The sequence below is a fragment of the Cupriavidus sp. SW-Y-13 genome (genome assembly GCF_009793345.1).
Classification (GTDB): Bacteria; Pseudomonadota; Gammaproteobacteria; order Burkholderiales; family Burkholderiaceae; genus Cupriavidus.
Genome location: NZ_WHLX01000002.1, coordinates 1 through 56,649 on the forward strand (window position 1 = coordinate 1; position 56,649 = coordinate 56,649).

General features: G+C 61.2%; 58 protein-coding genes and 2 pseudogenes (1 of these 60 only partly in view). 29 read left to right on the plus strand and 31 right to left on the minus strand.

Going from position 1 to position 56,649, the window contains the following annotated elements:
• Positions 1-160 precede the first annotated feature (160 nt).
• The 3 genes from GA566_RS15940 to GA566_RS15950 form a co-directional block, all read right to left on the minus strand.
• Positions 161-520, minus strand: a complete 360-nt coding sequence (locus GA566_RS15940; protein WP_137927424.1) for a hypothetical protein — start codon at positions 518-520, stop codon at positions 161-163.
• A 5-nt stretch (positions 521-525) separates the two neighbouring features.
• On the minus strand, positions 526-1,170 hold the full coding sequence (locus GA566_RS15945; protein ID WP_137927425.1) for a BON domain-containing protein: 645 nt from the start codon (positions 1,168-1,170) through the stop codon (positions 526-528).
• A gap of 162 nt (positions 1,171-1,332) precedes the next feature.
• Positions 1,333-1,917, minus strand: coding sequence for a hypothetical protein (locus GA566_RS15950; RefSeq protein WP_237380410.1), 585 nt, complete (start codon positions 1,915-1,917; stop codon positions 1,333-1,335).
• 103 nt (positions 1,918-2,020) lie between these two features.
• Here GA566_RS15950 and GA566_RS15955 point away from each other — a divergent pair, with 103 nt between their 5' ends.
• Positions 2,021-2,347, plus strand: coding sequence for a hypothetical protein (locus GA566_RS15955; protein WP_137927426.1), 327 nt, complete (start codon positions 2,021-2,023; stop codon positions 2,345-2,347).
• 145 nt (positions 2,348-2,492) lie between these two features.
• Entirely contained in the window at positions 2,493-4,778 is a 2,286-nt protein-coding gene (locus GA566_RS15960) for a heavy metal translocating P-type ATPase (RefSeq protein ID WP_237380412.1), read from the plus strand.
• Between the two features lie 244 nt (positions 4,779-5,022).
• Here the strand turns inward: GA566_RS15960 and GA566_RS15965 are convergent, their stop codons facing one another.
• The 3 genes and pseudogenes from GA566_RS15965 to GA566_RS15975 form a co-directional block, all read right to left on the minus strand.
• Positions 5,023-5,685 (minus strand): polysaccharide deacetylase family protein, encoded by a 663-nt coding sequence (locus tag GA566_RS15965; RefSeq protein WP_160474615.1) that lies wholly within the window; start codon positions 5,683-5,685, stop codon positions 5,023-5,025.
• Positions 5,619-6,618, minus strand: a pseudogene (locus GA566_RS33675) (IS256 family transposase). Before GA566_RS33675 ends, GA566_RS15965 begins: the two are co-directional and overlap by 67 nt.
• A gap of 176 nt (positions 6,619-6,794) precedes the next feature.
• Entirely contained in the window at positions 6,795-7,232 is a 438-nt protein-coding gene (locus GA566_RS15975; RefSeq protein WP_160473328.1) for a hypothetical protein, read from the minus strand.
• Between the two features lie 411 nt (positions 7,233-7,643).
• Between GA566_RS15975 and phbB the strand changes: the two genes are divergently transcribed.
• From phbB to actP, 5 genes and pseudogenes are all read left to right on the plus strand, one after another.
• Entirely contained in the window at positions 7,644-8,390 is a 747-nt protein-coding gene (gene phbB / locus GA566_RS15980; RefSeq protein WP_160474616.1) for an acetoacetyl-CoA reductase, read from the plus strand.
• Positions 8,391-8,919: 529 nt separating this feature from the next.
• A complete protein-coding gene (locus tag GA566_RS15985; protein ID WP_137927428.1) occupies positions 8,920-9,120 on the plus strand; it encodes a DUF2892 domain-containing protein in 201 nt (66 codons plus the stop codon).
• A gap of 11 nt (positions 9,121-9,131) precedes the next feature.
• On the plus strand, positions 9,132-9,644 hold the full coding sequence (locus tag GA566_RS15990; RefSeq protein WP_160473329.1) for a hypothetical protein: 513 nt from the start codon (positions 9,132-9,134) through the stop codon (positions 9,642-9,644).
• Positions 9,645-9,681: 37 nt separating this feature from the next.
• Complete coding sequence (locus GA566_RS15995; protein WP_137927430.1) at positions 9,682-10,521, plus strand: universal stress protein; 840 nt, start codon at positions 9,682-9,684, stop codon at positions 10,519-10,521.
• Positions 10,522-10,692: 171 nt separating this feature from the next.
• Positions 10,693-11,547 (plus strand): annotated as a pseudogene (gene actP / locus GA566_RS16000) (cation acetate symporter); the annotation flags it as partial.
• 67 nt (positions 11,548-11,614) lie between these two features.
• On the opposite strand, the gene GA566_RS16005 reads toward actP, so the two are convergent.
• Both GA566_RS16005 and GA566_RS16010 read right to left on the minus strand, forming a co-directional pair.
• Entirely contained in the window at positions 11,615-11,815 is a 201-nt protein-coding gene (locus GA566_RS16005) for a hypothetical protein (protein ID WP_346814233.1), read from the minus strand.
• Positions 11,816-11,987: 172 nt separating this feature from the next.
• Positions 11,988-12,857, minus strand: coding sequence for a hypothetical protein (locus GA566_RS16010; RefSeq protein ID WP_160473330.1), 870 nt, complete (start codon positions 12,855-12,857; stop codon positions 11,988-11,990).
• Positions 12,858-13,199: 342 nt separating this feature from the next.
• Here GA566_RS16010 and GA566_RS16015 point away from each other — a divergent pair, with 342 nt between their 5' ends.
• Positions 13,200-14,141, plus strand: a complete 942-nt coding sequence (locus tag GA566_RS16015; protein WP_370459312.1) for a cyclase family protein — start codon at positions 13,200-13,202, stop codon at positions 14,139-14,141.
• Positions 14,142-14,237: 96 nt separating this feature from the next.
• Here the strand turns inward: GA566_RS16015 and GA566_RS16020 are convergent, their stop codons facing one another.
• Positions 14,238-14,708 (minus strand): MarR family winged helix-turn-helix transcriptional regulator, encoded by a 471-nt coding sequence (locus GA566_RS16020; RefSeq protein ID WP_160474618.1) that lies wholly within the window; start codon positions 14,706-14,708, stop codon positions 14,238-14,240.
• Between the two features lie 226 nt (positions 14,709-14,934).
• Here GA566_RS16020 and GA566_RS16025 point away from each other — a divergent pair, with 226 nt between their 5' ends.
• The gene (locus GA566_RS16025; RefSeq protein ID WP_160474619.1) at positions 14,935-16,266 is read left to right on the plus strand and encodes an MATE family efflux transporter; all 1,332 of its coding nucleotides are present in this window, start codon (positions 14,935-14,937) and stop codon (positions 16,264-16,266) included.
• Between the two features lie 47 nt (positions 16,267-16,313).
• Here GA566_RS16025 and GA566_RS16030 read toward each other — a convergent pair whose 3' ends face one another.
• The 9 genes from GA566_RS16030 to GA566_RS16070 form a co-directional block, all read right to left on the minus strand.
• Positions 16,314-17,453, minus strand: coding sequence for an L-dopachrome tautomerase-related protein (locus GA566_RS16030; protein ID WP_370459313.1), 1,140 nt, complete (start codon positions 17,451-17,453; stop codon positions 16,314-16,316).
• Between the two features lie 85 nt (positions 17,454-17,538).
• A complete protein-coding gene (gene fdhE, locus GA566_RS16035) occupies positions 17,539-18,414 on the minus strand; it encodes a formate dehydrogenase accessory protein FdhE (RefSeq protein WP_160473331.1) in 876 nt (291 codons plus the stop codon).
• Positions 18,411-19,067 carry a formate dehydrogenase subunit gamma gene (locus GA566_RS16040; RefSeq protein ID WP_160473332.1) on the minus strand — a complete coding sequence of 219 codons (657 nt, stop codon included), beginning with the start codon at positions 19,065-19,067 and terminating at the stop codon, positions 18,411-18,413. Before GA566_RS16040 ends, fdhE begins: the two co-directional genes overlap by 4 nt.
• Before the next feature lie 15 nt (positions 19,068-19,082).
• Positions 19,083-19,958 carry a formate dehydrogenase subunit beta gene (gene fdxH / locus GA566_RS16045; RefSeq protein ID WP_160473333.1) on the minus strand — a complete coding sequence of 292 codons (876 nt, stop codon included), beginning with the start codon at positions 19,956-19,958 and terminating at the stop codon, positions 19,083-19,085.
• Positions 19,959-19,969: 11 nt separating this feature from the next.
• Positions 19,970-23,023 carry a formate dehydrogenase-N subunit alpha gene (gene fdnG, locus GA566_RS16050; RefSeq protein WP_160473334.1) on the minus strand — a complete coding sequence of 1,018 codons (3,054 nt, stop codon included), beginning with the start codon at positions 23,021-23,023 and terminating at the stop codon, positions 19,970-19,972.
• Between the two features lie 75 nt (positions 23,024-23,098).
• Positions 23,099-23,677, minus strand: coding sequence for a reactive chlorine resistance membrane protein RclC (gene rclC / locus GA566_RS16055; protein WP_160473335.1), 579 nt, complete (start codon positions 23,675-23,677; stop codon positions 23,099-23,101).
• 61 nt (positions 23,678-23,738) lie between these two features.
• Positions 23,739-24,026 (minus strand): putative quinol monooxygenase, encoded by a 288-nt coding sequence (locus tag GA566_RS16060; protein ID WP_160473336.1) that lies wholly within the window; start codon positions 24,024-24,026, stop codon positions 23,739-23,741.
• Between the two features lie 132 nt (positions 24,027-24,158).
• Positions 24,159-24,698, minus strand: a complete 540-nt coding sequence (locus GA566_RS16065; protein ID WP_137927783.1) for a carboxymuconolactone decarboxylase family protein — start codon at positions 24,696-24,698, stop codon at positions 24,159-24,161.
• A gap of 393 nt (positions 24,699-25,091) precedes the next feature.
• The gene (locus GA566_RS16070; protein WP_137927782.1) at positions 25,092-25,355 is read right to left on the minus strand and encodes a DUF4148 domain-containing protein; all 264 of its coding nucleotides are present in this window, start codon (positions 25,353-25,355) and stop codon (positions 25,092-25,094) included.
• Positions 25,356-25,514: 159 nt separating this feature from the next.
• On the opposite strand from GA566_RS16070, the gene GA566_RS33560 reads away from it, so the two are divergent.
• A complete protein-coding gene (locus tag GA566_RS33560) occupies positions 25,515-25,643 on the plus strand; it encodes a hypothetical protein (RefSeq protein WP_255459375.1) in 129 nt (42 codons plus the stop codon).
• Between the two features lie 85 nt (positions 25,644-25,728).
• Here GA566_RS33560 and GA566_RS16075 read toward each other — a convergent pair whose 3' ends face one another.
• From GA566_RS16075 to GA566_RS16085, 3 genes are all read right to left on the minus strand, one after another.
• Entirely contained in the window at positions 25,729-26,682 is a 954-nt protein-coding gene (locus GA566_RS16075; protein ID WP_160474621.1) for a GlxA family transcriptional regulator, read from the minus strand.
• 121 nt (positions 26,683-26,803) lie between these two features.
• The gene (locus GA566_RS16080; protein WP_160473337.1) at positions 26,804-27,769 is read right to left on the minus strand and encodes a LysR family transcriptional regulator; all 966 of its coding nucleotides are present in this window, start codon (positions 27,767-27,769) and stop codon (positions 26,804-26,806) included.
• A gap of 133 nt (positions 27,770-27,902) precedes the next feature.
• Positions 27,903-28,340, minus strand: a complete 438-nt coding sequence (locus GA566_RS16085; RefSeq protein WP_137927780.1) for a response regulator transcription factor — start codon at positions 28,338-28,340, stop codon at positions 27,903-27,905.
• 196 nt (positions 28,341-28,536) lie between these two features.
• On the opposite strand from GA566_RS16085, the gene GA566_RS16090 reads away from it, so the two are divergent.
• Positions 28,537-29,838 carry a sensor histidine kinase gene (locus tag GA566_RS16090; protein WP_237380416.1) on the plus strand — a complete coding sequence of 434 codons (1,302 nt, stop codon included), beginning with the start codon at positions 28,537-28,539 and terminating at the stop codon, positions 29,836-29,838.
• Here the strand turns inward: GA566_RS16090 and GA566_RS16095 are convergent.
• Together GA566_RS16095 and GA566_RS16100 are read right to left on the minus strand one after the other, a co-directional pair.
• Positions 29,804-31,087 carry an MFS transporter gene (locus GA566_RS16095; protein WP_160473338.1) on the minus strand — a complete coding sequence of 428 codons (1,284 nt, stop codon included), beginning with the start codon at positions 31,085-31,087 and terminating at the stop codon, positions 29,804-29,806. The two genes, GA566_RS16090 and GA566_RS16095, sit on opposite strands and share 35 nt — an antisense overlap.
• A 16-nt stretch (positions 31,088-31,103) precedes the next feature.
• A complete protein-coding gene (locus GA566_RS16100; protein ID WP_137927778.1) occupies positions 31,104-31,745 on the minus strand; it encodes a response regulator transcription factor in 642 nt (213 codons plus the stop codon).
• Positions 31,746-32,173: 428 nt separating this feature from the next.
• On the opposite strand from GA566_RS16100, the gene GA566_RS16105 reads away from it, so the two are divergent.
• From GA566_RS16105 to GA566_RS16150, 10 genes are all read left to right on the plus strand, one after another.
• The gene (locus tag GA566_RS16105) at positions 32,174-33,025 is read left to right on the plus strand and encodes an alpha/beta fold hydrolase (RefSeq protein WP_137927777.1); all 852 of its coding nucleotides are present in this window, start codon (positions 32,174-32,176) and stop codon (positions 33,023-33,025) included.
• A 124-nt stretch (positions 33,026-33,149) separates the two neighbouring features.
• Positions 33,150-33,869 carry a hypothetical protein gene (locus tag GA566_RS16110; protein WP_137927776.1) on the plus strand — a complete coding sequence of 240 codons (720 nt, stop codon included), beginning with the start codon at positions 33,150-33,152 and terminating at the stop codon, positions 33,867-33,869.
• Positions 33,870-33,879: 10 nt separating this feature from the next.
• A complete protein-coding gene (locus GA566_RS16115; RefSeq protein WP_160473339.1) occupies positions 33,880-34,926 on the plus strand; it encodes an alcohol dehydrogenase catalytic domain-containing protein in 1,047 nt (348 codons plus the stop codon).
• A gap of 20 nt (positions 34,927-34,946) precedes the next feature.
• Positions 34,947-35,792: an alpha/beta fold hydrolase gene (locus GA566_RS16120; RefSeq protein ID WP_237380420.1), complete on the plus strand. Its 846-nt coding sequence runs from the start codon at positions 34,947-34,949 to the stop codon at positions 35,790-35,792.
• 35 nt (positions 35,793-35,827) lie between these two features.
• A complete protein-coding gene (locus GA566_RS16125; protein WP_137927773.1) occupies positions 35,828-36,835 on the plus strand; it encodes a zinc-binding alcohol dehydrogenase family protein in 1,008 nt (335 codons plus the stop codon).
• A gap of 184 nt (positions 36,836-37,019) precedes the next feature.
• Entirely contained in the window at positions 37,020-37,490 is a 471-nt protein-coding gene (locus GA566_RS33565) for a DUF302 domain-containing protein (protein WP_160473340.1), read from the plus strand.
• Positions 37,487-38,452: a dicarboxylate transporter/tellurite-resistance protein TehA gene (gene tehA, locus GA566_RS16135; protein ID WP_160473341.1), complete on the plus strand. Its 966-nt coding sequence runs from the start codon at positions 37,487-37,489 to the stop codon at positions 38,450-38,452. Before GA566_RS33565 ends, tehA begins: the two co-directional genes overlap by 4 nt.
• Positions 38,453-38,551: 99 nt before the next feature.
• Entirely contained in the window at positions 38,552-39,997 is a 1,446-nt protein-coding gene (locus GA566_RS16140) for a catalase (protein ID WP_160473342.1), read from the plus strand.
• Positions 39,998-40,032: 35 nt separating this feature from the next.
• On the plus strand, positions 40,033-41,022 hold the full coding sequence (locus GA566_RS16145; protein ID WP_237380421.1) for an alpha/beta fold hydrolase: 990 nt from the start codon (positions 40,033-40,035) through the stop codon (positions 41,020-41,022).
• A gap of 32 nt (positions 41,023-41,054) precedes the next feature.
• Positions 41,055-41,192, plus strand: a complete 138-nt coding sequence (locus GA566_RS16150) for an SDR family oxidoreductase (protein WP_137928278.1) — start codon at positions 41,055-41,057, stop codon at positions 41,190-41,192.
• A gap of 125 nt (positions 41,193-41,317) precedes the next feature.
• On the opposite strand, the gene GA566_RS16155 is transcribed toward GA566_RS16150, so the two are convergent.
• From GA566_RS16155 to GA566_RS16165, 3 genes are all read right to left on the minus strand, one after another.
• The gene (locus tag GA566_RS16155) at positions 41,318-42,400 is read right to left on the minus strand and encodes a porin (RefSeq protein ID WP_137928279.1); all 1,083 of its coding nucleotides are present in this window, start codon (positions 42,398-42,400) and stop codon (positions 41,318-41,320) included.
• A 165-nt stretch (positions 42,401-42,565) separates the two neighbouring features.
• The gene (locus GA566_RS16160; RefSeq protein WP_160473343.1) at positions 42,566-43,708 is read right to left on the minus strand and encodes a 3-deoxy-7-phosphoheptulonate synthase; all 1,143 of its coding nucleotides are present in this window, start codon (positions 43,706-43,708) and stop codon (positions 42,566-42,568) included.
• 109 nt (positions 43,709-43,817) lie between these two features.
• Positions 43,818-44,270 (minus strand): hypothetical protein, encoded by a 453-nt coding sequence (locus GA566_RS16165; protein WP_137928281.1) that lies wholly within the window; start codon positions 44,268-44,270, stop codon positions 43,818-43,820.
• Between the two features lie 234 nt (positions 44,271-44,504).
• Between GA566_RS16165 and GA566_RS16170 the strand changes: the two genes are divergently transcribed.
• Positions 44,505-45,179: an alpha/beta hydrolase gene (locus tag GA566_RS16170; protein WP_160473344.1), complete on the plus strand. Its 675-nt coding sequence runs from the start codon at positions 44,505-44,507 to the stop codon at positions 45,177-45,179.
• Between the two features lie 45 nt (positions 45,180-45,224).
• Positions 45,225-46,856 (plus strand): ATP-binding protein, encoded by a 1,632-nt coding sequence (locus GA566_RS16175; RefSeq protein WP_160473345.1) that lies wholly within the window; start codon positions 45,225-45,227, stop codon positions 46,854-46,856.
• A 20-nt stretch (positions 46,857-46,876) separates the two neighbouring features.
• Here GA566_RS16175 and GA566_RS16180 read toward each other — a convergent pair whose 3' ends face one another.
• On the minus strand, positions 46,877-47,257 hold the full coding sequence (locus tag GA566_RS16180; RefSeq protein ID WP_160473346.1) for a VOC family protein: 381 nt from the start codon (positions 47,255-47,257) through the stop codon (positions 46,877-46,879).
• Positions 47,258-47,432: 175 nt separating this feature from the next.
• On the opposite strand from GA566_RS16180, the gene GA566_RS16185 reads away from it, so the two are divergent.
• Positions 47,433-48,863, plus strand: a complete 1,431-nt coding sequence (locus GA566_RS16185; RefSeq protein WP_160473347.1) for a PepSY domain-containing protein — start codon at positions 47,433-47,435, stop codon at positions 48,861-48,863.
• A 107-nt stretch (positions 48,864-48,970) separates the two neighbouring features.
• On the opposite strand, the gene GA566_RS16190 is transcribed toward GA566_RS16185, so the two are convergent.
• The 3 genes from GA566_RS16190 to GA566_RS16200 form a co-directional block, all read right to left on the minus strand.
• Positions 48,971-49,801, minus strand: coding sequence for an alpha/beta fold hydrolase (locus GA566_RS16190; RefSeq protein ID WP_160473348.1), 831 nt, complete (start codon positions 49,799-49,801; stop codon positions 48,971-48,973).
• A 134-nt stretch (positions 49,802-49,935) separates the two neighbouring features.
• Positions 49,936-50,925: a tripartite tricarboxylate transporter substrate binding protein gene (locus tag GA566_RS16195; protein WP_160473349.1), complete on the minus strand. Its 990-nt coding sequence runs from the start codon at positions 50,923-50,925 to the stop codon at positions 49,936-49,938.
• Positions 50,926-50,949: 24 nt separating this feature from the next.
• Positions 50,950-52,398, minus strand: coding sequence for an amidase (locus tag GA566_RS16200; protein ID WP_160473350.1), 1,449 nt, complete (start codon positions 52,396-52,398; stop codon positions 50,950-50,952).
• A 162-nt stretch (positions 52,399-52,560) separates the two neighbouring features.
• Here GA566_RS16200 and GA566_RS16205 point away from each other — a divergent pair, with 162 nt between their 5' ends.
• The 5 genes from GA566_RS16205 (at position 52,561) to GA566_RS16225 (ending at position 56,412) form a co-directional block, all read left to right on the plus strand.
• Positions 52,561-53,475, plus strand: coding sequence for a LysR substrate-binding domain-containing protein (locus GA566_RS16205; protein ID WP_137928291.1), 915 nt, complete (start codon positions 52,561-52,563; stop codon positions 53,473-53,475).
• Between the two features lie 232 nt (positions 53,476-53,707).
• On the plus strand, positions 53,708-53,923 hold the full coding sequence (locus GA566_RS16210; RefSeq protein ID WP_160473351.1) for a hypothetical protein: 216 nt from the start codon (positions 53,708-53,710) through the stop codon (positions 53,921-53,923).
• Positions 53,924-54,226: 303 nt separating this feature from the next.
• The gene (locus GA566_RS16215; protein WP_160473352.1) at positions 54,227-55,051 is read left to right on the plus strand and encodes a DUF2092 domain-containing protein; all 825 of its coding nucleotides are present in this window, start codon (positions 54,227-54,229) and stop codon (positions 55,049-55,051) included.
• Positions 55,052-55,061: 10 nt separating this feature from the next.
• Positions 55,062-55,595 (plus strand): hypothetical protein, encoded by a 534-nt coding sequence (locus tag GA566_RS16220; RefSeq protein WP_202126818.1) that lies wholly within the window; start codon positions 55,062-55,064, stop codon positions 55,593-55,595.
• Positions 55,596-55,932: 337 nt separating this feature from the next.
• Positions 55,933-56,412: a lecithin retinol acyltransferase family protein gene (locus tag GA566_RS16225; RefSeq protein ID WP_160473353.1), complete on the plus strand. Its 480-nt coding sequence runs from the start codon at positions 55,933-55,935 to the stop codon at positions 56,410-56,412.
• A gap of 23 nt (positions 56,413-56,435) precedes the next feature.
• Here the strand turns inward: GA566_RS16225 and flgB are convergent, their stop codons facing one another.
• On the minus strand, positions 56,436-56,649 hold the 3' portion of the coding sequence (gene flgB, locus GA566_RS16230) for a flagellar basal body rod protein FlgB (RefSeq protein WP_137928607.1). Its footprint extends 212 nt past the window's final position; 214 of the gene's 426 nt are visible here — the last part of the coding sequence; its start codon lies beyond the right edge, outside the window; the stop codon is at positions 56,436-56,438.

Sequence of the window (56,649 nt, forward strand, 5' to 3'; positions counted from 1 at the left end):
GCGCACGCATGGGATTGCTCCCGACGAGGCGCTGGCGGAAGCGTCGCGATGACCGTCGGTTTGCTGCTGCATGAGACCCATTGATCTGAGCCGCGCCAGACTAGTTTTTTGCTGGCGCAGCGGCCCGTGTGATATCCGTTTGATATCGATGTTAATCGAATTATGACCGGGCTGTAGCACGTGGCGGCCCAGCCGGGTGTTCGGTCTGCAGTGGCTCAGAGATGGCGCTTGCCCATCCGCGAACCCGCATCAGTATGTCGCACTTGCCGAACCAGCCCGCGCGCACCGCGATGCAGGCGGCCTCGAATGCCTTGACGTTCCCCTCAAGGCTGAGCGCGTGCTGCAGCCACCGGCGATAACAGCGGTCCTGATAGGCGATGTATCGCTGACGCAGCATCGGATCCAATGGAATCAGCCCTTCGGACGCAGGAAACTCGGGCGCACCAAGATAGGACTCGAACCAGAACATGTAGGCACACGCGCGCATTCGCTCTTCGAGGGAGGCGTTGACGTATGCCATTTCGGTTATCGGATGCGGAGGTTGTTGACCACTTCGGAAACGCCCGGCGCAGACCATGCGGCGCCGGCAGCGGCTCGGCGCTCGGCCAGCGAGTCGACGGTTCCTTCCAGCGTGACGACGCCGGCGTTTGCCTTGATGGAGATGTGATGGGCTTCGCGTTCCGCATGACGCCGAAGCGCGGATTCGATCTTTCCTTCAATTGCCTCCGGCACGACCTTCGGCACAACACGGATCAGGTTCGATACACCAACAACGCCGCGGATATGGCTGACCGCGTTTTCCGCCGCTCGGCGCTGAAAGCCCCATTGGACGGTGCCACGGAGCGTAATCCAACCCTTTTCGATCTCCACGTGCAGATTGTCGGCCGGCACATGCACATACCACTGCAACGCGTTGCGGGCCGCCAGCGCGACAGCCTCGTCACCCAGCGTAGACTTCGGCGACACTTCAAGTTTGACCACGATACCTTTGACCCCGCTTATGCGCTCGGCGGCGCTCTCCGCGGCAATTTTCTCCGAGTATGTGCCAACGTGGCCGGCGAGGGTCACGACCCCTTGGTGTACTTCGACACCGATTCCGGCGGCAGCTACGCGAGGATCCCAGTCGAGCTCTTCATCGATAAGCTGCTTGATTTCCATGTCTGTTTTCATTCCATTCTCCTGCCTAGGTCATGCAGGGTCATCGAAAGATGGCCCTGCATGTTGCAATCTAGAAGACCCGGGGATCTGGCCCTTGACGTGGCACAAATCAACCCAACGGCGGCGGGAAGGCAGCGGCCTGCTCAGTACTGCGCGCCCGTAGCGGCATGCAAGCTAGGCTTCGTTTGGCGAGAGCCACGCGGGGCGCCGGGAGACGCCGGGATCGGTTGTCGGCTGGGAAATCAGCGCCGTTGCAAACGCATCGATGTCGGCTCGTGCGTCTCCGCTGACGACGTCACGCTGCAACAGCACTATCACGGGATGCGGTGGACGACCCAGCGCCTCGGCAATCTCCTCGGCTGCGCGGAACCCGCCTCGCGCAGCCATCACCGCGGCGGCGGCCACACCCGGCGTGAACGGGCGCTGATCCCTCAGGAAGCTGCGCATCGGTGCGGCGAGATGACCGACCCAGACGGGCGCCATGAAGACCAGGTTGGCGTACTCGGACAAGGGTGGGCCAGCGTAGCGATAGGGCACATGCCGACGCAGAAGGTTGTCGAAGACGCATCGAAGGTCACCCCGGAAGCCAGCGCGACTGACTGCATCCTCGACTTCAAAGAGGGGGCAGTCCAGACGATCGGCCAGCATTTGGGCAGCCAGCCGCGTGGTGCCGCTACGAGAGTAGAAAATCACAGCAATGTCGTTCATGGCGCGTGACGGGTAGTTAAGATCGTTGGGATGCAAGTCTTCCCAACTCAAGGCTAGGCTGCTCGGATTCTCCTCGCTTGATATGCGTCAAGGTCCCGACGGTCAGAATTCCTACGCTGAATGCAGGAACGGACTGTCTTGTGAAGGAGCTGCAATGAAACGAAAACTTGCACCGAGTGCGATGGCTGCGGTGGTCATGAGTGCGTTGGCCGTATCCGCTGCGCATGCGCAGAAGAACTACACCGATGGCGGTGATCTTTATGGCGGCGCACATGCGGCAACGGGCAAGGCAGCACCGGCAAAGGACGCCAGGAAGTCATCGACACAACGCTCCGGGAAGTTCGATCCCTACACTGACGGCATACATGAGCAGCCGGCGTCTTCCGGCGCGAAAAAATTCCCGGACGAGCGCCCGCAACCCGATGACGTGGCGAGATCCGGGAAGTTCGATCCGTATTCAGAAGGACAGAGTAAGAAGTAGGCGGGCATCGACAGGGGGAGGGCGCATTGCTGCGGTCACGCCTGGTTTTCAGACCGTCGGCACGGAGGTCAGTCCAGTCGATCCGCGCTGAGGAGGGCGCGAGCTGTCATGTAAAGGGGGCACGATCAGGATGTCGGGTGCCAGAATGCTCAATAGCGCCGGAACAGTGATTTCGGCCGTCACGCTTGCGGGCGGATTTGCCGCGCGGGCGTGGTTCGGGGACGCCGTCGCTGATGGCATCTGGCTGCTCGGGGTGTTGCCCAACGTCATCGCGCATACCGTCACAAGCGTCAAGTCCGTGTTTCGCAAGCAAGCCGGCGTGGATCTGCTGGCCCTGGCATCGGTGGTCGTTGCGCTGAGTCTTGGAGAGTTTCTCGTGGCGGCCGTTATCTCGCTGATGCTGGCGAGTGGCCGTGCGCTGGAGGACTACGCGCAGTTCCGCGCGCAACGGGAGATGACCGCACTGCTCAGGCATGCGCCTCGCCAGGCGATTCGACAGGAGCAGGGTAACTGGGTGTCCGTGGGCGTGAGTGAGGTTCGTCCAGGCGACCGGCTCATGGTGCGGCATGGAGATGTGCTTCCCGTCGACGGCGTGTTGGCCTGCGCTGGCGATCTTGATGAGTCTGCTCTCACGGGAGAAGCCACAATCCAGCGGCGGGCTGCGGGGGAAGCCGTTTGCAGCGGTGTACTGAATGCCGGGTCCGTGCTGGAGATGGTTGCGCATGCGACGGAGTCGGACAGTACGTTTTCCGGCATTCTGCGCATGGTGGCGGCAGCACAGGCCGAACGCAGCCCGCTGACGCGCCTCGCCGATCGTTATGCCTTGTTCTTTATCGTTGTGGCGCTGGCCGTCGCGGGTGCCAGTTGGCTATGGAGCGGCGACGCCTTGCGCGTGCTGGCCGTACTGGTCGTGGCCACACCATGTCCGCTGATTCTGGGCGTACCGGTTGCCGTGGTATCTGGACTGTCGCGTTGCGCGAGCCACGGCGTGCTCGTGAAGGGCGGAGGTGCCATGGAGCGGCTGGCGCGTGCCAGCATCCTGTTTTTTGACAAGACCGGCACGCTTACGCGCGGTACGGCGCGGCTTGTCGAAATGGCCAGCGCGCCGGGCGAGCCGGTAGAGACGCCACTCCGGCTTGCTGCATCGCTCGGTCAGGGGTCGTCACATGTCATCTCCGATGCCTTGACGATGGCCGCCCGTCAGCGGGGCGTGCCACTGGCCTCGCCAAAGGGTGTGAAAGAGCAGGCGGGCGCAGGTGTCGAGGGGATTGTCGACGGTTGCGTGGTCAGGATGGGCTCCAGTGACTACGTCGTCGGTGATGCCACTCTGCCAACGTGGGCCGGCGCAATAGAACAGCGCATTCGTATAGGCGGCATGTCGGCAGTGTTCGTGGGGGGTGACGGTCGATTGGTTGGCATCCTGGCACTCGCAGATGCCGTGAGAGAGGACACCCCTCGGGCCTTGCGCCTGTTGAGGCGCGAAGGCTTGGTGCGGCAAGCGATGCTTACCGGGGACCGGCGGGATCTGGCGGAAGCTCTGGGGACAATGTTGGGTATCGAGGAAGTCTATGCGGCGCAATCGCCCGCTCAGAAACTTGCGCGTATACGGGCCGCCCGCCATGATGGGGTGGTCATCATGGCGGGAGACGGTGTCAACGATGCGCCCGCCCTGGCTGCTGCTGACGTTGGCATCGCCATGGGGGCGCGCGGTGCTGCCTCGGCTTCGGAGGTTGCGGATGTAGTGTTGATGGTGGACCGCCTCGATCGTCTGGCCGATGGCGTGCGCATCGCGCGTCGCACGCTGCGGATCGCCAGGCAGAGCGCGGTCTTGGGCATGACGCTGTCTCTTGGCGCGATGCTCGCCGCGGGTGCGGGTGCGTTGCCGCCACTGGCAGGCGCAATCCTGCAGGAGGCGATTGATGTCGTAGCCATCTTGACGGCGCTACGCGCCGCATTACCCGCGCGCCAGGAGCGAAAGGCGACATTGGCCCCCGATGTTGTGGGGCGGCTGAAGGCGGAGCATGCATTGCTCGAGCCAATCATGGAAAGGATTCGCGTGGTGGCCGATACCTTGCCAACTTTGAACTGCGAGGCGGCGCACAGCGAGTTGCTCGCGCTGAACCGGTCTCTGAGCGAGGTGCTCGTGCCGCACGAACGCAGGGACGATCTTCACCTGTATCCAGAGGTCGCGCAGTTGCTTGGCGGGGAGGACCCGATGGCGCCGCTGAGTGGCATGCACCGCGAGATATTTCGATTGACATCGGGGCTGGAAAAGGCCATCGCCGCAATGCCGCAAGATGGTCCGAGCAACGAGGCTGTACGGCAAATACAGCGCTCCTTGTACGCCCTTGAAGCAGTTGTCCGTCTGCATTGCGCGCAGGAAGACGAGCTGTATCACGTACTCGAGAAAATGGAACCGAAGCGGGCATGATCCCCGCCCGGGCTAACCACGCCGGATGCCGGGCATGTGGATGCCAACATCCTGCAATGTGGTGACCGCGCCGTGGCCAGCAAGCTCGCTCATCCTGATTGTTGTTCGGGGCGAGACGGCAGAGGGGTTCCCTATGCTATGGCTGCAAAGGGTCGCGTGGCGACGCTTCCCGCAATTTACGAACTTTTTTTCGACAAATGCAACTGCCGAATCCGCGGTCGAGCGTACTCCGCTTGTGGTGCGCTTAGTTATGATAGGGGTCCGTTTCGCGCAAAATACCCCATATACACTCTTCGCCGCATACATCGTTAATCGGATAGCGAGGAAGTGCCATGGCGGTCTCTGCACGCGTGACAGGGCGGGGCTCGCTTGTGAATCCTGCGACGTAGCCAGCGTCGACAGCCAACGCCTCCAGTTCAGTGTCGTGAATGCCAAATGGCCACGCAATGCACGTCGCCGTGGCACCCGTCTCAGCGGAGACGCGGCTTCGGGCATGCACGAGTTGCTCAAGCACGAACGCACGAAAACTGGCGGCATCACGTAGAGCGCGCTCCGAGCGAAAGTTGGGATGCCAGTACGCGTGAGACTCAATGGTGAAAAATCCGTCCTGCTTCATCGTGCGCAACTCCTCCCAGGTTAACGCGTCGGACGCATTGGAGATGGCTGAAGGATAAATAAATAGGGTGATAGGTATAGCCCAATGCCGATCGCGTAGTAAGGGGCGAAGGACATCATAGACTGAGCGATGTCCGTCATCGATCGTGATGGGCCTGTCAGTTTTTTTGTGTGCAGGACAGCTAGAGGCTTGCCGGTCGAATGGATTGGCAAGCCTGCATTCTCTCAGAGGTGCGGGTGGGTAAATCGGTCTTCGTACAACACTGCGAACTGATTCATGGCCGCCTTCCAGTCATGCGTTGCCATCCCCCATTTTCCAGTGATGTTGCGCAGGGCCAGCCACAACAGCTTGGTGGCAGCTTCGTCGCTGGGGAAGTGGCCTCGGGTCTTGATGATCTTGCGTAGCTGCGCGTTGATGCTTTCGATGGCATTCGTCGTGTAGATGATCTTGCGGATCGCCGGCGGGAATGCAAAGAATGGAATGACCTGATCCCAAGCCCGGCGCCAGGCAGCCGGGATCGGTGTGTACCGCTGTCCCCATTGCCCTTGCTCAAAGGCTGCCAACTCGGCCATGGCCGCTTCCGCGCTGGGCGCCGTGTAGATCGGTTTGAGCGCTGCGGCCACCGCCCGACGGTCCTTCCACCCTGCGTAGTCCAGGCTGCCCCGGATCAGATGCACGATGCAGGTCTGCAGCGTGGTGTTCGGGAATACGGCGTTTAACGCGGGCTCCATGCCTTGAGGCCGTCGGTCACCGCAATCAGGATGTCCTGCGTGCCGCGCGTTTTAAGATCGTTGAAGACCTTCATCCAGAACTTGGCGCCCTCGTGGTTTCGATCCATAGGCCAAGGATGTCGCGCGTCATCGGGCAAGACGCCGAGCGCCAGATAGACGGCCTTGTTGCGCACACGCCGTCCTCGCGCATCTTGACCGCAGGGCATCGAAGAACACCACCGGGTACATGATCTCGAGCGGACGGCCTGCCATGCCGTGATCTCCTCCATCACGAGTCGGTCACCGAGCTGATGAACTCGGGCGAAACCTCGTGCCGTACTGCTCGACCAAAACGCCTGAATCTCGCGAACCGTCATGCCGCGGGCGTACATGGCGATGATCTTGTCATCGAACCCGTGAAGCGCCGCTCGTGTTTGGGGATCAAGATCGGAGCGAAGCTGCCATCCCGATCGCGCGGGATGTCCAGGCGCAGCGGCCCGTCCTCGGTCAGCACGTCTTAGCACTCTTGCCGTTGCGCTGATTGGTTGTCTCTGCCAGGCGCTCGGTACCGGCTGGATAGCCAGGTGATGGCCCAGTTCGGCACCCAGCGCACGCTCGATCAGCGCCTTCTTGAACGCCATGGCCGCATCCTGCACCGCCTCGGCGGTCATCGGGCCTTTGACGAATTGATCAATTAATTCCTTCGGGATGGCGGGCAATTCCCGCAATGGGGCTTTCGGTTTGCGTGGCATACATGCTCCTTAACGACATGTTATGCCCTACACACAAAATTCCTGACAGGCCCATCGTGATAACTACCGCGCGTTCCGGCAACGTGTTCACGTCCCCTCGATACCATGCCAGCACCTGTTCCAAAGGTACGACCTGAAAGCCGGCATGACGAATAGCCCGCAGATGCGATACAAAGCTGTCAACGCGTACCGTCACCGAGTCTCCGGGCGCATGCCCAAAGCGATGGTAAGTCAGGATTGGGATTGGGCGATGTTTCGGGAGTTCGACGCCAGTCACCCCCGCATGCGCGGTCAAGGCATGAAGCGCCGTCGTCAAAAGGATTGTAGTAATCGCCACCGCGCGCCATGGCGCCAAGGGAAAGAACGGACGATGCATGTGCCCTCCTGATGTCCTCTTTCTTGTGTATTTTGGCAACGCGATGGCATGACGACTTGCGCTAGGTCAATCTCCGCATGCGGGACGATGCTTGATTCGTCGCAAGATCGGACGTTGAACAATGCCTATCTTGAAGACTGTGCAATGTGCCGGGAGGCAGCATGAGACGAAAAGCAATGCTGACCGTGCGGCCCTTTGCTTGCGTGTCGGGGGTGTGAGGACCAGTGGATATCGATGGTCGGTCAGCAGCTCAAATCGACAATCGCGATGTGTTTGTGGGCATGTTGAGCACCTTGATTGACTTGTACTTCTATAGCCGAGTGGGACATATGAGCCTTCTGGCAGAAGGCCAGCTTGTGGCACTCCGCGAGGTTTGAAAGCGCGCGCATACTTGATTGAAGAGGGGTGATGATGAATATGGAACGAGTAGCCGTCGTCACTGGCGGCATGGGTGGGCTCGGTGAGGCGATTGCCCTGCGGCTGGATAAGGAAGGGTTTCGTGTCGTAGTGACATATTCGCCGCACAATGAACATGTCGCAGCATGGTTGGAGACTCAATGGGGAGAGAAGCGAAACATCGCAGCCTTCCCCGTGGACGTCGATGACTATGATGCATGCCAGCGTTGCGTAGCCCGAGTGCAGTCTGAAATCGGCAATATCGAAGTGCTGGTCAATAATGCTGGCATTGTGCGAGACGGCGCCTTCGCCGCAATGACGGCGGCCGACTGGCGGGCGGTATTGACCACAGACCTCGATTCCATGTTCAACATGACCCGTCAAGTCTGTAATGGCATGGTAGAACGGGGGTGGGGGCGTATTGTCAATATTTCGTCGGTAGTTGGCTCATGCGGAGCTATAGGCCAAGCGAACTACGCCGCTGCCAAGGCCGGCGTTCACGGGCTTACAAAGTCATTGGCTCTCGAGTTTGCCGGCCGAGGCATCACGGTCAACACGATTTCGCCTGGTTTCCTCGACACCCAAATGATGCGTGCCATTCCTGAAAATGTTCTCGCGCAGCGAATTCTGCCGCAGATTCCCGTCGGCCGTCTTGGGCGGCCAAGCGAAGTGGCCGGACTCATTGCCTATCTTTGCTCCGACGATGGAGCTTACGTCACGGGGGCAAACCTTGCCATCAATGGTGGCTACCACATGTCGTAGACGTGCTGATTTGCCGCCGACAGGGCAGGGCTTCTGCTTCTCGTGCCTGACTGCCCTGATGCCGCGCGCCACTGTAGATGTAAGTCAATGACAAAGTCGTGCATGGTTGCCTCCAGAGGTAGGTCCTCGGATCGGTCGGTTTCGCGAACGTGTGAGACTTTGCGCCGATCGGCTGCCTTAGCTTGACATGCGTCAAGCCTGATTCGGGAAGTAGTCCTAGTCTTAAAACGTACCGATGCGGGAGCAAATGAAGCGCAGGCAAGCACTGGGACCAATGATATTCGCTGCCGTTGCGGTGTAGACGGCATCGTCCGTCACTGCACAGAAGAACAACACCGAGAGCGGCGACCTCTATGGTGGCGCCCACGCAGCCTCCCGCGGCGGGCCGACGCCGGGAAGTTTCCCGACGAACGTCCGCAGCCCGACGATGTGGCGCGCGCCAGCAAGTTCGAGCCCTATACCGAGAGTCAGTCCAAGTAACGTGCGCCATGGCGCAGCGGGAAGACAAGGTCATTCACGGAGGAGTGTCATGAAACGGAACGAAGGCAATGTGGATCGCGCACTGCGCATGCTGGTCGGCATCGTGCTCTTGCTGTTGGCTGCGAGTGGCACCATCCCGCCATGGGGATGGATTGGTGTCGTGCCGCTCCTGACCGGCCTGGCCGGTTACTGCCCGCTGTACCGGCTCTTTGGCTGGAGCACGTGCACACAACAACCGCCTACCGCCTGAAGGAGCACGTCATGACGGATACCGCATCAAAAGCCGACCCCATGCTCGGCCCCATGCAAACGCTGCTCGGAAATACCTTCCGCCTGTCCGCTGCGCTGGGCGAGGCGCGCCGTGACGTACTGAAGTCCCATGTCAAGGCGATGGAGGAGCAGTTGAAGACATGCCGCGCCATGTTGGTCAAGGTCTCTGCTGCGAAGGACTGGCAGACCTTGCAGGAGTCAATGGTCTGCGTGGCGTCCGAGAGCGCAGCGCACCAAGGCGCGCTGATCGGCGAGTATGCGCGGCTGATGACCGAGGGCATGGGAGGATGGCTCGAACAGTGTCGCGCGTGCGGCGACCAATGGCTCGCCATCGACCAGAAACAGCCGCTGCCAGCAAACGCAGTCATCAATAACGGCCTGAACGGCATATCGACCGCGTTCAACGAGTTCTACGACCAGTTGGGCCGCATGGCCTTCATGCTGAACGGGCAGGGTGCCGAAGCGGGCAGTGCGGCCACGTCCGCACGCGTCCGCCAGACGTAAGGGTTTCCTGCCGAACTGTATTCGGGGAGGCTTCGCCATGAATTACGCCACCATCCTTGTTCATCTGGATGGCAGCAGGCAACTGCATCAACGCCTGCATCTGGCCACTCAGATTGCATTGGCTCACAGCGCAAAGCTGATCGGCCTGTTTGCCGCTGGCCGGCCCGATCCGAATGCGATTCAGGGCGTGTTGAATGGCGACCGCTATGTCGCTTCGTTCAATCGGTGGCAAGACCAGGCGCGCAGGGGGGCGAAACTGGCATTCGAGGGCGCAACGGCGGGCGTCGATATTCGCACGCAATGGCGCGAAGTGGACTGGGGCACGCCATCTGCGGTGGTTGTCGAGACGCGTATGGCAGACCTGACGATACTGGGGCAGGCTGATCCCGCCGATCCACTGACGATGACCGATGGCCATTTTGTCGATCAGATGATCATGCGCAGTGGACGCCCGGCGATGATCGTGCCTCATACGGGTGCGTTCCCCAGCGTGGGGCGCCGCGTGCTGATAGCGTGGAACGGTGGGGCGGAGAGTGCCCGCGCCATCCACGATGCATTGCCGATCTTGCGCAGCGCGGCGTCTGTGGAGATCACCGAATACGTGAACCCGGACCAGATGACTGACCCCTGGGCTTCGCCGGGACGTTACGCGCAAACGTGGCTGCAGGACCATGGCGTGCAGGCGCGCCTCAGAGAAGCCACCATTGACCACGGCGACGAAACTGGAGAGCTGCTGCTGTCGCACGCGGCCGATCTCGATGCTGACCTGCTGGTGATGGGGGCGTATGGCCACAGCCGGATGCGTGAACTGATGCTTGGTGGCGTCACGGCGGCGCTGCTGCGCTCGATGACCGTGCCCGTGCTGATGTCGCACTAGGTCGCTGGCACTTCTGTTCTCGACATCGTCACGCATTTTCCTGAAGGTTCATCCGCGACAAGTGCTGACGGATCACGCCATCTGTGGTGACTTGTCAGTCAGACCGCAATGACAAAGGTGTCGCTGGGCGTATCCGTCCACTATGCCGTTAGGCGTTTACCCCGAATCACCACCACATGGGTACAGATCATCAAGGCATGCCTGCTGCTGGGCGGCGCGTCGTTCATGGCGTTCATGGTGCTGGCCCAGTTTCATTTCAGCCCTGAGGCGCTGTTTGCCAAGGCGGTAGAAGTGCATGCGAAGAAGGACTCCATCATGAGTCCGGGCAACTTCATCAAGGATCCGATATCGGCCATCTCGTTCGGGATTGCGCTGATGTTCGGCACTGCCGGCCTGCCGCACATCCTGATGCGCTTTTTCACGGTGCCCAATGCCAAGGAAGCCCGCAAGTCGGTGTTCTGGGCGACCACCTGGATTGGCTATTTCTACATCCTCACGTTCATCATCGGCTTTGGCGCGATCGTGCTGGTGAGTACCAATGCCAGTTTTCAGGATGGCAGCGGCAAGCTGTTGGGCGGCGTCAACATGGCGGCCGTTCACCTGGCCAATGCGGTGGGTGGCAACGTCTTCCTGGGCTTTATCTCGGCCGTGGCATTCGCGACCATCCTGGCCGTTGTGGCAGGGCTGACGCTGGCGGGCGCCTCGGCGGTGTCCCACGACCTCTACCAGACCGTCTTCAAGCACGGCAAGGCAACCAGTGCCATGGAGTTGCGCGTGTCCAAGATCACCACGGTTGTGCTCGGCGTCATTGCCGTGGTGCTGGGCATCGTGTTCGAGAAGCAGAACATCGCGTTCATGGTGTCACTGGCGTTTGCGGTAGCGGCATCGGCCAACTTCCCGGTGCTCTTTCTCTCGGTGTTGTGGAAGGGCTGCACCACACGCGGTGCGATGATCGGTGGCTTCCTGGGCCTGTTGTCGGCGGTGGTACTCACCGTACTGTCGCAGGCAGTGTGGGTCGACGTGTTCGCCGCGACGCCACTGGTCGACGGCAGGAAACACAGGTGATTCCCGTCACTCCACCCGCCGCCGAGCTTTAAGCTCGTTCAATCATCCGCAGCACTGCGATGGCCAGAGCACCGTTCGCCTCGCCCATCAGATCGACGGCGTCGAAATGATGACCACCGTTCTGCAAGACGATCTCCACGTCAACACCGGCATCGGATAGCAGTTCTTGATATTCGTGCTGAAGGCGGTGGCATTCCGGGGATTCGTCCCCGCCGACGGTCAGGATCATCGGCAGTTTGACTAGCTCCCGAAGCCCACTGCGCCGACCGCTTTCGACCCCCACAACTGCTGATGGAGCAGTTCGTGCGAAGGGGTTGCCGCCTTGAAGCTCTACTACCATCACCTGTCTGGGGCGACGCGTCCAGCCTGCTCACCTCCGGGCGGAGGCGAGCAGGCGACGGTCAGGGCAACGTGATCTTGCGGATCGTGTTGCGGTTCAGTTCCGTCACGTACAGGTTGCGGGCGCTGTCCATGGCGAGCGAGATCGGGGCGGAAAACCGCGCCACCGAGCCGCTACCGTTTGCGGAGCCCGAGGTCGTGGACCCCGCAATGGTCGTGACGACACCCGCTGGCGTGATCTTGCGGATCGTGTTGCCGTTGCGGTCCGCTACGTAGAGGTTGTCTTCCGGGTCGATGACCAGCCCGTTCGGACCATCGAACTGCGCGGCCGTGCCCACGCCATCCACCACACCGGCCGCGCCCGAGCCGGCGAAAGTCGTCACGACGCCAGCCGTCGTGATTTTCCGGATCGTGTTGGTCGAGATGTCCACGACGAAGAGGTTGCCGAACGCATCCATCTGGATGTCGGACGGGGAGATGAAGCGCGCGGCGGCACCGGTGCCATCGACGTTGCCAAACGCTACGTTGCTGCCCGCCAGCGTCGTGACCACGCCTGCCAGCGTGATCTTGCGGATCACGTGGTTGTTGAATTCCGTGACATAGAGATTGCCGTCGGCATGGAGCACCGCACTCGTCGGACTCGTGAACAGTGCCGCAGTGCCCGTGCCGTCCGCATACCCCGGCGTTCCTGCCGCGGAGCCCGCCAACGTGGAGACGGTGGTGCCGTCGAACTTGCGGATGGAGTGGTTCCCGCTATCGACGATGTACATGTCGCCACCTGGGCCGAGCGTGACGGCGCTCGGATAGCGGAAGCGCGCGGTTGCGGCCGGACCATCCACCGTGCCCACCGTGTTGGTGCCAACCACGGTACTGACCACGCCTGCGGGCGTAATCATGCGGATCGAGCTGTTCTGCGAATCGACCACGAGCATGTTGCCTCAAGGTATGGGAGGAGTCGATTGCTCCATTCCCTAACGGCATGGGACGCGCACACTTGAGTTGTCGAAGGGAAGGGTGGTCCGTGCAGCGTGTGACTGGCAGGGCGTCGCCTTGCCGATCTTGACGTTCTCGCCCTGGGCGCCGGCAGGCTGGTGACTTGCTGCGCGCCCGCATTGTTGACTGCAATGCAAGTCATATTCGCAGCCTGGCGGCTTTTTCGTCGTGAGGGTCGAAGTCAGACTTAGGGCTCTGACCTGCGTGGTGCCCATTCGCGCAAGACCGTGCCTGAAAGCTGGTGCATGGAACGGCGCCACGCTCCAACGAGGACGATTTTCGTGAACAAAACACTCGCCAAAACTTTCCTGATCGGCACGCTGCCGCTATTCATGCATGCCGCGTCCGCAGCAGACTGGTATCCATCGCCTTATGGCGCGAGCGACGAGATTGGTGCGGCCAACCTGCTAACGCCGGACGTCGTCAGGCAGGCGGTCACGCTGGTGAAGACTGGCAAGACCTATCCGCTGGCCGTGCCGGTGGACAAGTCGCTCCCGGCCTACCGGCATCGCAGCTTCCAGCTCTACAACGTGCAAGTTGGACAGCAGGCTGGCCTGTCGCTTGGTCCGAACAAATTCACGTTCAACGACGAACTGGTCAATGCCTGGACCGGCGTCGGGACACAGCTCAACGGTATCGGTCATATCGGTATCGACAACGTGTACTACAACGGGAACCGGGCCGCCGATTTCGTCAGCGTGAATGGTGTCAGGAAGCTCGGTGTGGAGAAAGTGCCCCCACTGGTGACACGCGGTGTGGTACTCGACATGACCGCGCACTTTGGCCAAGCCATCGTTCCTGGCGGCACCGAGTTCTCGGTGAAGGATGTACAGGCCGTACTGAAAAAACAGGGCATTACGCTGCGCAAGGGCGACGTGGTGCTCTTCAATACCGGCTGGCTGGAACTGGTCGGGAAGGACAACAACCAGTTCTTGGAAGTGGAGCCCGGCATTGGCATGGACGCCGCCAAATGGCTGGCTGACCAGGGCATCGTAGCGTTCGGGGGAGATACATGGGCTTCGGAGGTCTACCCGAGTCCGCACGGAAAGGAAGAGTTCCCGGTGAATCAGTACATGCTCGCCAAGCGTGGCATCTACAACCTGGAGTTGATCGACAGCCGGGCCCTGGTACGCGATCAGGCGTGGGAATTCCTGTTCGTCCTGGGGCAGCCACTCTATGTGGGATCCACGCAGGTCAACGTGAATCCGGTTGCCATTCGATAGACCATCCTTGGGTCAACGTCGCACGGCTGGAATCGACCTGTCGCGCCAAAGTGAGTAGGTGGAAAAATGCCTTGTCCGCTGGCGCCTCGGAGGCGTTCATCTAGATACTGATGCCGCAGTGAAAGCGTCGAAAAATTCGTCTGAGTAGATCTCGGCCAGTGCAAGCCGTAGTGCCGCGGCTCGCTCGGCTCCGTACACTGCTTCGAAGCGATCCTGTGCCTGGCGCCAGAGTCGATTCGACTCGGCTAACTTAGCCTTTCCCTCTTGAGTGAGGTCGACTCTCCTGCTTCTGCCGTCCTTGGTGTCTCGCACTTGAACCAGGTAGCCATCCCGCTCGAGCGGTTGGATATTCCGCGCCAACGCCGAGCGATCAAGCACCATGGCCTGTGCCAACTCGGTCATTGTTGGCATCTGTCCTCGTGCGATGTGAACCAGTATGGACCGCTGTGAGACGGTCAACCCACATGGTGCCAGGGCGGCGTCATAGAGCTGCGTGATACGGCGCGTCGCCTTGCGCAAGGCAGATCCATTGCAGATCAATGGGTCTTTTGCTATCGAAGTGGGCATTCTGGATTCGGCCAAGTCTCAAATTTCCTCAATCAAGGCAGGGGAGCGATCGTTTCGGATCGTAGTGTAGTGCATCTTGACCAATGCGTGCATATGCAAGTAAAGTTGGTTGCTTGCATATGCACGTAATTTGTTGCTGGATGACCCGCCTTATGGCGAAAGGCCAAACGAGATGACTACCTCTGGATCGGCGACGATGGGCGCCTCCAATCCACGCCTGCGATTGATGCTGGAGGCGCCCATCGTTCCAACGGTTCTTCGCATGAGCGTGCCAAACATGCTCATGATGCTGGCCCAGGCATCGACGGGGTTGATCGAGACATGGTTCCTGGCGAAACTCGGTACGGACGTACTGGCCGGTGTCGCCGTTGTCATACCTGTACTCATGCTCATGGGAAACATGTCACAAGGAGCAATGGGTGGCGGGATATCTGCAGCGGTAGCGCGCGCACTTGGAGCCGGTAATCAGTCGTTGGCAAATCAGATTCCTCGGCACGCCCTCGCCATCAACATCCTTATTGGCGTTGCTTTCTCCGCGTTGCTCCTGACGTTTCAGCGGCCACTTTTTTCGCTTCTTGGCGCAAAGGGTGCGGCACTGGATGCGGCTTGCACTTACGGTCATGTGCTATTCGCAGGCCTTCCGCTAATGTGGGCGATGAACGCACTTGCCAGTGTGGTTCGGGGCACGGGCAACATGTCATTTCCCGGGATGGTGATCTGTGGAGGTGCCGTCGCCCTGGTGCCACTTTCTCCTTGCCTGATTTTTGGTTGGGGCCCGATTCCCCCTTTGGGAATTGCCGGTGGCGCATGGGCTTTGGTGATGTATTACGCAGCAGGCACTGCGATACTAGGCTGGTTCTGTTTGTCGGGACGTTCCGCCGCGCGGCTTGCGCCAGGCGCATTGCATTGGGCACCCATGCGCAGCATTTTGACCGTTGGCGCACTCGCATGTATCAATCCGGTACTTACCAATGCGCTGATAGCGGTGACCACCGCTCAAGTTGGTGGGCATGGCGGCACCGCGGCGCTGGCAGGCTACGCAACGGGAGCCAGGCTCGAGTACCTGCTGATTCCAATCGCGTTCGGCTTCGGCGCCCCAATGGTCGCGCTCGTGGGCGCCAACATCGGCGCAGGTCAGGTCGACCGCGCGCGGCGCATCGCACTTAGCGGTGGATTCATGGCTTTCGCATTGGCCGAACTGGTTGGCTTGGCTGCGGCACTATGGCCCACCGCGTGGCTGGGACTTTTTGGAGCAGACGAGCATTTGCTGGTAGCGGGCGTCGCCTACTTGCATATGGTGGGTCCGTTCTATGGCTTCTTCGCCCTTGGCTTCTCGCTCTACTTTGCATCTCAAGGTGCAGGTCGACTCAAGTGGCCGTTGGTGGCCGGAGCGCTGCGCCTCAGTTTGTTCGCCGGTGTCGGCGGCCTTGCATTGTCTCTGGGTGCAACCTTGCAACAGTACTTTGCCTTTGGCGCCCTTGCGATGCTCGTCTACGGTAGTTTCATTCTGTGGGCGGTGGCCCGCGGAAATTGGGGCCACGGGCGTGCTGGGAACTAAAAAAAGCCCCCCGTTTTCTAGGGGGGCGTTCCTCCGGTACTGCCGTTTCACTTCAGGCCGGAAGGAAGATTGATTTTGAAAAGCTCTACCGGATAACGGATCGTTGACTGACCATGATTAAAGGGCGCTGCGCCATCGATTTGTGGTACGGGCAAGTAAATGTGTCCCTTGCCATCGAGAAACGGGGCATCAACCCAGCGCAGGCGATGGTCACGCAATAGCATGGATACGGTGCCATCCGGTGCGCGCCGCATCAGGGAGTTGTCGGCCAAGGGGGTGTAATACAGGCTTCCATCTGCGCCCATGGCAGTGCCACCTACCGGCGGGTTGTCGAACCATGTGCTGACGTGCTTCGCCAGCGTATTGTCGTCGAGCGTTTCATCGTCCAGGTAGCGTGTTTCTATCTGGGACAGTGGACCTGACAGTGGGCCGAAGTAGAAGGTACGGCCATCCGGGCTAACTTCGAGCGGGTCGGCATTGACTCTCAGCGGACGATCATCGGTGCCAGTCAATACCTTGCCATTCACGACGATGGTGTCGCGTGCACGGGCGCGAGCGAAGGGCATGCCGTCGAAGCGACGCTGCACCTTGCCATCGTCCAGGTTCAGCACGAGAACCGCACCTTCTCCTGCATCGGTGATGTACGCGTGACGCCCGTTGATGCGAATATCATCGATGTAGGTGTGGGCGCGAATCACATCCTTGGGAAAGGTGTAGACGCGTACCACAGTATCGGTGCGGGGATCGATGTGTACGATTTTCGGGCCACCAGCGACCGGTGTACCGCCAAAATCTGGCGAGCCCGTATCCACGATCCACAAGTCGCCGCGCGCGTCAGCGTGAATGGCGTTCACGCTGACGAATGCGCGTGTCGCATCATTGCCGGCCTTCCATCTGTTCCATCCTGCGTCTGGATACGGTGTCAGTGAACCGTTCTCCTCCGCGATTGCCACCGCAGGGCCAGTGTTTCCGGTCCACAGCGGTGAGCTGACGATGAACCGGCCGCGTGCGTCGACCACCACGGCGTTCCAGGGCATTTGAGTATTCTTCCGCATGGCTACGACCTCATCGGCTTGCACTGCCGACGCGGCGGTAGAGGCGAACGCTGTATTGGCGGTGGATGACATAGCACTGAGTATCGCAATGGCCATCAAGGTCAAAGGTTGTTTCTTGAAGAGGTGCGGCACGTTGTTCTCCAACAGGGAATGAATAGATGGCATGCGGGCGCATGCCCCGACGCAGCGTTACGGCGTCGTAGACTGGCTTCAACGATCAGGGACCGTCGGCTGGGAATGCGAATGGATTGATTCCTGTCCGCAGGAAGCCCATCCTTTCTGCCTCGTAATCGAGGGGAAGCGACGCCAGGTCATCTGCAACCGGATCAGCGCGCGCATCGAAGTCCGCGAAGCAAACCTTGAGGTATCCGTGACAATCCCCGCAGGTCTCCAGCTTGACCACCGCACGAGCCTCGTCCACTGACCAGTACTCCACTTCATCGTCGCCACCGCAGCAACTGCACACTGCACGCACCAGATGCCATCGTGTCTCACAGAGTGGGCAGTGCAGATAGCGCAAGCCGCCGCGCTTGCCACCAGGGATGATGCTGGCCGAAGGCGCACTTCCGCACGTTGGGCAGTCGAAACGCGCCTGCGCTGGTCCCCGAGGCTCGTGCCCGGACGTCATGTGTGCTGCAACATGCGACCACTGCAGAGATAACGCAGCCCAAAGGAAGACAGAATCACGTTGCCCCACGCTTCCGAATCGACCCTGCAGTAACGACTGCGCTTGATGCACCAGCCTCGCTGGCTCATTCATTCCGGCAGGCGCCGCGGCAGGCATCGCCTGCACCAGCCTCGTCAATGCTTCCTGCCAGCAAGGTTGTGCGAGCAGCTCGTGGGTCGATAGTGCATCGGCGCGTGTCATGCCTGGCGCCGCGTTCGCGTGCGGCAAAGTCGCGAAAATTTCCTGCTGCGCCGTACAGACTTTCGCTGCGAACTCCAGGTAGGCCGCCTCGGGATGGTCAACGGCAAGTTCACGCAGTCTTTTGGCCCGTTTGCCATAGAGAGACAGGGGGTCGGGCCATATCACATGCTCGATCAGCAAAGCTGCCGAGCGCTCATCTGCCGGAACGATATCGATGGTGGTCATTGATGCTTCTTCCGGGAGTCCTGCGCGGCCTGCTCCTGTCTCACTTCCTCGTACCAACGATCATGGTGTTGTCTCGCCCATGCGCGACTCACATAACCGGTGAGCATCGAGGCGATGGAGCCGCGTACCCAGATAGCCAGGTGAATATGTCCCACGATGAGCAAGATGAGTCCAACACCTGCCAGTGCATGCCCAAGCAACGCGAGACGGACGACGGGAATGGGGAAGAGCGTAGCGAAGTAGGCTCGCCAGATCACGATCCCCGTCAGGAGAAGCATGCAGATCAGGGCCATGATCAGCCAGAACAGCACCTTCTGACCCGCGTTGTACTTGCCGATTCGCAGCGGCTTGTCATGCCGGTTTCTGAGTACATCTCCTGCATGGTGAAACCAGATCCGATCTGTTGCGACGAACAGATTGTGCTTCGCAAAGCGGATGAACATGAACGCCAGCAACAGGAATACTGCGACGCCAAAGAATGGGTGCAAGACGCGCGCAAGCTGCGGTGTTCCCAGCACAGAACTCAGCCATGACAGGCTGGGAAAGAACCAGGAAAGGCCCGAGCAAGCTGCCTCGAAAAAGCAGAACGCGAGTACCCAATGGCAGGCGCGCTCGATGAACCCCGTGCGAAGAATCTTGTTTGCAGTTTTCATGAAGGAACCCCTCGTTCAATCTTCGTCGCCTTCGGTCGTGGTGTTCGGTCCTACACCTACGTAGTGCAGAAACGAGCCCGCGAGTGTCGCGACAAAGGCCGCCGCAGCGAGCGGCTTCATCAGCCCCTTCCAGCCACGCACGACAGCACTGATGCGGGGATCCTTTGGCAGGCCACGATAGAGCTGAGGTCGGTCCGCATGGTGCAGGACGTACATGACGTGGGTGCCGCCCACGCCGGCCGGATCGTAGATCCCCGCGTGTTCATAGCCGCGCGTATTGAGCTCCGCCACGCGCTTGCTGGCCTGTTCGGTCATTTCTTCCTTGGTGCCGAACGAGATGGCACCGGTGGGGCAGGATTTCACGCACGCCGGCTCTTGCCCCACTGCCACGCGATCCGAGCACAGCGTGCATTTGTACGCACGGTTGTCCTCCTTGCTGATGCGGGGGACGTCGAAAGGGCAACCGGCCACGCAGTAGCCGCACCCAATGCAATGTTCGGACTGAAAATCCACGATGCCGTTGGCGTACTGGATGATCGCGCCTGGGCTCGGACATGCTTTCAGACACCCCGGGTCCTCGCAATGCATGCAGCCGTCCTTGCGGATCAGCCACTCGAGCTTGCCGGATTCGTTCTCATACTCGTCAAAACGCATGAGCGTCCAGGTCTTGGGCGACAGATCGCGGGGATTGTCATAGACGCCGACATTCGTACCCACCTCGTCACGCAGATCGTTCCACTCGGCGCAGGCAACCTGGCATGCCTTGCAGCCAATACAAATGGAGACGTCAATGAGTTTTGCCACTTCCAGTTGGTGGTCCCGCACGCGCGGTGCAGGCGTGGCGGAGTGGGTCGCAGAACGACGGATGATGTCTTGTGGTTGAATCGACATGAACGCCGCTCCTAGATCTTCTCGATGTTGACGAGAAATGCCTTGTACTCGGGGGTCTGTGTATTGGCGTCGCCAACAGCGGGGCTCAGGGCATTCGCGAGGTATCCCTTTTTCGTGGCACCCTCGAACCCCCAGACGCATGGCACACCGATGGTGTCCAGCGGTTCGCCCATGACCTCCAGTGTGCGGATTCGCTTGGTGACCACAGCGCGAGCCTTGATGTATCCGCGATGGGAGGACACCTTGACCATGTCTCCGGCAACAATGCCCTTGCGCTGTGCAAGCTGTTCGCCGACTTCAACGAACTGCTCGGGCTGCAGGATCGCGTTCAACCGCGAGTGCTTGGTCCAGTGCCGGAATAGCTCGGTGATACCGTAGGTAGTGGCCACGTAGGGAAACTGGCGGCGATCGCCCATACGTGCCGAGTCGTTAGGCAAGACACGTGTGGACGGATTCTGCTTGACCGTCGGATGCAATGGATTTGCAGCGATCGGGCTCTCGACGGGTTCGTAGTGTTCCGGGAACGGGCCTTCCACCAGGCTGCCTCCGGAGAACAGTCGCCCTACACCTTCTGCCAGCATGATGAACGGACCGGCAGCGCTTCCCGGTGGCACGGTCACCGGGAAATCGGGCTCGTCAAAGCCTGTCCAGCGCTGACCATTCCATTCGATCAGCTTGCGCCTGGGATCCCAGGGCTTTCCATCGAGATCCAGTGACGCACGGTTGTACAGCACGCGCCGATTCTGCGGCCAGGCCCAGGCCCATCCCGGCGTGCAACCGAGTCCGGACGGGTCGGAGTTGTCGCGGCGAGCCATTTGATTCCCGCTCTGTGTCCAGGACCCCGCGAAGATCCAGTTAAGGCTGGCGGTTGTGCCGTCATCGCGCAGAAGAGAGTAGTCGGATAGCAGTTCGCCCTTGCGCGCCAGGCGTCTTCCACTTGCATCGTGGAGATCTGCCAGCGCATAACCATTTGTCTCTCGCGCGATCTCTTCTGGCGTCGGATCCTCGGGGACTATGTAGTTCCACGACATGTTCAGTACGGGATCGGGATTTGCGCCGCCTTCCTTTTCGTACAGTTCGCGCAGCTTCGTGAACAAGCCTCCTATGATCGCGGCGTCCTGTTTGGCTTCATGCGGTGGATTGGCGCCTGCCCAGTGCCACTGAAGCCAACGGGCGGAATTGACGATGGAGCCGTTCTCCTCTGCAAAACAGGATGACGGGAGACGGAAAACCTCGGTCTGAATCCGCGATGAATCTACGTCATGTTGCTCGCCATGATTCTTCCAGAAGGTCGACGTTTCGGTGCCAAGCGGGTCGATGACGACCAGAAACTTGAGACGCGAAAGTGCCTGCTGGATCTTGTTCTTGTCTGGCAATGCGGCCAGGGGATTGAAGCCCTGGACGATGTAGCCATTAACCTTCCCTTCGTACATCATGTCTGTGTACGCGAGGACGTCGTAGCTCTTGTCCCATTTGGGCAGCCAGTCAAAACCCCAGTTATTGGCGCGCGTGGCCTTGTCTCCCCAAAAGGTCTTCATCAGGCTGACGAAATACGCCGGTGTATTTCGGAACCCATTGACCTGATCGGGAATCAGCTCGCGCGGTGTGCTTTGCGCGAGATACTGGTCGAGCGTGGTTTGCTTTTCGGATGGCAAATCCATGTAGCCAGGCAGCCTCAGCGATAGCAGCCCGAGGTCCGTGTAACCCTGGATATTCGAGTGGCCCCGGAGCGCATTGACGCCGCCGCCCGGCATGCCGATATTGCCGAGTAGCAACTGGATGATTGCCGCACCACGGATGATCTGGGAGCCGGATGAGTGTTGGGTCCAGCCCAGCGCATACAGGAAGGTCGCGGTCTTGTCCCGCGCGCTGGTTTCGGCCAACACCTCGCAGATGTGGCGGAAGTCGTCCAGCGTCACGCCGCAAAGGCGCGACACCAGGTCTGGCGTGTAGCGCGAGACGTGCTGACGTAGCAGGTTGATGACGCAGCGTGGATGCTGCAGCGTGGGATCCTTGCGCGCATGTCCCTGCGCATCGAGTTCATAATTCCAGCTCGAGCGATCGTAGGTACGCTGGCCGGGATCGTATCCGCTGAACAGGCCATCGTCGAACGCGTAGTCGTCGCGCACGATCAAGCTGGCATTGGTGTACGTCTTGACGTACTCATGCTGGATTTTGTCGTGCTGCAACAGGTAATTGACCACACCCATCAGGAACGCGATGTCCGAGCCGGCGCGAATCGGGGTGTAGAAATCGGCGACAGATGCGCTGCGATTGAAGCGGGGATCGATGACGATGACCTTGGCCCCATTCCTGATCTTGGCCTCGATCACCCATTTGAAACCAACTGGATGGGCCTCGGCGGGATTTCCGCCCATGATGATGACAACGTTGGCGTTCCGGATATCCACCCAGTTGTTCGTCATCGAACCTCGGCCAAACGATGGTCCGAGCGCCGCCGGGGTTGGGGAGTGACAGACCCGAGCCTGGCTGTCCATGCCGAGGATTCCCAGGGCACGCGTAAACTTCTGATCCAGTACACCTGTCTCGTTGCTCGCTGCCGAAGAGCAAAGCATCCCAGTGGTCAGCCAGCGATTGACGAGGACGCCTGCGTCGTTGCGTTCGACGAAGTGCGTGTCCCGATCATCCTTCATGAGCCGGGCAATGCGCGCGAAGGCGTCGTCCCAACTGATGCGTTGCCACGCGTTCGACCCGGGCGCCCGATACTCGGGATACTTCAGCCGGCTATCGCTATGGATGAAGTCCAGGAGGCCAGCGCCCTTGGGGCAGAGGGAACCTCGGCTGACCGGATGATCGGGATCGCCCTCGATATGAAAGATGCTCGCCTTCGCATTCTTTGCACCGTCGCCGAGGCTATACATCAACAGGCCGCAGCCCACGGAACAGTAGGTGCAGTTGTTGCGAGTCTCCCTGGCGCGAAGCAGCTTGTATTGTCTGGACTGCACCGCGTAAGCCGTGGAGGGAGTGAAACCCAGCGCCAGTGCAGTTGCCCCTGCCGCCCCCGCACCACACAGCTTCATGAACTGCCTTCTTCCGGGATTCAAAACCAACTCCTTGAGCAATGGATGTTGCCTGGCTCGAAACGAAATAGGTGTGTCGATCGGATTTGGATGTAATCGCTATCGCGATTGTTGGTGATGTCGCTGCAATACTTGTCGTGCGGAATCCGCAATCATGACGACCGCACCCGCCAGCATCAGCACATCTTTCAGAACCAGTCGCCCACCTCCGGACAGGTATGGGAAACCATAGTTCGCATCCCCCAGGTTGGCGACCCAGGCTTCGGGCGTGGTGATGAGGAAGGAAAGTGTGACGATCGGTGTCAGGAACGCGAGAATCGATCCAATCAGGCCGAGCGTGGGTGAGAACAAGTAGGAGAGGACCAGCAGGCCAATGATGATTTCCACCGTACCAAGCCCATTGGAAAACGCATACGTGTGGTTGGCAACCTGCCATGCGCGCTGCACAAGATCGAGTTGGCCTTCATGCGTCAGATGGGCGTGGTAGGCCTCGGGATGCGCATAGAAGAAGGACAGGAATGGGCTGTTCGCGACGAACGGCGTAATGCTGTCCGCTTCGTACGGCACGAACTTCAGTGCGCCAATCCACAGGAAGATGATGGCTACACCGATGCGAATCATCGGAATCCCGATGTGGTCGAGCCGACTGGCAACGACAAGCAAATCGCGGAATTTCATTTCAGGGGTTCCTTATTGAAGATGTGCGAATCAGTTCGGTTGACGATGCTCGTCGCCGAGCTCACGCCATGGGCGTGAGTCTGCTGATACTCAGCTTTGCGATACCGGCAAGAGCACTTGCCAGTTGTGTAAACGCTGGCGACTTCGTGTGCGCCTCAAGGTCAGACTCACTGTGCCAACGTTCCACCATGACGTAGCTGCGTTCATTGACGATATCGGCTAGCAGCTCGTAACGCTCGCATCCGGGCTCTTGCCGCACGAGTGGCACCGCTGTCATGAGAGCGTCGCGCACTGCGGCTTCGGCGCCTGGATCGGCGGTGATGGTGGCGATGATTGCGATGGGTTTCATTTGAGGTATCGCTTTCGCGTCGAATGCAGGTCTTCCGTGTGTCGCCACAACATTAGATCTGTCAGCTCACAAGTTAAAGCGCCTGCATCCGAACTGAGTGTTTGGTGGAGATTGACAATGCAATTTGCAGAGTCACGTCACCGAAGGAAAATCCAGAATCGTGTCGTTGACGCGATTGAAGATGTTGGTGGTCAGGATGGCGGTGACAGCGAAGATGGCTTCCGTCACTTGCGTATCGCTATATCCTGCTTGGCGGACCTTATCCAGGGTGGCCTGCGGGACCGTTCCCGATGTGCGTACCAGCGTCAGCACGAATTTGACGAGAGCATCGATCTTTGCATCGGCGCTCAGGCCGCCGGCGCGCAACTCGCGCATCTGATCTGCCGTGTAGCCCGCCATCTTGCCCGACAACGTATGGGCAGCGAGGCAATAGTCGCAGCCGCTGTTTTCGCTAATGGCCAGGTTGATCGCCTCCAGTTCCTTTGCCGACAGTGCGCCGCTCGATTTCAGGGCCGCGTTGGCAGCCAGCAATGACTGGAGCGCGACCGGCGATTGCGATCCGATGCTCGCGTACGCATTCGGCACCTTCCCAAGGCCGCGCTTGATGCTGGTAAAGAGCTCTGCTGTCAGGCCAGTAGCGGTCGCGACATCGATCGTGGACATGCGAGTCATTTTTTATTCCTTTTATAGATGATTTTCACTATTCGTCGAAGTTGCTGTTGAAGAATCCAGTCGGATTGATCGGATCACCGTCGATCATTTGCAACTGCTACAACCATAACGGCAACAAGGTTGCGTCAGAAGCGTGTTCGGCAAACATAGCTTTCGGCCAAGCGTGACAATTCCTCACGGCGTACCAACTTTTCGTTGATAGACTTTTTTTAATTCAAGGCCGTGATGAAGGGCGAAGACGTGCGAGGACTGGGGACGAACGGCAACCGCCATTGCCCACCATTTCGACGGCAACGACGGTCGAAACGCGTTTCGAAGCGATGCAACTGCAACCACCACTATTCATCCATGTAGCGATGAGGTATGTGGCTAGCAAAACGTCGCGCTTATTCGTTACTGCTTGCGGGTTCCGGACGCGGGTGCCGATGCTGGCCTGCTCGTTGCCGCCGCGCGGGATTCAGCCTCCTGCAGATCTGCGGGATACGTGCTGCTATCGCGATGGGGGTCAAAGCCCGCGGCCTCGATTTGTACAAGTTCCTTTTTCACTTGCTCGCGGGTGACCACGTCCGTTGCTTTTTGACTTTGAGCATTGGCGACCGAGGCGGCAGTCACGGAGATACCGAGGATCAGGCTGCTGACGATAAGTTTAGTTTTCATGGATGCTCTCCTGTTGTGTTGGAGAGACAAAGATAAGTCCTCAATGCCGGAAGCAAATAGGGCCTTAATCCGAAAACAACGTCCAAGGAAAGTGTCTGGACGTCTGTATGGAAGTTCGATAGAGGTGCTGATGGTGCGGTTGCGAACGGGGAATCAGAGATGCTGCAGGGACTCTCGACGCTTTTGCTGTTGCAATGCATCGAAGAGGCGCTGGCGACGATCGCTCACGTTCCCATACCCGGACCGTTGATCGGCATGCTATTGCTGCGCGTCTGGCTATTGGTATGAATGGCGTCCTGACAGCAATCCTCGCTCCCCTTTTCGCAGCGCTGTTGCGATGAATGCGGAAACGAAGGCGAGGGTGTCTCGGTTGCTAGGCTGCGATGGGAGTACGGGCATCCCTGCGCAACTCCTGAGGGCTGACGCCAAACGCGCGCACGAACACTTCGCGCAGGTGGTTCCGATCACGGAAGCCGGTTTCCCGAGCGATGACCTCCAGCGGGTGACGTCCGCGTTCGATCATGGTGCGCGCCGCTTCCATCCGGAGTTGTTCGACGGCTTTCGCGGGCGATTGCCCTGTTTCGGACTGAAAGATGCGCTGGAATTGCCGGGTGCTGAGATGGGCGGCGCGAGCCAGTTCCTCGATCCGCAGCGGCCGGGACAAATTCTGGCGCGCGTACTCGAGGGCAGTCTGGATGCGGTCCGATTTGGGGGCGAGCTTCAGCATCTCGGACTGCTGGGACTGACCACCGGCGCGACGCTGGTTCATCACCATGACGCGTGCGACCTTCGTTGCCACCTCATTTCCCAGGTCCTTCTCGACGAGGCCCAGGGCAAGGTCCATGGCAGCGGTCAAGCCGGCGGAGGTCCAGATGGCGCCATCCACGACGAAGATGTGGTCGGGTTCGATCCGGGCCTTGGGACAGCGCGCCTGCAGTGCATCGGCGTAGGCCCAGTGAGTAGTCGCGCGCTTGCCATCGAGCAAGCCGGCGTCTGCCAGCACAAATGCACCGGTGCACAGTCCGGCCGTCCGGCGCGAACGTTCCGATGCCGCACGGACGAAAGCCAGTTCGGCGGAGGTACTGGAGCGCTGGGTCGGGTCGACGATGCCACTGATCATCCAGGTATCGGCGTCGGTGGTGTCGTGAATGGGCTCGGTCTTGACGGACACGCCCAGCGAGGCATGGACGTCTCCACCTGACAGTGAGTAGTTGACCACTGAGTAGACGCGCTCCCGGGCCACGACATTGGCGAACTCGAACACGGATTGCGTGCCGATTGCCATGACTTGAAACCCGTCCGTCAAGAAATAGCCGATCCGATGCATCCGCTTCACCCGTGCTGCTGCCTGAAACCTCGGATTATAGAGGGAGCGACGAATGTATGCCGGGCGGAAGAAAACCGCATGGGCCGAGCGTGGCGCGGCGCGCACGGAATGGTCCGTGCGGTCAGGGCAGGGCGCAGGCGGGCTCGGCCGTATCGGTTCGTTCTTCCGCCGCCGTGGCGGGAGGACGGGGCGCAATGGTGTCTTCCAGCGCCGAAGAGAGCCAGTCGACGAAGACGCGCAGCGCCATCGATTCGCGAGTCCTGCACGCATAGACGGCATGGATCGGCCGGGCCCGTGGGCGGCAATGCGCAAGCACCTCCTTGAGCCGTCCACTGGCAAGATACGGCGCTGCCACGGTATCCCAGACCTGAATGACACCGCCATGCTGCAAGCCATATTGAAGCAGCAGGTCCATGTCATCGAAGGCAATCGATTCGGGCATCCGGTGCCGGGTGCTCCGGCCGTCCAGTGCGAATCCAAATTCCCAAGGGCGACTGTCGCTTTGATGCGAGGCGTGCGCCGTACGATGCGCTGACAAGTTCTGCACGGTTTCGGGGCATCCGTGCCGGGAAAGATAGAGCCGGCTCGCCACCGTGATTAACTGGTACGTCCCGACCTGACGGCTGAAATGGATGGAATCCTCGAGGTCACCCAGCCTGACGGCGCAATCGATGCCGTCGCGGATCAGGTTCGAGGAATGCCGGGGCGTGGAGATTTGCAGGCTGACGTCGGGATACTGGAGACGAAATCGGGCCATGTAGGGCATCAACTGGCGCGCAATGTCGCCCGGCAACTCCACGCGCAACCTGCCGCTCGCCTGCTCCGCAGCCGATCCGATCTTGGATTTCAGGTCGGTAATGTCGAGCAATATCTTGAGGCAATGTTCGTAGAACGTCATGCCGGCGGGCGTCGGCCGAACCTGGCGCGTCGTACGGTGCAGCAGTTTCACCTGCAAGTGGACCTCGAGCTGTTGAATCAGCAGACTCGCAGACGCTTTGGGAATGCCCAGAAGGCTGGACGCACGCGTGAAATTCTCGCATTCGACGATCCGCGCAAATACTTCCATTGCTTGCAGCATGCGTTCCATGGCCCTTCCCTCGTGTGTCGCGCTTTGGTGATGGTCCGAGTGTAGGGTCGGCAGCGCTGCTGCAACAGTCGCAATTGGCGCATGATGAGCGACACGTTCGTATAGTTGCCCGCCTGGCGCGAGCGCGTGCGTATCAGGAGCCCGCGCCAAGAACCCGCGACAGCCAGCCAACCAGATCGCTGGGGTCCACCGGCTTGTCGAGCATGCAGAGGGCGCCATGCTGTGCAGCCTGGTCACGATGGTACGGCGTGGCATGAGCCGTGACAAAGATGAATGGCGTCTGACGGCCGGCTGCGCGGAGCCGGCGCAGCAGTTCGATGCCAGACATGGCGTCCAGAGCAATATCGCAGATCAGGCAGTCGTAGGCACTGTTGCTCGGATGGGCCATGAAGCCTTCCGCCGAGGAGAAGAAGGCCGCCCCCCAACCCAATGAACGAATCAGCGCACCAGTGGACCTGCGAACGGATGGTTCGTCATCGATGACACAAACAATCTTGGCAGGAACGGGCATCAGCGTCAGAACGGGCACGACATAGGGGAGCGCTTCGCGGGGGAGCGTTTGGTCGGACATTAGCGCAATCACGGGGCGGGTTCACTTATACGGAAGTATCGCGCTGCATACGCCATCGCACATCGGGTTTGCACCGAAGGGGGTGGCGATGCCGGCGACATCGCCCGCCAAGCGTTAGCGCCATCGGAGCGCAACACTATACGTTCGTATAGTCGCCGGCACATTCGCCGTGTGGCGTTGCTACCATTGCAAGGGCATGACCGGCCGTCACAACATCCTCTCCATGAGCTATCCCGATACCGACGTTTCCGCGCATCGCTGCACATCCGACGAGGATGGCTGCTCACGCATGGAATCCAGCCGCGTGCTTGTGGACGAGACCTTCCGTTTCGCGCCGATTCCCATCCTGGTGGAAGACTGGTCCGGCATCCGGCAGTGGGTCGATGATCGCAAAGCCGAGGGCGTAACGGATCTGGACGCTTATCTGGACGACAATCCCACGGCGATCCAGCAGTTGCGCGACCGCCATCACCACTTCGTGGATGCCAACGAAGCGGCATTGACCTTGTTCGACGCGGAATCGCGTGAAGCGTTCTTCGTCGTGGCAAAGGCGTTGCTTCCCGCCAGTCGGCCCAGCAATTCGAAGGTACTCAAGGCTATCTTCAATGGCGAAACGGCTTGCCAGGGCGAGCGCACCCTGACGTCGCTGACGGGCCGCACGATCCCGATCGTTTGGCGCTGTTCGTTACCAGCGGACCCCGCGCGTTATGCACGGCTGCACTTCTATGCGTTCGATATCTCCGAGTATCAGGAGAACATCAACCGCCTGCAGGTCATGCGTGCCGACATGGCGCGTGCGGGGCGTATTGCACTGGTGGGGCAACTGGCGGCATCCATTACACACGAGATCAGCCAGCCACTGTCCGCAACCCGGACATCGATCGAAGCCGCCGCGCGCTGGCTGGATCGCGAGCAACCGGAGATGGCGGAAGCCATGGCATCGGTACGCGATGCTGGCCGCTGGGCACGGGATGCCACCGACATCTGCCACAGGCTGCGCGGATTCATGATGCACACGCCGGTACAGGCGCGGTTGCAGTCGGCAGCCGAAGTGGTGGCATCGGCGATCTACCTGATCTCGCCGGAAGCGGGTGCCAGGGAAATAGAGGTGGAAACGTCGGTTGACGCGGGCCTCCGCGTGTTCGTGGATCGCGTTCAGCTCCAGCAGGTATTGGGCAATCTTCTGCTGAACGGTATTCATGCAATCGAAGCCACATCGGATGCGCGGGCGCGCAAGTTGAGCGTGCTGGTCGAGCCAGAAGGCGAATCCAGCCTCCTGTTCAAGGTGGTGGACACCGGACATGGCATCGATGCGATGTTGCTGGAAACGTTGTTCCAGCCATTTGCCACATCGAAGGCCGAAGGCATGGGCATGGGACTATCCATCTCCCGGTCCATCATCGAGGCGCATGGCGGGCGCATCTGGGCGGAATCCGCCGAGGGAACAGGCGCGACGTTTTGCTTTACGCTGCCCGGCGCAAAGGCCTTCGCGGCGTAGTCAGTGGCGGATGCCCCTCTTGATGATGCCGTAGCGCCCAGACCGCCGCGAGTGCGCCCACTGCAGCAACTGAGATGTACCACGCTGCGGCCATCCGGCTTCCCGACCACGCGTTCCACGCGGTAACCAGCGCCGGCGCCGTGCCGCCGAACACTGCTACGCCCACTGCATAGATGAAGGAAAGCGAGGTTGCGCGCGACGTACTGCGTACCGTCGAGAGCAGTAGTGCAACGGTCGGGCCGGCCGCCAGGCAACTCGCCGCAGTCACCACGACAATGCCCGCAACGAAGACCCCATTGCCCATGCCATGGACTGCGGCGAGATACGTCGGTATCACGGCCAGAATTGACAGTATCCGTGCCCAGATGACGACGGCGGCATACCCGTGGCGATCGGCCAGCAGTCCGCCCAGGATGGATGCCGCAGACGTGATCGCGCCCAGAGCCATCGTCACGAGAAAAGATTCCTGCAGCGTTGGCATGGTTCCCGCCATCTCGAATGGGGCGGTAAAGGTGGCCACATAGGTTGGCACCGTACCGCCCGCGATCAGAAACGTTCCCAGTGCAAGGACTTTCCAGCCTGTCAGGCGCCCGGCGTGGGCGTCCGCCGGGATGTGCCGGGGCACGTCATGAGGCCGTAGACGCCGGCGCAGGAGCATCTGCACGGGAATCATCGTGACTGCCAGAAGGAAGGGGATTCGCCATCCCCACGCGGCGAGCTGCACCGGGGTCAGCAGACTATCCAGCAGGAGTCCGCAAGCGCCGATTGTCAGCAACGCGAGTCCTTGTCCGGCGAGCAACCAGCCGCAGTAGAGTCCTCGCCGTTCCGGCGCACACTGCTCGATCAGGTATGCACCTGCTGCGCCGATTTCGCCACCGATGGCGAAGCCCTGGATCATCCTGCAGGCCAGCAGCAGAAGCGGTGCGGCAATGCCGAGCACGTCATGGCCCGGCAAGAGCGCGATGCCCAGCGTGCCAATGGCCACCAGTGTGACATTGAGCACCAGCGCGGGCTTGCGCCCCACACGATCGGCATAGGCGCCCAGTACGAGCGCGCCGATCGGGCGCATGAGAAACCCCGTGGCAAACGTACCAAAAGCAGCCAATGACGCCACACCCGCATCGCCGTGCGGGAAGAATGCCGCGCCGATGAAGCGGGCGAACGTGGCATAGGCGAAGTACTCGAAGAACTCCAGCGCATTGGCCAGGACCACTGTCACCAGCGCGCGAGGATTCAGTGTCCCTGTCACGAAAGGGGCACCCGTGCTAGCGAGACATCGGCTCGATGCCAAGCATCTGCGCCTTGCGGACGAGGTCGGCAACGGAATTCGATTTCATCTTCTTCATGGCGGTGCCGCGATGGACCTTGACGGTAATCTCGCTGATGCCGATGCCTGCCGCAATCTGCTTGTTCAATGCACCGCCAACCACGTAGGCCAGCACCTCGCGTTCGCGAGAAGTCAGAGACTCATACAGCTCGGTGATGTTGTTGAGCAGGTAGTCGGCCTCAAGTCGCTTCTTGTCCTGTGCCAGTGCGGCGGTGACCGCATCGATGACATCCTGTTCGGACAGGGGCTTGAGCAGAAAATCGGTGGCTCCTGCCTTCATCGCCTTGATGCAGATGCTCACGTCCGCAAAGCCCGTCATGAAAATGATGGGCATCTGTTGGCTGGCTTTCTCCTGCTGCTGGAAGAACAGGCCGCTTTCACCTCGCAGGCGGACATCGAGCAGCAGGCAGCTTGGTCCGATCGTCTTCTCCGACGCCTTGAATGCCGCTGTACCCTCGAAGCTGCGGACGGTGAATCCGACGGAACGCAGGAGGTTCTTCAACGACGAGCGGGTCGCTTCCTCGTCGTCGATGATGTAGACGACCGAGGTCGCCTCCTGTCTTTGGGCAGTACTGGGCATGCTTCTATTCACGAGTTCGGAAAGACTATCGAGTCGTGATGGTGGAGATGTGTTTCCAGGCGTCACGGTCGCGGCGATTGTCGCACAACCGTCCTGCGGAGGTTTGGCGCAAACCGCCACGAAAACCACGTGCCGAACGGCGTCACGCAAGGGCGACGGTGATCGATTGTTCGGCTTGGACGGAAGTACTGTTCAGGCGTCCACGCTTTATCAGGACTGGGTTTGCGGCTAACTTTCACATCGACGCAGCGTTCGAGCAAGACGCTGCGATTGGGTGAGCACGGCGCCGAGTCATGGCCGTCCATGTCCGAAAACCTCACGATAAATGTCGTTTCCGATTGATGGGCAAACGGGAATCATGAGGGCCTGACACGCGTGCCGCTTGGTGCATCGATGTAAATGCAAGGTTGGACAGAATGAATGCTTCATTGGCCGAAATCTCGGCAAGCCTTACCGCCAGAACGCGTTTTGTCGACGTGCCGGGCCGGCGTCTTGCCTATCGCACCATCGGAAGCGGCAAGCCGATTGTCCTGTGCGTCCGGTTCCGCGGCACCATGGACGCCTGGGACCCGCTGTTCCTGGATAGCCTGGCGAGCCAGGGATTCCAGGTGACGGTGTTCGACTACAGCGGGTTGGGACAGTCAACGGGCGACCCTACCTATCAGCCCGCGGCGCTCGCCAGAGATGCAATCGATCTGATCACCGCCCTGGACCTGAGCAGCGTCATTATCGGAGGATGGTCGGTTGGTGGAATTGCCGCCCAGCTCGTGATGACGATGGCGCCGCAGCTCGTCAGCCACACGGTGCTCATCGGCACCACCCCGCCGGGTCATCTGGTCAAGCCGGGCGAAGCGCTCTTCTACACACTGGCCAAGCGCGAGAATGACTTCGACGATTTTGTCAGCCTGTTCTTCGAGCCGACTTCGGCCGAGAGCACGGAAGCGGCAAGACGGTCAGCCAATCGGCTTGCGGCGCGCAAGCTGGACATCAGCCCTGAAGTGCCGTGGCAATGGGCCGGAGCGCAGCTTGGCGATGGGCCGAAGAATCCGGTCTTTCCGGTCGACGCGGTGCTGCAGGCGCTCAAGTCCACACGCATCCCTGTCCTGCATATCGGCGGCGATCACGACATCGTGTTTCCGGTGGAGAACTGGTACGCGCTCAACAACCAGTTGCCGACCTTGCATCTGGTGACATTTCCGCGCGCCGGACACGGTCCACAACTCCAGTATCCCCAGGCGTCCGCGCGGCATATCGCCGCGTTTGTCGACACCCAGGCGTAGCTGAACCCAGTTGGTATCCGGCGTGTCAAGCGCGCCGTTCCAGGTACTTCGGGCCCAGCCTCGAAGTGGATTGTCTCGCCCTCTGAAAAGCAAACCAACGCAAACCAAAGCAAAAGGTAAAACCATGTCTGACCTGATCAATCTCGCCATCGATGCCGCGGGTGGCCTCGAACGCTTCCAGAGTTTCAAGCGCGTCTCGGCACGCCTGCACCACACCGGAATCCTGTGGGATCTGAAACAGCGTGCAGGTGTGCTGACGGATTCGCGCGTGACCGTGGACTTGCATGCGCAACGGGTTTCGCATGAGCCGTTCGCACCGACTACCGATCATTCCGTCTTCACGCCGGATCGTGTCGAGATCCGGCAAGCGGACGGCACGCTCGTCGAATCGCTCGATCGTCCCCGCGCATCGTTCGCCGGTTTCGAACTCGAAACACCGTGGTCGAATCCGCAGTTGGCGTACTTCGCGGGCTACACGATGTGGACGTACCTGACGTCGCCGTTCGTGCTGCGCCATCCCGGCGTGGTGGCCACCGAGATCGAACCCTGGGTGGTGGACGGCCTGTCCTGGCGGCGTCTGCGTGTGACGTTCCCGGATTCGGTGGCGACGCATAGCGCAGAGCAGACCTACTATTTCGACGCCGACGGACTGCTGCGCCGTCACGACTACGAAGTGGATATCCAGGGCCGCAATGCCGCCGCCCGTTACCTTAGCGACTACGTCGAGGTGCAAGGTATCCGCATGCCGACACGCATGCGTATCTATCCGCGCACGCCAGAGAATCTCGCAATGCCGGAGCCGCTGATCGTGGGCGTGGACCTGTCCGATTTCCGCTTCGAGTGAGACCCCGACGATGACTGCACCTCAAACCTACCGTGCCGCTGTGGTAGCGGCACCCGGCAAGTTGTCAATGATCGATCGACCGATCGAGGCCCCCGGCTTCGGACAAGTCCGCATTCGCGTGGAAGCCTGCGGCGTCTGCCACTCGGACAGCGCGACCGTTGCGCGGGCGCCGGCCAATCCGGAGCACGGGTTGACCCCCGGTCATGAAGTCGTGGGCCGTATCGACGCGGTTGGCAACGGCGTCGAGGGCTGGCATGTGGGCCAGCGTGTGGGCGTGGGCTTCCTGGCCGGCGAAGACCGGACTTGTCCGTCTTGCCGCCAGGGCGACGTGGTGAATTGCCAGAGTCCTGTGATCACGGGCATGACGACCCACGGCGGCTATGCCGAAAGCATGCTGGCAGAAGCGCGCGGACTCGTGCGTGTGCCGGACGAACTTGATGCCGCTGAAGCGGCGCCGCTGCTGTGCGCTGGCCTGACCACGTTCAACGCCTTGCGCAATGCGAATGCACGGGCTGGCGATGTGGTGGCAGTGCATGGCCTTGGCGGCCTGGGTCACCTCGCCGTGCAGTTCGCGCGCAAGATGGGCTTCCATACGGTGGCGATCGCGCGGGGCGCAGACAAGGCGGAACTCGCGGCCCAACTCGGCGCCCATCGCTACATCGATTCCGAAAGCGAGGATGCCGTAGAAGTACTACGCAGCCTGGGCGGCGCGAAGGTGGTATTGGCGACGGCACCGACCGGCACCGGCATGTCCTCACTCGTTCCGGGGTTGGCGGCGCGTGGCCAGTTGATTGTCGTAGCCGTACCGGGAGATCCGCTCTCGTTGACCGCTACGGACCTCGTGTTCGGTGCGCGTGCCGTGGTGGGTGCCCTGACCGGAACGGTCTACGACAACGAGCAGACATTGGCCTTTGCCAATCTGCAGGACATTCGCCCGTTGATCGAAACGTTCCCGCTGGAACAGGCCCAGGTGGCGTACGACCGAATGATGCGTGCCGATGTGAGGTTCCGCGCGGTGCTGGTCATGCCGGCCTACGACGGCCCCTCTGCCGTATGAAGGATGCAACGATGACACTCATGACTTCCTCGAACGCGCCGACCCAGTATGTCGAAGCGGGTGGCGTGCGCTATGCGTATCGCCGCTTTGGCAACGCCAATGGCGGGCTGCCGTTGCTTTGCCTGCAGCACTTCACGGGTACCCTCGACAACTGGGACCCGGCCATCGTCGATGCGCTGTCCACGGACCGGGAAATCATCCTGTTCGAGAACGCGGGCGTGGGTCGTTCCGGCGGCGCAGTCCCTGCATCGATCACGGCGATGGCGGAGCATGTGCTGCAGTTCGTCGGTGCCATCGCGCTCTCGAAGTTCCACATCCTGGGTTACTCGCTCGGCGGATTCCTGGCGCAGGAGATTGCCATCGCAAAGCCGGATCTGGTTGCGCGCATGGTGCTTTCCGGTAGCGCGCCAGAGGGCGGGAAAGGCGCCGGCATGGATCGCCCGGAACTGATTGCCATCTATACGGATGGCGAGATGCCGATGCCGGAGAAGCTCAAGCGGCTCTTCTTCCCGGCGACGGTCGAGGGCAAGCAAGCCGCGGAAGCCTTCGTGAATCGCCTGGCATCGCGAACCGGCGAAGCGGACCTCCCGGCCAATGCCGAGGTCGCGCCGGCACAGCTCGGTGCCATGATTGCCTGGGCGAACTGGCCGGGCGATGTGGCGCGCAAGCTGGCGACGATCCCGCATCCCGTGCTGGTCACCAATGGCGACAACGACACCATGATCCCCACGCGTAACAGCTTCGTGCTTGCGGAAGGTTTGCCGAATGCCACGTTGATCGTCTATCCCAACGCCGGTCACGGCGCGCTGTTCCAGTATGCGTCAACGTACGTCGCACACGTGCGCGAGTTCCTGCACGGCGCCTGAACGCGCTGTATTTCCATAACGAGGAGTCAAGCAGAATGAAAGCGATTGTTTACGACAAGGCTGGCCTGCCGATCGAAGATCCGCGTGCCCTGTACGAGATGGAACTCCCGCGACCGGAACCGCAAGCGCGTGACCTGTTGGTTCGTATCGAGGCGATTGCGGTGAATCCGGTGGACAGCAAGCTGCGTCTCGGCGTGCAACCGAATGGCCCACGCGTGCTGGGCTGGGATGCGGTAGGCACCGTGGAAGCGGTCGGCGAGGCGGTGGAACTGTTCAAGGTGGGCGACAAGGTCTGGTACGCCGGCGACATCACGCGACAAGGCAGCTACGCGGAATACGGCATCGTGGACGAACGCATTGCCGGTCATCGCCCCAAGTCGTTGAAGACCGCCGATGCAGCGGCCCTGCCGCTGACGAGCATTACCGCGTGGGAATTGCTGTTCGATCGGCTGCGGATTCCGGAGGGTGGCGGCCAGCAACAAAGCCTGCTCGTAATCGGCGCGAGTGGCGGTGTTGGCTCCATCCTGATTCAGTTGGCACGCAAGCTGACGGGCCTGACTGTGATCGGCACGGCTTCGCGACCGGAGTCCCAGAAATGGGTAACGGATCTGGGTGCGCACCTCGTGATCGACCACAGCCAACCGCTGCAACCGCAACTGACGGCGGTGGGCATCCAGCAGGTAGACCACGTCATCAGCCTGACGCATACGGACAGCTACTACGCGCAGATTGTGGAACTGCTCAAGCCGGAAGGACAGTTGGCATTGATCGACGACCCTGCCACCCTGGACGCGATGCCGTTGAAGCGCAAGTCGATTTCCCTGCATTGGGAGTTCATGTTCACGCGGTCGATGTACCGTGCGGCGGACATGATCGAGCAACACAAGCTGTTGGATCGCGTGGCCGCATTGCTCGACGAAGGCGTGCTCAAGACGACGGTCGGCGAGCACTATGGCGACATCACGGTCGACAACCTGCGTCGCGCGCACGCGGCGCTGGAGAGCAACAAGACCGTGGGGAAAATCGTCCTTGCGCGTAGCTGACCTGGGTGAACTGGGCGCGATGATTGTTGAGGCGTCTGGTGGACCATGGCGGCAATCTCGCAGACTGGCCGGCCCTCCGCGGGGGGGCATGGCTGCGGATGGCTTGCGCAGGTCGTCAGTGCCCGCCGCTTACGAACCATGAATTGGCAAGATGAATTCAACGATAGTACAGACAAACCTTTCGGTGACGCATGTCAGCGAGGTCTTCGAGATTGCGCCGGATGAATTCTGCCGGCTGTTGGAACAACAACTTGGAAAGCTGGATCATGCCGCATTGGATCTGATGTATCGAGATCCGGCCGCCGCTGAAGCGCAGATGGCGGCGATGGGAGGTCCGCACGGGTTGATGCTGTTCGACAAGCTGGATCATGGCGTCCTGTTCGCACTGGGCGGCGAGCCACGCTTTGCCATCCGCTATCACATCGGCAATCCCCTCGTGGCGTGGCGCATGACGCGGCATGATATGCGCGCCGCGTTGTACGCGCCGCTGACCTTGCTCGTCTATGGCAATGGTGAGCATCTCACGCAGGTCGAGTACGACCTGCCGTCATCGCTCTTTGGTCAGTTCGGTGATGCCGTCGGCACCGTTGGCAAGTCTCTCGATGAAAGGCTGCGGACGATCTTCAGCGCATTGGTCAGCCAAGAGGCACCATGACTTCGCCGACGACGAAAGGGTTCTCGATTCCGGCTTCCGCAATGGGCATTGTGCTCGGCATGGCCGGTCTGTCGAACTGTTGGCGAGTTGCCCACACGTTGTGGGGTGTCGGGGCAGCGGTGTCCGATGCGCTGTTTGCGGTCACCACGCTCATCTGGGCTGTGCTCGTACTCTCATTCGTCGCAAAATGGCTCGCGCACCGCGATGAGGCCCTCGCCGAAGCCCGGCATCCGGTAGCCTGCTGCTTTATCGGTCTGATACCGGTGGCGACGCTGCTGGTCGCGGTATGGCTGCATGGCTTCGCGCCGGCGATTGGGGCGACCCTGATCGTCATCGGCGCGATTGCCCAACTGGCCTTCTCCACGCTTCGCAGCGGTGGCATGATGCGCGGTGGCCGCAAGCTTGAGGACACTACTGCGGTCATGTATCTGCCGACGGTGGCGGGAAACTTTGTCTCCGCGATGGCCATGACCTCGCTTGGATGGATGGATCTGGCAAAACTGTTCTTCGGGGCGGGGCTGTTCTCATGGTTCGCCCTGGAGTCGATTATCACTTATCGCCTCTACCTGGGCGACGAACTGGCGCCCGCAGTGCGGCCTACGCTGGGCATCCAGCTTGCGCCACCGGTGGTCGGCGCCACGGCATATCTTGCGGTGACGGGCGGCAGGCTTGACTGGCCTTTCTATGCGATGGTCGGCTACGGGATGCTGCAATTGCTGTTCCTGCTCCGGCTCTCACGGTGGTTCCTGGCATCTGGTGCGACACCGGGTTTCTGGGCGTTCAGCTTCGGGATCACAGCGCTGGGGATGTCATGCATGCGTGCAGCGACTATTGCGCCGGATTCCCTGTTCGCGAGCATTGCATTGCCGGTGTTTATCTTTGTCAATGTGGCAATCGGCTCGTTGATCTTGTTGACGCTGGGGCTGCTGTTGCAAGGGCGCTTGTTTCGTCGACCGGGTTGACCGATGTGAGAAAGGGATATTTGAAGGCAGGTTGTTGGTAGTACCGAAAAAATGCATAGGCAACGCTCAAGAGGCAGGGCCGCGCATCAAGGAATTTTTATGAAAAAGCTCACGACATCTTTCGGCGCGCCAGTCGTCGACAACAACAACATCCAGACGGCCGGTCCGCGCGGCCCTGCCCTGCTGCAGGATGTCTGGTTCCTGGAGAAACTGGCCCACTTCGACCGCGAGGTCATCCCCGAGCGCCGCATGCACGCCAAGGGTTCCGGCGCCTACGGCACGTTCACCGTCACCCACGACATCACCCAGTACACCCGCGCCAACCTGTTCTCCGAGGTCGGCAAGAAGACCGAACTGTTCATGCGTTTCTCGTCGGTGGCCGGCGAGCGCGGTGCCGCCGATGCCGAACGCGATATTCGCGGCTTCGCCATCAAGTTCTATACCGAAGAAGGCAACTGGGACCTGGTGGGCAACAACACACCAGTCTTCTTCCTGCGCGATCCGCTCAAGTTCCCCGACCTGAACCACGCCGTGAAGCGCGACCCGCGCACCGGCATGCGCAGCGCCGAAACCAACTGGGATTTCTGGACGGGCCTGCCCGAGGCGCTGCATCAGGTGACCATCGTCATGAGCGATCGCGGCATTCCGCGTAGCTGGCGCCATATGCACGGCTTTGGCAGCCACACCTACAGCTTCATCAACAAGGACATGGAGCGCTACTGGGTCAAGTTCCACTTCGTGACCCAGCAGGGCATCCAGAACCTGACCGACGCCGAAGCTGCCGAAGTCACCGGCCAGGATCGCGAATACCACATGCGCGATCTGTACGATTCGATCGAAGCTGGCAATTTCCCGCGCTGGAAGCTCTGCGTGCAGATCATGCCGGAGTCCGACGCTGGCAAGTATCGCTTCAACCCGTTCGATCTGACCAAGGTCTGGCCGCACAAGGACTACCCGCTGATCGAAGTGGGCATGCTGGAACTGAACCGCAACGCAGACAACCACTTTGCCGAGGTCGAGCAGTCGTCGTTCGCACCGTCGACCATCGTGCCGGGCGTCGGCTTCTCGCCGGACAAGATGCTGCAGGGCCGCCTGTTCTCGTACGGTGATGCCGCGCGCTACCGCCTGGGCGTGAACCATCACCTGATCCCGGTCAACGCGCCGAAGGCCGCAAAGTACGTCAACAGCTACCACCGCGACGGCCGTGGCCGCACCGACAGCAACGGCGGCAGCACCATCGCCTACGAGCCGAACACCAAGGGCGAGTGGGCCGAGCAGCCCGACTTCCGCGAGCCGCCGCTGACGCTGGAAGGCGCCGCCGACCACTGGAACCATCGCGTGGACGACGACTACTTCTCGCAGCCGGGCGCGCTGTTCCGCGTGATGTCGCCGGCCCAGCAGCAGGTGCTGTTCGATAACACGGCGCGTGCCATCAAGGGCGTGTCGCGATATATCCAGCAGCGCCACATCGACCATTGCACGAAGGCCGATCCGGCCTACGGCGCAGGCGTGGCCGCCGCGATCGAGAAGATCGAAGCAAAGTAATCAGACAACTTGAATCAATTTTTCAGGAAAGGCTCATGTCGAACATCGTCCCCCAACAAAACGCTGAACAACTGGACGCGTCGCGCCGCAAGCTGCTTGTCAGCAGCACGGTCGGTGCCGCCGCCGCATCGGTGGTGTCCGTCGGCGCATTGGCCCCGTCCGCGGCCGAAGCCGCGCCCGCTGGCGGCCGTCATGCCCGCCAGGCTAGCTACGTCGTGACGAAGGACGGCACGCGGATTTTCTACAAGGACTGGGGCTCGGGCCGTCCGGTCGTCTTCTCGCACGGCTGGCCGCTGGATGCCGACGCGTGGGATGCGCAGATGCTGTTCCTGGTGCAGAAGGGCTTCCGCGTGATCGCCCATGATCGCCGTGGCCATGGCCGCTCGGACCAGCCTGCGAAGGGCAACGACATGGACACGTACGCCGATGACCTGGGCGCGGTGCTCGACGCACTGGACATCAAGGAAGCCACGCTCGTGGGCCACTCCACCGGCGGTGGCGAAGTGGCGCATTACATCGGCCGCCATGGCACCAAGCGCGTGGCCAAGGCCGTGCTGATCGGCGCCGTGCCGCCGACGATGGCCAAGAGCGCCGCCTACCCGAACGGCCTGCCCATCGAAGTGTTCGACGGCATCCGCAAGGGTGTGGCCGATAACCGCTCGCAGTTCTACAAGGACCTGGCCGTGCCGTTCTTCGGTTTCAACCGTCCGAACGCGAAGGTTTCGCAAGGCACCATCGACGCCTTCTGGGCGCAGGGCATGGCCGGTGGCATTCTGGGCCAGTACCTGTGCGTCAAGGAGTTCTCGGAAGTGGACTACACCGCCGATCTGAAGAAGATCGACGTGCCCACGCTGGTGCTGCATGGTGACGACGACCAGATCGTGCCGATCGACAACGCCGGCAAGCTCTCGGCCAAGATCATCAAGCACGCCACGCTGAAGATCTACCCGGGCGCGCCGCACGGCATGTGCGTGACGCACGCCGACCAGGTCAACGCCGACCTGCTGGCTTTCCTGGGCGCCTGACACCCGCAGATTTGAATGCTGGCGCCATTGACATGCTCGCAGGGATGAGCCCGCTCAAGCGTGTTGGCCAGCCGTCGGAGATTGCGGGGCTGATCGTCTATCTCGTGGGTGACGATGCCCGATACGTGACGGGCACGAGCATCACGATCGATGGTGGACTTACGCTGTAGGCAGCTATTGTTCGATGGATCTAAAAAAAGCCTCGACGCAAAATCGAGGCTTGAAAAGCTCGCTCGGGTTGACCGAGAGAGTGTCGATGCTCTACATCCGCAGGTGTACTGACACGTGCGGATGATCAGAACTTGTGGCGCACGCCCATCACCACGCCCGTCTGATCCTTGCCCGGCACCACGTTGGTCGGGCTGCCGGTTGTCGAGTTGAAGCCGTTCATGCCCAGTTGGGAATTGCCACGGTTCAGTGCGTAGCCAACGTTCATGTAGACATCGGTCCGCTTCGAGAATGCGTAGTCGGCCGAGGCGACGAACATGATCGGATCGGCGCTGGAATTGCGCGTGTCGGTGTAGTACGCCGCGCCAGCTAGCGACAGGGCGGGGCTCAGGGCATAGCGCAGGCCGGCCCAGTAGAGGTTCGAACCATTGTTCGGCAGCGTGCCGACGTTGCCGTTGTACCAGCGGTATCCCACGAACGCGCGGGCCGCACCGAAGGCATAGTTCGCGCCGATCAGCGCGCGGCGGTCGGTGCGGTCGGCAGTGGCAACAGTGGTGCCCTGGAACTCGTCATAGGCGGCGCCCACCATCAGCGCGCCGGCTTCATACAGCACCGAGGCGCCGATGTTGCGGTCGACTTTGTAGTTGCCCGGTACTTCGCCAGCACCGGTACGGCCAGTGCTGTACAGCGCGGTGGCCGTCAGGCCGCCGAACTTGCCGCGATACTTGACCGCGTTGTCGGCGCGGCCGGCCAGTACGTCATCGCTCTTGTACAGCGAGTAGCGCGGCGCAAAGCCCATCGGGTCCAGTTGCAGGCCGGTGTCGTAGGTGGGCGTGGTCTGGCGGCCTAGCGTCACCGTGCCGTACTTGCTGCCGAGTCCGACAAACGCACCGCGATCGAACAGGCGGCTGCTGTTGTTCTGCGCGCCTGTATCGAACGCAATACCGCTTTCCAGTTCGAAGATGGCCTTCAGTCCGCCGCCGAGGTCTTCCACGCCGCGAATGCCCCAACGGGACGTCGACATGTTGCCGGAGGTCAGGCGCACCTGGCTGGAGCCGCCCGAAGCGGACGGCACGTTGCTGAGGTACTCGATACCCGCGTCCGCCACGCCATAGAGCGTGACGCTGGATTGCGCGTGAGCGGTGCCGGCCAGCAAGCCAACGGCAGCGGCAGCGATGGCATGACGAACGGGGGCGCGACGAAATGTCATTGTCTCTCCTCAAATAAAGCGTTTTATTCGCTTGTTAATTGAGGCGCGAGTATAGAAATCGTCGAATTGCCATGAGATGGCGAATCCATTACAGGAATGTCGCTGTCGGCACGTTGCGACATTCCTGCTCGCCAGATGGACGCCGCGCTGGCTCTTGATGGGAGGCTACGATTTCTGGTTCAGTCCGCGGCGTGTCTCGACGGCCTTGCTGAGTTCCTCGAGCACTGCTGCGGAGTCGTCCCACCCGATGCATGCGTCCGTGATGCTCTGTCCGTATGTCAACGATTGCGGGTCATGCTGGCCCGGCGTGAATTTCTGCGCGCCAGCGAGCAGATTGCTTTCGACCATGACACCGAAGACGGCTTGGCCGCCACTGCCGACCTGCAGCGCCACGTCTTTCGCGACGTCGATCTGCCGCTGATGCTGCTTGCTGCTGTTGGCGTGACTGCAATCGACCATCAGAGAACTGCGCAGGCCTGCAGCTTCGAGTTCCCGGCACGCGATGGCGACGGAATCCGCATCGTAATTGGGTGCCTTGCCGCCGCGAAGAATGACGTGGCAGTCTGGATTGCCACGAGTGTGCACGGTTGCCACCTGGCCGTTCTTGTGTACGCCCAGGAAATGGTGGGGGCGCGATGCAGCCTGTATCGCGTCGATGGCGATCTTGATATTGCCGTCGGTCCCGTTCTTGAAGCCGATGGGCGCCGAGATGCCCGATGCCAGTTCCCGGTGAATCTGGCTCTCGGTCGTCCGCGCACCAATCGCGCCCCAGGAAATCAGGTCGCCGATGTACTGCGGCGAAATCACGTCGAGGAACTCGCCGGCTGCCGGCAACCCGAGACGATTGATATCAACCAGCAGATTGCGCGCGATGCGCAGGCCCTCGTCGATGCGATAGCTTTCATCCAGGTACGGATCGTTGATGAGCCCCTTCCAGCCCACCGTGGTGCGTGGCTTCTCGAAGTACACGCGCATCACGATTTCCAGCGTGTCGGCGTAGTGCCGACGCTGCGCCATCAATCGCTTCGCATATTCCAGCGCCGCCTGTGGATCGTGGATCGAACACGGTCCCATGATCACCAGCAACCGGTCGTCCTCGCGGTGCAGAATGCGCGCAATGCGCTGGCGCGTCTGGGTGACCAGCGATTCCACAGGGGTGCCACGAATGGGAAAGAAGCGGATCAGATGTTCGGGCGGAGGCAGGGGAATGATGTCTTCCACATGCGCATCATCCGTGAGCCCGGTGCAATCGGGCGGCGCCAGCCTGCCGTCGGTGACGGCGGGCAGTGTGTGTTGTGGGGTATTCATGGCGACACTCCTGATGATCTTGAAAAATGCGGCGGGTCAGGAGGGAGAGTCTAGCTCAGGAGCAGTAGGCGATCGATGCGGGGCCTTCTCCCGGATTGCCCGCCGGCTGTCAGGCCACTTCAGTGACCGCTTCGCGAGCCCACGCGACCTCCGGCTTGTTGGTCACCGTGCTTTCCGCTTCCACCTTGGCGGCATCTGTCACGTTGTCCACTTCGGAAACCACATCGCCCAGACCGAGACCGATGACGACCGTGATATTCGGTGTCCAGTCCTTGCGGTCGGTGCTGACCTCGGCAAACGTGGTCACCGTTGCGGTGTAGCCCTGCGATCTGAGGTCGTTGGCTAGCCGATGCGCGCGCGGTTCCAGCGCGGCTTGCGGATTCTCTTCGTTGATGTCGAGTACCAGTCGGGTCTCGAACTCTTCCTTGCCCTTCTGGATTGCAGTCTGCATGGCCTTGAGCTGCTTGTTCGCAAGCGCGACGAGTTTGCTGTACCGGGCTTCTTCCTGGCTGGCGCGCAGTGCCTTGGCGGCGTTGATGATTTCGGAGCGGTCCACGAACATGATTGGCTTTTCGAGGTAGAAGAGAAAACGGACACCGCGCGAGGCTGGCTTCACCAGTCAGCATGCCCGGCGGCAACGATAACTGTATAAATATACAGTGCCTATCGGCTTGCGGGCAAGGACGAAAAGGACGAGAGCGTCTCTCGCTACGCGCTGTCGCGAACAGAGACGCGATACGCCACATGCACAAGAACGGTGATATATTACATACCACCATTTCACGCTGCCGCTGCCATGTTCGATCCTTCTCTGCTGGGCCGGATGACTTTTGCGCATGCCGAGCCGTCGCAGGACCCCTTGCCCCCGGGCCGTCACGCGCTTCACATTGCCGACGAGCGCGATGCCATCCTGTACGTTCCGGCGGGCCTGGGCTCGGACCCCGTGCCATTGCTGGTGATGTTTCACGGCGCGGGCGGCTTTCCAGAAAAAGTGTTGCCGTTTATCGAGCCGCATGCCGACGCGCATGGCTTCCTGGTGCTGGCGCCGCATTCGACTTTTCCTACATGGGACATCGTCATTGGCGGCAATGGCCCCGATCTGGAGAAGCTGCAGCAGGCGCTGGTCGCGGTCTCGGCTTGCTACCGGATTCGCCGCGACCGCCTTGCGTTCGCGGGCTTTTCGGATGGCGCGAGCTACGCGCTTTCGATAGGTATCACCAATGGCGATATCGCCAGCCACGTCATCGCTTTCTCCGGCGGGTTCATGTCCGTTTTCATGCAGGAGGGTTCGCCCAAGGTCTTCATTGCGCATGGGCTGGTTGACGAGCAGTTGCCCGTGCAGACAAGCGGTCGCCCCAATGCCGCCAAGCTAAGGGCTGCCGGTTACGACGTCGAATATGTCGAATTCAACGGCACGCATGCGATCCAGCCGCCGATCGTGGCCGAGGCCATCCGCTTTTTCCTGACATAGCGTTCGGCACCAGCCCTGGGATTTGCCGCTAACGGAGTGCAACCCATGAACATCGAGATTCCGCAGTCCCTGATCCACCCGCTGCTTGCCATGGTTGAAGCCGAGTCCCCGTTGGCCCGGCAGCTCAAGGAGCACGGCATCTGTCACGGCAGCATGTCAGTGTCGGCGCGCCTGTTTGACGCACAGTCGCTGAATTCGCTCTATACGCTGAGCAAGGCGCAGAACGCGCGCGAACTGACGTTCCAGATGCTGGCGCTGGACAACGTCTATAACGCGCCGCAGGCGCGCACCATTCCCGGCCTGGAGATGCTGGTGGCGGGCCTTGTCGCCTACCTGTCGCGCGATGTCATCGATGGCTGGCTGTATCAGCGCAGCCGCGATGGCGTACTGCTGCCGTGGCTGGTTCATCGCATTCGTCATGTCGAGCCCGAGCAGGGCATGTCCTACGTGGCCATCGACCTGTTGGCGAACACCATGCTGTCCGCGAACTCGGAGTTGACCGATCCGGCACGTCGCAGGGGAGGCATGACCACTTCGATCATCGTCACGCGTGACGAGATCGTGGACCGTACCATTCCGCAACTCCTCGCGGATTTCGGCTTCTTCAAGGAATGCGCGGAATTCCGGCAGGAATACGAACGACACGCGCAACGCTTCGTGCGCTATCAGCGCAGCTTCGGTGCGCAATACATCGCGGCAGGGGCCGCCTTCACCGTCGAAGGCAAAGGGACCGTCGCGCTGGCTCGCTTGGGCGAAGGCGTGGCGGCTCGCTGCATCAACGACGAGGAACGGCTCGAGCGCCGCTTCGAAGTGACATGCGACGCCGAATTCTGGCGCAGGGCTGGCGTGGCCACTGGCTTCGAGAGAATGCCGTTACACGGCTACGTACACCTGTTCCATCTGGAATGGCACCGGAATATCTGGGTGCACGTGCAGCACCTGAGCGAGTATCAGTACCGGCCCGAACTGCGTGACAAGCTGGTGCTGCCGGACCATCACCGGGACTTGATCGACATCCTGACCTCGCATATGGACGTGCTGGTACAGGATTTCGTGCCGGGCAAATCGGGTGGCACGACCATCCTCTGCCAGGGCGCGCCGGGTCTTGGCAAGACATTGACCGCCGAGGTGTACGCGGAAGTTGTCCGCAGGCCGCTCTACCGTGTGCATTCCGGACAATTGGGTACCACGGCCGCATCGGTCGGTGCGAGCCTCATGGAGATACTGCGCCGGGCCATGCGCTGGAACGCCGTGTTGTTGCTGGACGAGGCCGATGTCTACATCCGCCGCCGCGATAACGACCTGGAGCACAACGCCATCGTTGCGGAGTTCCTGCGCACGCTGGAGTATTTCAGCGGTCTGCTGTTCATGACCACCAACCGTACCGGTGATGTGGACGACGCCATTCTGTCGCGTTGCATTGCCACCATCCAGTACGAGACGCCGGATAAGGAGGATGCGGCGCGCCTGTGGCACCTGCAAGCCAACCAGTGCGGCGCCACGCTGGGCGATGAACTGGTGGAGGCGTTGACCGCCGCCTATCCGAAGGCGAGCGGGCGTGACATCAAGGAACTGATGAAACTCGCCACCCGCTACGGCAAGGCGAAACAGCAGGCGCTATCGGAAGAGGTGTTCCGGCTGTGTGCCCAGTTCCGGGCGATCGAGCCAAGAGGTTAGCGGCGTTGGGAGTATCGGTCCTATTCGATCTTGTACGGACGCGTCATGACCTCCAGAAGATGACCGTCAGGATCATCGAAGTAGAAACCCCGACCGCCATTGTGTGCATAGGTTTCCGCGGCACGTAGCTTGCCAGGGTCTGCCCAGTACTGCAGACCGCGTTCGCGAATACGTGCGAAGGCGCTATCGAATTCCTGCTCGGTGACCAGAAACGCATAGTGCTGCATGGAGATCGCGCCGTCACTTTCGAAGAAGTCGAGCGAGGCACCATTTTCGAGTGGAACGACCAGCATCTGCCCGAATGCGATCGGTGGAGATAGCCCGAGGATCTCGCAGAGAAAGGTCGTCGACTTCTGCTTGTCACTGCACCAGACGATGGTGTGATTCAGTTGTACGCCCATGTCGAGTCCCTCATGTCGATATACGGACCGTGGATGATGGCCTCCTGCGGCTCCCCTGATACGACACGATACGCCTGAACCGTCGCGTCGCAACCGACAATGTGACATTCCGTCGCATGGCAGAGGATGCCGAGCGGCGTATCCTTCCGGGACAAGTCGCCCCGCGTTCCCATAGATGAGTCAACCCGTTCCGCCGTCCTGCGCTAGCGCAGCTTCCGCCTATCGCATGCTATGGCGCTGGCATTTCTATGCCGGCCTGTTCGTCATGCCGTTCCTGATCGTACTGGCCATCACCGGCACGATCTATTGTTTTCAGCCGCAGATCGAGCCGCTGCTCTATCCGACCTTGCTCAAGGTCGAGCCTGCCGGCCAGCCGATGACCGCCGACGCGCTGCTCAATCGCGCCCGGGCGGCAGCGCCGGCGGGGGCAATTGCGACGAGCTATGCCATTGGAACGCGTCCGGACGCGAGTGCCGAGTTCATCTTTCGGCTGCCATCGGGCAAGAGCGAAAGCCTGTACATGAATCCGTACTCAGGCGATCTTCTCGGCAGCCTGAGCGTGGAAGATCGGTTGATGAAGCAGGTGCGAATGATTCATCGCGCCTTGCTGGTGGGCAAGCCGGGAGAGTTGCTCATGGAACTGGCCGGCTGCTGGACGCTGGTGATGATCGCGACGGGCCTGGCAATGTGGTGGCCGCGATGGCGTCAGTCGGGTTTGCGCGCGTTCACCCTGAAAAAGGCGACTGGCAAGCGTGGCTGGTGGAAGGAGATCCATCTGCTGTTGGGCGGTTGGCTCGCGCTTGGCGCGCTTGCCTTCGTGCTGTCGGGATTGCCGTGGACAGCCTTGTGGGGGCAGCAATTCAAGGCGATTACCACCGCCGCCAACCTCGGGCGACCGGCGACGGGACAGAACTCGCACCAGCATGCACCGGCCAGCACGGCGCATCAACATCACGGCGAACATGCTGGTCATGGTGCACAGGCGCAGAAGATGGACGATCTTCCGCTGGGTGAACTGCCTTGGGCAACGGGCCAACTTCCTGTGCCCGCAGGTTCGTCCGGACACAGCGGCATCGGCCTTGCCCAAGTCGTGGATATCGCCACACAGCGTGGCGCCGTGCAGGGGTGCCAGGTTGCACTACCGGCGACGGCGCACGCTGTCTACACGGTCTCCTGCTTCCCTGGTGATCCGCGAGGAGAACGGACCTTGCATATCGACCAGCACAGCGCAGAGGTCGTGCGAGACATCCGGTTCGACGACTATGGCGCGGTCGCCAAGGCCGTGTCCTACGGCACGGCGCTTCACATGGGCCGCTATTTCGGGATGGCGAACCAGATTATTTGCGCGGCGATTTCCATGGGTCTCATGGCACTCGCCGTCACGGGCGGCATCATGTGGATGCGCCGAAAGCCAGCCCGCCAGCTTGCCGCGCCGTCTTACCCCTCGGTCCTGCCGCCCATGCGCGCGTGGGTGATCGGACTCGGATTGCTCGGCGCGATCTTCCCCATGATGGGTGTGACGCTGCTCGTGGTCTGGTGCATAGACCGCAAGGTGGCGCGAGGCAACGGCGTGCCGCCGGCACCGTCGGGAAATCTGGCTGCGTGATGCGGGGCGCGGTAAGGTCGATATGACAACCTTTACCTCTGAGCGCAATACAAAAAGCCCGCTCCAACATCGAAGCGGGCCTCAGCACTACTCGCTGTCAACCAAACCTACCCCCGCACAAACGCCAGCAAATCCTTGTTGATCGTATCGGCGTGTGTGGTCGGCATGCCGTGCGGGAATCCCGGATACGTTTTGAGGGTGCCGTTCTTCAGCAGCTTTGCCGAAAGCGGTGCGGAATCGGCATACGGCACGATCTGGTCGTCGTCGCCGTGCATGACCAGCACAGGCACGGTGGCGCGTTTCAGGTCTTCGGTGAAGTCCGTTTGCGAGAAGGCGACGATGCCGTCGTAGTGCGCCTTGGCGCTGCCCATCATGCCTTGCCGCCACCAGTTGCGGATCACGCCTTCGGAGGCCTGCACGCCGGGCCGGTTATAGCCGTAGAACGGGCCGGTCGGAATGTCGAGATAGAACTGAGCGCGATTGGCGGCGAGTTGGGACTGGAAGCCGTCGAACACATCCTTGGGCAGGCCCCCCGGATTGGCTTCTGTCTTCACCATCAGCGGCGGCACGGCGCTGACGAGCACGGCCTTGGCCACGCGTTCTTCGCCATGGCGCGCCACGTAGTGGATCACTTCGCCACCGCCTGTGGAGTGGCCCACATGTACGGCTTTCTTTACGTCGAGGTGCTTGACCACGGCTGCCACGTCGTCGGCGTAGTGGTCCATGTCGTGTCCGTCCCAGACCTGGCTGGAGCGTCCATGTCCACGGCGGTCATGGGCGATCACGCGATAGCCGTTGGCAAGGAAGAACAGCATCTGGGCGTCCCAGTCGTCGGCACTGAGCGGCCAGCCGTGATGGAAGAAGATCACTTGCGCGTCGCGCGGGCCCCAATCCTTGTAGAAAATCTCGACGCCGTCCTTCGTTGTGACATATCCCATGTTCGCTTCTCCATGTTGGTGCCCATCGGGCATTCGTTGACGAACTGCTGGCCCGGCGTGCCGCGCCCGGGCCAACCACCACTGTAGGATCGAAGCAAAGATCTGGCTGGAATTTTTCGAGCGGACTGCGGGGATTACTCCGCCCGTATTTCGGCGCGTGCTGCCACGGCCCGCATGCCGGGAAGTTCCCGCTCCACGCGCGCCTGCACGGCGGCGCCGTTGCCATAGGCGGGCGTGAGGGCGAGTTCCACCATGCGTGCCTGAGTGGCAGGCGCGGTGGCCACCTCGGCCAGCGCCTTCTCCAGCTTCTGTTGCACGGCAGCGGGCAATCCAGCCGGTGCCATCAACGCGAACCATGTGCCCATCTGGAATCCCGGATAGCCGCTTTCGGCGACGGTCGGCACTTGCGGCAGCGCCGGCAGGCGTTGCGCGGACAACACCGCAATCGGCTTGATCTTGCCTGCCTTGATGAGCGGCAGGCTGGCCACTACGGTATCCACTGCTACCTGTACCTGCCCGCCTACCAGCGCGGTGAGACTCGGCGCGCTGCCATTGAAGGGCACATGCACCATGCGGATACCCGCCGTGGATTTCAGCATCTCCGCGCCGAAATGCACGGAAGAGCCACTGCCGAACGAGCCATACGAGAACTTGTCCGGTTGCGCCTGGCTTTGTGTCGCCAGATCCTTGACGGAGTTCAGGTGCGTATCGGGATTGGCCACCAGCACAAGGCTCATGTCCGCTACCAGTCCGATTGGCGTAAAGCTCTTGATTGGGTCATAGGCCAGGTTGGAACGGATGGCCGGATTCAGCGTGAGCGTGGTGCTCGCGGCCAGCAGCAGCGTGTAGCCATCGGGGGCCGACCTGGCAACCTGAGTGGCACCGACGATGGTACTGGCACCGGGCTTGTTCTCGACGACTACCGATTGGCCCAGTTTCTGGCCGAGGCCGACCGCCAGCAATCGCCCCAGCACATCGGTGGCGCCGCCCGCAGCAAAAGGCACGATGAGCCGGATCGGCTTGTCGGGATAGGGCGACGATTGCGCACCAGCGTGGGGCGCGCACAGCGCCATCGTCAGTCCAACGCATGCGAGAAGCGGCTTCATAGGGGGCAAGGTCCTCATGGCAGTGAGTTCGATTTTGAGACTTCAGCGCAGCAACGGGCTGCGGACTTGAGAGAAGCCACCGGCCTGGTCATAGGCGTGGCCCAGTTGCAGCACGGCAAAGTCGGTCTGTGCGGGACCGATGATCTGGATGCCGGCAGGCAAACCGTTTGCGCCAAAGCCAGCCGGCGCGGCGAGTGCGGGCAGCCCCGCCATCGTGGCGGGGATGACGGCCTGCATCCAGCGGTGATAGGTATCCATGTCGCGACCATCGATGGCGTGCGGCCAGTCCCAATTCGCATCGAACGGAAAGACCTGCGTCGCGGGCATCACCAGATAGTCGTATTGCTCGAACAACGCACGCAGCGCCTGATACCAAGCGCTGCGGATGCGCATGGCCTCGTAGATGCGGTTGCCAGTCAGCGCAAGTCCGCGCTCGATCTCCCACGCCGCTTCGGGCTTGAGCATCGCGCGTTTGGCCGGATCGTCCCAGAGCGCCTTGTTGGCACCCGCCACGGAAAAACTGCGCAGATCGATCCACGCGTGCCACAGCGCTTCGAGATCGAATGCCGGCTGTGCGTCTTCCACGATGCAGCCAATGCTGCGGAAGTGCGCGAGCGATGCCGCGCAGGTGTCGAGCAGTCCCGGGTCCATGGGCAACTGTCCGCCCAGATTGCCGAGCCAGCCAATGCGCGTGCTTTTCCATTCGCGGACGAGGGGCAAGGTGTAGTCCTCGGATGAATCGGTGCGCCGGGTCAGCGGCAGGCGGGCGTCGAACCCTGCCTGCACGGACAGCAGCAATGCGAGGTCCGGCACGTTGCGCGCCATCGGCCCCGCGACGCTGAACTGCTGGAAGAACACTTCGTCGCCGGGACCATGCGGCACCGTGCCGAACGATGTGCGCAATCCATACACATGGTTGAAGGCAGCAGGCGTACGCAACGATCCCATCATGTCGGACCCGTCTGCCACGGGCAGCATATGCAGCGCCACTGCCACCGCGGCGCCGCCGCTGCTTCCGCCCGCCGAGCGCGAAGGCTCCCACGCATTGCGCGTGGTGCCATACACGGGGTTGTAGGTATGACCACCCAGGCCGAACTCCGGCGAATTGGTGCGGCCAACGAACAGCGCGCCGCCCGTGCGCATGCGCTCGTAGATCACGGCATCGGTCGGGCTGACCTGGCCCGCGAAGATCGGCGAACCCTTGGTGGTCACCATCCCTGCGGCCGGCATGATGTCCTTGGGCGCCTGCGGCATGCCATGGAGCGGCCCGCGACTGATGCCGCGGCGCAGTTCGTCATCGCGCTCCGCTGCCAGCGCGTGCAGCGTGGGTCGGTCGGCTTGCGCGACGATGGCATTGACGCGCGGATTCTGCAGATCGATCTGGGTGAGATAGGCGTCGAGGACTTCGACACAGGACACCTCGCGGGCGTGGATGGTGCGCGACAAGGCGACGGCATCGAGTTCGACGATGGGATTCAGCGTGGACGGCATGGCGCGATCCTCAGTGGGCAATCAGTGGGCAAGTCTTGTTGCAAAAAGCATACGAGCCATAGTGGGTTTCCGACAATCGCTGATTTTTGCAGATATCGTTGCATAAAACGCAAAGCGGACCGCCGGGTTCGCTGCGCGCGCTTTTTCAAAGGGGACCAGATGCTGTTGTCGCAACGCCTGCAGGACACATCGCTGCGGTATTTTCTGGAAGTGGTCAGGAGCGGGTCGCTGACCGACGCCGCCAAGCGGCTCAACGTCACGGTGTCGGCCGTGAGCCGTCAGGTGGCGGTGCTGGAGGAGGTGCTCGGCGTGCCGTTGTTCGACCGCCGCCCGCGCGGCATGGTGCCGAGCGCAGCGGGCGAACTGCTAGCGGCGTTTGCGCTACGCGGCGCGCTCGACGCGGATCGGGTGGTCACGGAAATTGCTGCATTGCAGGGGCTGCGTCGCGGACGCGTGCGGATTGCCACGTCCGCAGGCTTTGCCATCGAGTTCCTGCCGCGCGCCATTGCAGCGTTTCGGGAGAACTATCCGGGACTGCATTTCCATGTGCGCGTGGCACCGCCATCGGAAGTCACGAACATCGTGCTGCATGGGGATGCGGATATCGGCATCACCTACAGCCGTGCGGCAGGCCACGGCATACGCGTGGAGCACCGGTTGCCCGCGCCGGTCATCGCCATCATGCGGCCCGATCATCCGTTGGCGCGCTTCCGCAGCATTTCGCTGTTGCAGATGCAGGCGCATCCGATTGCGCTACCCGAGGGCGACAACACCGTGCGCCAACTGTTCGACATCGCCTGCAGCGAGCGCGGTATCCACTTCGATCCGGTACTGGTCACGAATCACTTCGAGACCCTGACGAGTTTCGTATTGCACGGCGGCGGCCTGTCGATCTCGGGCGCCGTCACGGTGGGAGACCGTCTGCGTCGTGGTGAACTGCACGCCGCAGCCATCCGCGAGAAAGGCATGAGCAGCCGCGTCATCGAATTGCAGACGCTGGCAGGGCGCGTGTTGCCGGAGGGTGTTGGGACGTTCCTGGGGTTCTTGCGGGAGCGGTTGGTCAAGGAGGGGAGCTAGGGGTGCCTTGCGTGGAGGATCGTGATCAAAGAAGCGTTACGCAACGGTCGCCATGCCAGTATGCGCAGGACTCATGAAAGACTGGCGTCCGGGCTGCTAAAACCCCCAACTGAGGTATTGTGGGCGCAGCGCATCTCGGTACTCTCATTGATTGGACAATGCCGGGACGGCAACGATGGCACGACCACCAGTGAAAAGGCCGGACCAGCTCACGAAACGTCAGAAGATGGTCATGGAGAGTCTGCGCGCCGGTCACGACGTGAGACTGCAGACATCGGCTTTCTCCCATCAATTCACGGGATACGTTCGCGTCTACAACGCCTCAAGCCGTCGTGAGGAGTTGATACCGTGGTACAGCATCGATGCGATGATCGCGCGAGGCCTCGTGCAATTGAACGGCAACACGATCGAGTCGTCGACGCATATTGTGCTGCGCGACGGAGAGTGAGACGCGGGAGTCCAGACCCTGCAGGCGCAGTCCCGTAGCCCAGTCACACTTCCCCGGAAAAACAGCGCGTGCAGTCTACGCAGTACTTTTGCTTGTGGGCGGTGCCTATTGCGATACATCGGCTGCGTTTTCTCGAAACAAGTATTCACTCCTGACGGAATCATTCACTTCCGCCCGCCCCGCGTAGCTGGAAGTATTCGTGGGGGATTCCGGCCAGGAGCATCGGTGCGGGTTCGAGGGTAGGTAGCTGCCGGGATCGGCGCGGCCTGCAACCCACTGCAAAACATCGTCTGGAGTGTTCTCATGGCTCGCTTATTGGTAATGGGTCTGCTCGCCGTCGCGCTGACGGCCTGCAGCAGCGCTCCACCGTCCACCACGGGTGCGCCGCAGCAACCGCCCGCAACCGCTACGGCAGCAGCCCAGAAGCCGGCGCAGGCCCAGACCCCCGGGCCCGACGCCAACGCGGTGGACCCGGCGGTCATCAAGGCACTGCAGGACATGGGGGCGAGCCTGCAAGCGCTCAAGCAGTTCGAGGTCGGTATCAGCCTGACTGGCGAGCGCGTGCTGCAGGATGGTCAGAAGTTGCAGCACACCGCCGTTGCGGATCTCGATGTCGTGCGACCGAACAAGCTGCGCGCAACGATGCGCAGCGCGCGCCTGCAGCGTGACCTGATCTACGACGGCAAGACGGTGACGCTGTACCAGCCCGAGCAGAAGTACTACTCGCAGGCGCAGTTCAGCGACAACCTCAATGTACTCGTGGATCGATTGGGCGAGCGCTACGGAATAGAGGTGCCGTCTGCGGACCTCTTCCTGTGGGGAACGCCTGCGGCGCCGGTGGACAATATCCAATCGGCAATGAATGCGGGACAGGATTTCATCGCTGGCGACCTGTGCGATCACTATGCGTTCCGGCAGGGCCAGTTCGACTGGCAGATCTGGATCTCCACGGGCGCGCGCGCGCTGCCGCGCAAGCTGGTCATCACGAACCGCGCGGATGACGCACGACCGCAATCCATTACGTACTACAAGTGGAATCTGAATCCGAAGTTTGGCAATGCCACGTTCGCATTCACGCCGCCGAAGGGTGCCAGGCCCGCCGAGTTCGTTCCCCTGAAGTCCCGCTAAGGAGCCCGCGATGACATACGCATTCGGGAAGCACTCGATGGTTTGCGCGATCGCGCTCGTCCTTGTGGCATGGGGTGGCATGACACCGGCGGAAGCCCGCCCGGGCGGAGGCGGTCATGGAGGAGGCGGACGCGCCGGAGGCGGCGGACACATGGCTGCGCAGGCGGGAGGGGGCGGCGGTGGCGGTGGGGCCCGGATCAACAACAGCCGTACGGACGCACGCGCCAACAACGTCCGCAGCAACAGCGTCAACAGCGTGAATGCCACCCGGAACGTCAACGTCAATTCCAATCGCAACGTCAATGTGAACGTCGATAACCACGGCGGATGCTGCGGATGGGACAACGATTACCATCCCGTGGCAACGGCTGCGGCTGTCACGGCGACGGTGGCCGTGACATCGGCCGTGATCGGCTCGATGGTCCGTTCGGTACCTCCCAACTGCGCGCCGGTGAACTATGGCGGCATGGTCTACCAGCAATGCGGCGGCACCTGGTATCAACCGCAGGGTTCGCAATACGTGGTGGTCAATCCGCCTTACTGAGATCGACAGGTCACCCGACACGGGTACCTGTGCCGACGCAGGGTGCCGAGGAGTCGCCCCACGGGCTATACGCTGGTATAGCCCGGCAACGCCAATGTAGGGATCGCGCGAATCCTCGGTAGCATGGTTTCTCGCGGTCCGCACTCCTACTATTCAATCAAGGCCACGGGCACAAGCTGCTGGCCAGCCTCGGCGCCCTCACTGGTGCGCCAGCGCAAGAGATCCCACGACAGTTCCACGTTTTTTCCAGGCACTTTTGCCCGGAGGGGTGAAGCTTTGCGCCTTGCACATGGAACATCGACGGGCGGTTTGGTCGGCTATCGATTGAGCGGCAACCATGGACACCTCACATATCGATCTGCTTCAGGACTGGGATGCGGCCAATGGCGTGGCACGCCAACTCAGAGTCGGCGCGCATCTGACGAGCGCGCGCGACGGCTATCTGCACCACGGCATCTATGTAGGGAATGGCATGGTCATTCACTACGGAGGGTTTGATCGTGTCGCGAAGTGCAGGCCGGTCGAATACATTTCCCTGCGCAGGTTTGGCGCGGGTGTGGGTGTCACGGTTCGCCCCGAGTCCGAAGCCGTCTATCCGGGCCACGAAGTGGCCGACCGTGCGCGGTCGCGCCTGGGCGAAGACAGATACCAGTTGCTGACCAATAACTGCGAGCATTTCTGCGCCTGGTGCGTGTCCGGCGTGGCACGCAGCGAACAGGTATATCGTTGCCTGCGCAACCCGTGGGCCGGGCTGCGCATGTTGATGGCGCTGCTGCGCGGCATGCGCGAACCCGCCGGTCTGACAGCGTCGGCCTAGGCCGGCAGCGTTCGGCCTCCCTGTCAGGGGCGCATGTCCTGGTACAGCTTGAGCATGTTCCGATATTTACTGGCTGTCCGGTCGATCGAGAACTGCATGCGCACCATGTTGTCGGCAAACGCCACGCGCTCGGTGTCCATCTCCACCGTGTTGCCGTCCATGCTCGATTGCAGCGGCACGCGGTAAAGCAGGTCTTCCTCGATGACTGGCGGGGTTGCCGGTAGATGCGCGACCGAT

Coding starts and splice junctions, on each gene's coding strand:
- GA566_RS16140 (WP_160473342.1), top strand. CDS start 38,552: ATGAAAAAGCTCACGACATCTTTCGGCGCGCCAGTCGTCGACAACAAC.
- GA566_RS16125 (WP_137927773.1), top strand. CDS start 35,828: ATGAAAGCGATTGTTTACGACAAGGCTGGCCTGCCGATCGAAGATCCG.
- GA566_RS16070 (WP_137927782.1), bottom strand. CDS start 25,355: ATGAAAACTAAACTTATCGTCAGCAGCCTGATCCTCGGTATCTCCGTG.
- GA566_RS16005 (WP_346814233.1), bottom strand. CDS start 11,815: ATGATCCTGACCGTCGGCGGGGACGAATCCCCGGAATGCCACCGCCTT.
- GA566_RS16170 (WP_160473344.1), top strand. CDS start 44,505: ATGTTCGATCCTTCTCTGCTGGGCCGGATGACTTTTGCGCATGCCGAG.
- GA566_RS16185 (WP_160473347.1), top strand. CDS start 47,433: ATGAGTCAACCCGTTCCGCCGTCCTGCGCTAGCGCAGCTTCCGCCTAT.
- GA566_RS16040 (WP_160473332.1), bottom strand. CDS start 19,067: ATGAAAACTGCAAACAAGATTCTTCGCACGGGGTTCATCGAGCGCGCC.
- fdxH (WP_160473333.1), bottom strand. CDS start 19,958: ATGTCGATTCAACCACAAGACATCATCCGTCGTTCTGCGACCCACTCC.
- GA566_RS16210 (WP_160473351.1), top strand. CDS start 53,708: ATGGAGAGTCTGCGCGCCGGTCACGACGTGAGACTGCAGACATCGGCT.
- GA566_RS33560 (WP_255459375.1), top strand. CDS start 25,515: ATGCTGCAGGGACTCTCGACGCTTTTGCTGTTGCAATGCATCGAAGAG.
- GA566_RS16115 (WP_160473339.1), top strand. CDS start 33,880: ATGACTGCACCTCAAACCTACCGTGCCGCTGTGGTAGCGGCACCCGGC.
- GA566_RS15940 (WP_137927424.1), bottom strand. CDS start 520: ATGGCATACGTCAACGCCTCCCTCGAAGAGCGAATGCGCGCGTGTGCC.
- GA566_RS16175 (WP_160473345.1), top strand. CDS start 45,225: ATGAACATCGAGATTCCGCAGTCCCTGATCCACCCGCTGCTTGCCATG.
- GA566_RS16145 (WP_237380421.1), top strand. CDS start 40,033: ATGTCGAACATCGTCCCCCAACAAAACGCTGAACAACTGGACGCGTCG.
- GA566_RS16010 (WP_160473330.1), bottom strand. CDS start 12,857: ATGCTCGTGGTCGATTCGCAGAACAGCTCGATCCGCATGATTACGCCC.
- GA566_RS15975 (WP_160473328.1), bottom strand. CDS start 7,232: ATGCATCGTCCGTTCTTTCCCTTGGCGCCATGGCGCGCGGTGGCGATT.
- phbB (WP_160474616.1), top strand. CDS start 7,644: ATGAATATGGAACGAGTAGCCGTCGTCACTGGCGGCATGGGTGGGCTC.
- tehA (WP_160473341.1), top strand. CDS start 37,487: ATGACTTCGCCGACGACGAAAGGGTTCTCGATTCCGGCTTCCGCAATG.
- GA566_RS15995 (WP_137927430.1), top strand. CDS start 9,682: ATGAATTACGCCACCATCCTTGTTCATCTGGATGGCAGCAGGCAACTG.
- GA566_RS16025 (WP_160474619.1), top strand. CDS start 14,935: ATGCTGGAGGCGCCCATCGTTCCAACGGTTCTTCGCATGAGCGTGCCA.
- GA566_RS16090 (WP_237380416.1), top strand. CDS start 28,537: ATGACCGGCCGTCACAACATCCTCTCCATGAGCTATCCCGATACCGAC.
- GA566_RS15990 (WP_160473329.1), top strand. CDS start 9,132: ATGACGGATACCGCATCAAAAGCCGACCCCATGCTCGGCCCCATGCAA.
- GA566_RS16215 (WP_160473352.1), top strand. CDS start 54,227: ATGGCTCGCTTATTGGTAATGGGTCTGCTCGCCGTCGCGCTGACGGCC.
- GA566_RS16165 (WP_137928281.1), bottom strand. CDS start 44,270: ATGTTCGTGGACCGCTCCGAAATCATCAACGCCGCCAAGGCACTGCGC.
- GA566_RS16110 (WP_137927776.1), top strand. CDS start 33,150: ATGTCTGACCTGATCAATCTCGCCATCGATGCCGCGGGTGGCCTCGAA.
- GA566_RS16080 (WP_160473337.1), bottom strand. CDS start 27,769: ATGGAACGCATGCTGCAAGCAATGGAAGTATTTGCGCGGATCGTCGAA.
- GA566_RS16100 (WP_137927778.1), bottom strand. CDS start 31,745: ATGCCCAGTACTGCCCAAAGACAGGAGGCGACCTCGGTCGTCTACATC.
- GA566_RS16060 (WP_160473336.1), bottom strand. CDS start 24,026: ATGAAACCCATCGCAATCATCGCCACCATCACCGCCGATCCAGGCGCC.
- GA566_RS16085 (WP_137927780.1), bottom strand. CDS start 28,340: ATGTCCGACCAAACGCTCCCCCGCGAAGCGCTCCCCTATGTCGTGCCC.
- GA566_RS15960 (WP_237380412.1), top strand. CDS start 2,493: ATGCTCAATAGCGCCGGAACAGTGATTTCGGCCGTCACGCTTGCGGGC.
- GA566_RS16220 (WP_202126818.1), top strand. CDS start 55,062: ATGACATACGCATTCGGGAAGCACTCGATGGTTTGCGCGATCGCGCTC.
- GA566_RS16190 (WP_160473348.1), bottom strand. CDS start 49,801: ATGGGATATGTCACAACGAAGGACGGCGTCGAGATTTTCTACAAGGAT.
- GA566_RS16120 (WP_237380420.1), top strand. CDS start 34,947: ATGACTTCCTCGAACGCGCCGACCCAGTATGTCGAAGCGGGTGGCGTG.
- GA566_RS16020 (WP_160474618.1), bottom strand. CDS start 14,708: ATGCCCACTTCGATAGCAAAAGACCCATTGATCTGCAATGGATCTGCC.
- GA566_RS16195 (WP_160473349.1), bottom strand. CDS start 50,925: ATGAGGACCTTGCCCCCTATGAAGCCGCTTCTCGCATGCGTTGGACTG.
- GA566_RS15945 (WP_137927425.1), bottom strand. CDS start 1,170: ATGAAAACAGACATGGAAATCAAGCAGCTTATCGATGAAGAGCTCGAC.
- GA566_RS16155 (WP_137928279.1), bottom strand. CDS start 42,400: ATGACATTTCGTCGCGCCCCCGTTCGTCATGCCATCGCTGCCGCTGCC.
- fdhE (WP_160473331.1), bottom strand. CDS start 18,414: ATGACCACCATCGATATCGTTCCGGCAGATGAGCGCTCGGCAGCTTTG.
- GA566_RS16180 (WP_160473346.1), bottom strand. CDS start 47,257: ATGGGCGTACAACTGAATCACACCATCGTCTGGTGCAGTGACAAGCAG.
- GA566_RS16160 (WP_160473343.1), bottom strand. CDS start 43,708: ATGAATACCCCACAACACACACTGCCCGCCGTCACCGACGGCAGGCTG.
- GA566_RS15985 (WP_137927428.1), top strand. CDS start 8,920: ATGAAACGGAACGAAGGCAATGTGGATCGCGCACTGCGCATGCTGGTC.
- GA566_RS16150 (WP_137928278.1), top strand. CDS start 41,055: ATGCTCGCAGGGATGAGCCCGCTCAAGCGTGTTGGCCAGCCGTCGGAG.
- rclC (WP_160473335.1), bottom strand. CDS start 23,677: ATGAAATTCCGCGATTTGCTTGTCGTTGCCAGTCGGCTCGACCACATC.
- GA566_RS16075 (WP_160474621.1), bottom strand. CDS start 26,682: ATGCATCGGATCGGCTATTTCTTGACGGACGGGTTTCAAGTCATGGCA.
- GA566_RS16225 (WP_160473353.1), top strand. CDS start 55,933: ATGGACACCTCACATATCGATCTGCTTCAGGACTGGGATGCGGCCAAT.
- GA566_RS16065 (WP_137927783.1), bottom strand. CDS start 24,698: ATGACTCGCATGTCCACGATCGATGTCGCGACCGCTACTGGCCTGACA.
- GA566_RS15955 (WP_137927426.1), top strand. CDS start 2,021: ATGAAACGAAAACTTGCACCGAGTGCGATGGCTGCGGTGGTCATGAGT.
- GA566_RS16200 (WP_160473350.1), bottom strand. CDS start 52,398: ATGCCGTCCACGCTGAATCCCATCGTCGAACTCGATGCCGTCGCCTTG.